This is a genomic window from Erythrobacter sp. RANMB8, from assembly GCF_056848235.1.
The window spans coordinates 617,460-673,988 of sequence record NZ_JBREHG010000001.1; the positions used below are offsets into that span (position 1 = coordinate 617,460).

Annotated in this window: 41 protein-coding genes (1 of these 41 cut by a window edge); 11 read left to right on the forward strand and 30 right to left on the reverse strand. The window is 65.6% G+C overall.

Translation table 11 applies throughout. From position 1 onward, the window contains the following. The 3 genes from tssB to ACU0AG_RS02820 all read right to left on the reverse strand — a co-directional run. Positions 1 to 188, reverse strand: the start of a protein-coding gene (gene tssB / locus ACU0AG_RS02810; RefSeq protein WP_482780737.1) for a type VI secretion system contractile sheath small subunit. It extends 331 nt beyond the left edge of the window; only the first 188 of its 519 coding nucleotides appear in the window; it begins with the start codon at positions 186 to 188; its stop codon lies off the left edge, out of view. Positions 189 to 279: 91 nt separating this feature from the next. Next, the gene (locus ACU0AG_RS02815) at positions 280 to 1,302 is read right to left on the reverse strand and encodes a type VI secretion system protein TssA (protein WP_482780738.1); all 1,023 of its coding nucleotides are present in this window, start codon (positions 1,300 to 1,302) and stop codon (positions 280 to 282) included. A 29-nt stretch (positions 1,303 to 1,331) separates the two neighbouring features. Then, positions 1,332 to 2,090 carry an OmpA family protein gene (locus ACU0AG_RS02820; RefSeq protein ID WP_482780739.1) on the reverse strand — a complete coding sequence of 253 codons (759 nt, stop codon included), beginning with the start codon at positions 2,088 to 2,090 and terminating at the stop codon, positions 1,332 to 1,334. Positions 2,091 to 2,331: 241 nt separating this feature from the next. Here ACU0AG_RS02820 and ACU0AG_RS02825 point away from each other — a divergent pair, with 241 nt between their 5' ends. From ACU0AG_RS02825 to tagH, 3 genes are read left to right on the forward strand one after another with little or no spacing between them, the layout of a single operon-like run. Then, positions 2,332 to 4,320: a type VI secretion system Vgr family protein gene (locus ACU0AG_RS02825; RefSeq protein WP_482780740.1), complete on the forward strand. Its 1,989-nt coding sequence runs from the start codon at positions 2,332 to 2,334 to the stop codon at positions 4,318 to 4,320. A gap of 52 nt (positions 4,321 to 4,372) precedes the next feature. Continuing rightward, a complete protein-coding gene (locus ACU0AG_RS02830) occupies positions 4,373 to 4,948 on the forward strand; it encodes a DUF6931 family protein (RefSeq protein WP_482780741.1) in 576 nt (191 codons plus the stop codon). Continuing rightward, positions 4,945 to 6,687, forward strand: coding sequence for a type VI secretion system-associated FHA domain protein TagH (gene tagH, locus ACU0AG_RS02835; RefSeq protein ID WP_482780742.1), 1,743 nt, complete (start codon positions 4,945 to 4,947; stop codon positions 6,685 to 6,687). Before ACU0AG_RS02830 ends, tagH begins: the two co-directional genes overlap by 4 nt. Positions 6,688 to 6,696: 9 nt before the next feature. Here the strand turns inward: tagH and ACU0AG_RS02840 are convergent, their stop codons facing one another. The 6 genes from ACU0AG_RS02840 to tssK are packed head-to-tail and all read right to left on the reverse strand — an operon-like array spanning position 6,697 to position 16,192. Continuing rightward, a complete protein-coding gene (locus ACU0AG_RS02840) occupies positions 6,697 to 8,646 on the reverse strand; it encodes a serine/threonine-protein kinase (RefSeq protein WP_482780743.1) in 1,950 nt (649 codons plus the stop codon). Position 8,647: 1 nt separating this feature from the next. Next, positions 8,648 to 9,367: a PP2C family protein-serine/threonine phosphatase gene (locus ACU0AG_RS02845; protein WP_482780789.1), complete on the reverse strand. Its 720-nt coding sequence runs from the start codon at positions 9,365 to 9,367 to the stop codon at positions 8,648 to 8,650. 2 nt (positions 9,368 to 9,369) lie between these two features. Continuing rightward, entirely contained in the window at positions 9,370 to 9,879 is a 510-nt protein-coding gene (gene tagF, locus ACU0AG_RS02850; protein ID WP_482780744.1) for a type VI secretion system-associated protein TagF, read from the reverse strand. Next, on the reverse strand, positions 9,861 to 13,355 hold the full coding sequence (gene tssM, locus ACU0AG_RS02855) for a type VI secretion system membrane subunit TssM (RefSeq protein WP_482780745.1): 3,495 nt from the start codon (positions 13,353 to 13,355) through the stop codon (positions 9,861 to 9,863). The genes tagF and tssM overlap by 19 nt, the downstream gene beginning before the upstream one ends. A 24-nt stretch (positions 13,356 to 13,379) precedes the next feature. Beyond that, entirely contained in the window at positions 13,380 to 14,843 is a 1,464-nt protein-coding gene (icmH, locus tag ACU0AG_RS02860; protein WP_482780746.1) for a type IVB secretion system protein IcmH/DotU, read from the reverse strand. Then, positions 14,840 to 16,192, reverse strand: coding sequence for a type VI secretion system baseplate subunit TssK (tssK, locus tag ACU0AG_RS02865; protein WP_482780747.1), 1,353 nt, complete (start codon positions 16,190 to 16,192; stop codon positions 14,840 to 14,842). Before tssK ends, icmH begins: the two co-directional genes overlap by 4 nt. Before the next feature lie 121 nt (positions 16,193 to 16,313). On the opposite strand from tssK, the gene ACU0AG_RS02870 reads away from it, so the two are divergent. Next, positions 16,314 to 17,717: a peptidoglycan DD-metalloendopeptidase family protein gene (locus tag ACU0AG_RS02870; protein ID WP_482780748.1), complete on the forward strand. Its 1,404-nt coding sequence runs from the start codon at positions 16,314 to 16,316 to the stop codon at positions 17,715 to 17,717. Here the strand turns inward: ACU0AG_RS02870 and ACU0AG_RS02875 are convergent. The 11 genes from ACU0AG_RS02875 to ACU0AG_RS02925 form a co-directional block, all read right to left on the reverse strand. Next, positions 17,680 to 18,159 carry a DUF4123 domain-containing protein gene (locus ACU0AG_RS02875; protein WP_482780749.1) on the reverse strand — a complete coding sequence of 160 codons (480 nt, stop codon included), beginning with the start codon at positions 18,157 to 18,159 and terminating at the stop codon, positions 17,680 to 17,682. The genes ACU0AG_RS02870 and ACU0AG_RS02875 overlap by 38 nt on opposite strands. 5 nt (positions 18,160 to 18,164) lie before the next feature. Continuing rightward, a complete protein-coding gene (locus ACU0AG_RS02880) occupies positions 18,165 to 18,596 on the reverse strand; it encodes a PAAR domain-containing protein (RefSeq protein ID WP_482780750.1) in 432 nt (143 codons plus the stop codon). 16 nt (positions 18,597 to 18,612) lie between these two features. Beyond that, on the reverse strand, positions 18,613 to 21,747 hold the full coding sequence (locus ACU0AG_RS02885) for a CHAT domain-containing protein (protein ID WP_482780751.1): 3,135 nt from the start codon (positions 21,745 to 21,747) through the stop codon (positions 18,613 to 18,615). A 13-nt stretch (positions 21,748 to 21,760) separates the two neighbouring features. Then, entirely contained in the window at positions 21,761 to 29,053 is a 7,293-nt protein-coding gene (locus ACU0AG_RS02890) for a two-partner secretion domain-containing protein (protein WP_482780752.1), read from the reverse strand. Between the two features lie 60 nt (positions 29,054 to 29,113). After that, on the reverse strand, positions 29,114 to 30,841 hold the full coding sequence (locus tag ACU0AG_RS02895; protein ID WP_482780753.1) for a ShlB/FhaC/HecB family hemolysin secretion/activation protein: 1,728 nt from the start codon (positions 30,839 to 30,841) through the stop codon (positions 29,114 to 29,116). 151 nt (positions 30,842 to 30,992) lie between these two features. Continuing rightward, a complete protein-coding gene (bchJ, locus tag ACU0AG_RS02900) occupies positions 30,993 to 31,604 on the reverse strand; it encodes a bacteriochlorophyll 4-vinyl reductase (protein WP_482780754.1) in 612 nt (203 codons plus the stop codon). Further along, positions 31,594 to 33,207 (reverse strand): magnesium-protoporphyrin IX monomethyl ester anaerobic oxidative cyclase, encoded by a 1,614-nt coding sequence (bchE, locus tag ACU0AG_RS02905; protein WP_482780755.1) that lies wholly within the window; start codon positions 33,205 to 33,207, stop codon positions 31,594 to 31,596. Before bchE ends, bchJ begins: the two co-directional genes overlap by 11 nt. A gap of 174 nt (positions 33,208 to 33,381) precedes the next feature. Beyond that, positions 33,382 to 33,945 (reverse strand): VOC family protein, encoded by a 564-nt coding sequence (locus ACU0AG_RS02910; protein WP_482780756.1) that lies wholly within the window; start codon positions 33,943 to 33,945, stop codon positions 33,382 to 33,384. A 150-nt stretch (positions 33,946 to 34,095) separates the two neighbouring features. Continuing rightward, positions 34,096 to 35,211, reverse strand: a complete 1,116-nt coding sequence (gene hppD, locus ACU0AG_RS02915; RefSeq protein ID WP_482780790.1) for a 4-hydroxyphenylpyruvate dioxygenase — start codon at positions 35,209 to 35,211, stop codon at positions 34,096 to 34,098. Positions 35,212 to 35,296: 85 nt separating this feature from the next. Then, positions 35,297 to 36,832: an acetyl-CoA acetyltransferase gene (locus tag ACU0AG_RS02920; protein ID WP_482780757.1), complete on the reverse strand. Its 1,536-nt coding sequence runs from the start codon at positions 36,830 to 36,832 to the stop codon at positions 35,297 to 35,299. After that, positions 36,822 to 38,090: an acetyl-CoA C-acetyltransferase gene (locus ACU0AG_RS02925; protein WP_482780758.1), complete on the reverse strand. Its 1,269-nt coding sequence runs from the start codon at positions 38,088 to 38,090 to the stop codon at positions 36,822 to 36,824. The genes ACU0AG_RS02920 and ACU0AG_RS02925 overlap by 11 nt, the downstream gene beginning before the upstream one ends. Positions 38,091 to 38,179: 89 nt before the next feature. On the opposite strand from ACU0AG_RS02925, the gene ACU0AG_RS02930 reads away from it, so the two are divergent. Then, the gene (locus tag ACU0AG_RS02930; protein ID WP_482780759.1) at positions 38,180 to 38,980 is read left to right on the forward strand and encodes a crotonase/enoyl-CoA hydratase family protein; all 801 of its coding nucleotides are present in this window, start codon (positions 38,180 to 38,182) and stop codon (positions 38,978 to 38,980) included. A 172-nt stretch (positions 38,981 to 39,152) separates the two neighbouring features. Beyond that, positions 39,153 to 40,316: an acyl-CoA dehydrogenase family protein gene (locus tag ACU0AG_RS02935; RefSeq protein WP_482780760.1), complete on the forward strand. Its 1,164-nt coding sequence runs from the start codon at positions 39,153 to 39,155 to the stop codon at positions 40,314 to 40,316. A gap of 377 nt (positions 40,317 to 40,693) precedes the next feature. Here ACU0AG_RS02935 and ACU0AG_RS02940 read toward each other — a convergent pair whose 3' ends face one another. Continuing rightward, entirely contained in the window at positions 40,694 to 43,249 is a 2,556-nt protein-coding gene (locus ACU0AG_RS02940) for a TonB-dependent receptor (RefSeq protein ID WP_482780761.1), read from the reverse strand. A gap of 215 nt (positions 43,250 to 43,464) precedes the next feature. After that, on the reverse strand, positions 43,465 to 45,495 hold the full coding sequence (locus tag ACU0AG_RS02945) for a TonB-dependent receptor (protein WP_482780762.1): 2,031 nt from the start codon (positions 45,493 to 45,495) through the stop codon (positions 43,465 to 43,467). Between the two features lie 172 nt (positions 45,496 to 45,667). On the opposite strand from ACU0AG_RS02945, the gene ACU0AG_RS02950 reads away from it, so the two are divergent. The 4 genes from ACU0AG_RS02950 to ACU0AG_RS02965 all read left to right on the forward strand — a co-directional run bounded on the left by ACU0AG_RS02950 (position 45,668) and on the right by ACU0AG_RS02965 (position 50,082). Then, a complete protein-coding gene (locus ACU0AG_RS02950; RefSeq protein ID WP_482780763.1) occupies positions 45,668 to 47,176 on the forward strand; it encodes a flavin-containing monooxygenase in 1,509 nt (502 codons plus the stop codon). A 172-nt stretch (positions 47,177 to 47,348) separates the two neighbouring features. After that, positions 47,349 to 48,110 (forward strand): competence/damage-inducible protein A, encoded by a 762-nt coding sequence (locus tag ACU0AG_RS02955; RefSeq protein ID WP_482780764.1) that lies wholly within the window; start codon positions 47,349 to 47,351, stop codon positions 48,108 to 48,110. A gap of 67 nt (positions 48,111 to 48,177) precedes the next feature. Beyond that, positions 48,178 to 49,158 carry a polysaccharide deacetylase family protein gene (locus ACU0AG_RS02960; RefSeq protein WP_482780765.1) on the forward strand — a complete coding sequence of 327 codons (981 nt, stop codon included), beginning with the start codon at positions 48,178 to 48,180 and terminating at the stop codon, positions 49,156 to 49,158. Between the two features lie 12 nt (positions 49,159 to 49,170). Further along, a complete protein-coding gene (locus tag ACU0AG_RS02965) occupies positions 49,171 to 50,082 on the forward strand; it encodes a GNAT family N-acetyltransferase (RefSeq protein WP_482780766.1) in 912 nt (303 codons plus the stop codon). Here ACU0AG_RS02965 and ACU0AG_RS02970 read toward each other — a convergent pair. The 7 genes from ACU0AG_RS02970 to ACU0AG_RS03000 form a co-directional block, all read right to left on the reverse strand. After that, complete coding sequence (locus ACU0AG_RS02970; protein WP_482780767.1) at positions 50,041 to 50,355, reverse strand: hypothetical protein; 315 nt, start codon at positions 50,353 to 50,355, stop codon at positions 50,041 to 50,043. The genes ACU0AG_RS02965 and ACU0AG_RS02970 overlap by 42 nt on opposite strands. Positions 50,356 to 50,647: 292 nt before the next feature. Continuing rightward, entirely contained in the window at positions 50,648 to 51,340 is a 693-nt protein-coding gene (gene rplA, locus ACU0AG_RS02975) for a 50S ribosomal protein L1 (protein WP_482780768.1), read from the reverse strand. A gap of 4 nt (positions 51,341 to 51,344) precedes the next feature. Then, positions 51,345 to 51,776: a 50S ribosomal protein L11 gene (rplK, locus tag ACU0AG_RS02980; protein ID WP_482780769.1), complete on the reverse strand. Its 432-nt coding sequence runs from the start codon at positions 51,774 to 51,776 to the stop codon at positions 51,345 to 51,347. A 514-nt stretch (positions 51,777 to 52,290) separates the two neighbouring features. After that, a complete protein-coding gene (locus ACU0AG_RS02985) occupies positions 52,291 to 52,518 on the reverse strand; it encodes a hypothetical protein (RefSeq protein WP_482780770.1) in 228 nt (75 codons plus the stop codon). 138 nt (positions 52,519 to 52,656) lie between these two features. Then, positions 52,657 to 53,193, reverse strand: coding sequence for a transcription termination/antitermination protein NusG (gene nusG, locus ACU0AG_RS02990; RefSeq protein ID WP_104941311.1), 537 nt, complete (start codon positions 53,191 to 53,193; stop codon positions 52,657 to 52,659). A gap of 51 nt (positions 53,194 to 53,244) precedes the next feature. Continuing rightward, complete coding sequence (gene secE, locus ACU0AG_RS02995; protein ID WP_482780771.1) at positions 53,245 to 53,487, reverse strand: preprotein translocase subunit SecE; 243 nt, start codon at positions 53,485 to 53,487, stop codon at positions 53,245 to 53,247. A 183-nt stretch (positions 53,488 to 53,670) separates the two neighbouring features. Continuing rightward, positions 53,671 to 53,820: a hypothetical protein gene (locus ACU0AG_RS03000; protein WP_482780772.1), complete on the reverse strand. Its 150-nt coding sequence runs from the start codon at positions 53,818 to 53,820 to the stop codon at positions 53,671 to 53,673. A 387-nt stretch (positions 53,821 to 54,207) separates the two neighbouring features. Here ACU0AG_RS03000 and ACU0AG_RS03005 point away from each other — a divergent pair, with 387 nt between their 5' ends. Continuing rightward, positions 54,208 to 56,223, forward strand: a complete 2,016-nt coding sequence (locus ACU0AG_RS03005; protein ID WP_482780773.1) for a site-specific integrase — start codon at positions 54,208 to 54,210, stop codon at positions 56,221 to 56,223. Between the two features lie 21 nt (positions 56,224 to 56,244). On the opposite strand, the gene ACU0AG_RS03010 is transcribed toward ACU0AG_RS03005, so the two are convergent. Next, on the reverse strand, positions 56,245 to 56,529 hold a 285-nt coding region (locus ACU0AG_RS03010), incomplete at its 5' end, for a hypothetical protein (RefSeq protein ID WP_482780774.1).

Consider the following 56,529-nt stretch of genomic DNA (forward strand, 5'->3'; position numbering starts at 1 on the left):
AATTCAACGAAATCGCGATCCTTGAGATCTTTCTTGGCGACTTCGCTCTTCCCCGAAAGGTCGGAGATGACGCCCATCACGAACGGCAGCTCCACCGATTTGCGGGCGCCGTAGGTTTCCACATCATAAGAGATGTGCACCCGCGGCGAACGGTTGCGGCTGATAAACTTCTGTCCGGAATCCGACATTACATTCCCCCCTTGATCGGCCCTGGAACTGTTCCAGCAAAAGCGATTACGACTCGCCCAGCCGACCGTTGAAAGACTTGATCAACCATGATCATTCCACATCGCGACGCTCAAGCAAAACACTTTTCACTTCGTCGAGACTGCGCGGCGCAATGTCTTCAAGGATTTCCATGAAGTCCTTGCCCACCCAGCTGCGCAGCCGCCCCATGGCGAGGCGCATCGGGTGGCCGGGTTCTGCGCGGGTGTAGTATTGCTCGATCGCGGTCAGCGCCTTGAGCACATCGTCGCGCGACTTCACCGCACCGCCGAAAGCAGCGCCGCCGCCGGTGGAAACTTCGGCATCGGCCGCCGCATCTTCGGCACCCGGCTCTTCGTCTTCCGCCTCGGGCTCGGCGAGGCCGGCGAGCGCGAGATAGGCTTCCTCGACCATGCCCAGCGTATCGCGCAGCGTGCCGAAGTCGGGACGGCCGCTGACGTTCTTTTCGCGCAGCACCGCTTCGATCCGGTTGATCGCATCGCGCATCGAGGCCAGCTGCGTGGCCACCGCCGCCTTGCCCTCGTCATCGAGCTGGTCGAGCGTGCCGCGCACCATCGGGAAATCATTCGACGATGCCCCGTTTTCGTGCACGTCGAGCAGTTGCTCGCCCTTGAGACTGCCGCGATTGCCGAGCACCAGCGGCATGCCGAGGAACGGCATCGCAAAGGCACCGCGCCGCGCCAGATCCTCGAACAGCGGACCGCGCAGGCGCCCGCCCGGATCATCCACCACCGGATGGACCGTGTCCCAGTGCTCTTCCAGCAGGCGTGCCGCGAATTGCAGGCCCTGATCGACAATGTCAGGATCGCCGCGCACGATGCCGCAGCGGGCATAGCTGACCGCGAGGTAGAGATCCTTGGTCTGGCCGCACAGCGTCTCGATATTGTCGAACAGTTCCGACCAGTTGGCAGGTGCCGCGCGCTTCTCGCCCTCGGCGAGGGTCGTCATGCCGGTGTCGATCGGGAAATCGTCATCGAACGCTGCACGCAGCGTATCGAACTCCAGACTTTCGTCCAGATCCTCGCCGCATGGCAGCTCGTCGGAAACGGGCGCCAGCAATTCTTCGATAGTCTTCACGCTCGTTGCCCCCCAATCGAGCCGGTCGGTTATTCGATAACGACCGCCTCGACCCGGCGATTGATCCCGTTGGTGGCTTCGTAGCCATCGATCGGCTGGGTGCTGCCGAAGCCTTGCGCTTCGAGCATTTCAGCCGGGATCCCGCGATCAAGCAGCGCCTGCCGCACCGCCGCGGCGCGATCGGCCGAAAGCTTGTTGTTCACTTCGTCATCGCCGGTGGCATCGGTGTGACCGGCGATCCGCACCTTCTTCACCTTGCCCGCAGCACTGCTTTGACGGAACGCTTCGGCAACTGCATTGATTTCCTTGACCGCCGCAGGCTCAAGCTCGGCGGAGCCCAGACGGAAGGTCACAAACAGGTTGGCGCGCTTCGCGACAGCTTCAGCCACTTCGACCGCACCCGCCGACGAACCGCGGCGACCGACGACCGGAGCCTTCATCTCGCTGCGGGCCACACGGGCCACTTCGCGATTGGGGCGGGAGGCGACCGGAGCCGAGGCCGTCACACCGCTCTTGCCGGACTTTTTGAGCGCCTGAAGCGTCTTGAAATCGGGGAACGGCGTCGCAGGCCGAGTCGCATTGCCGGCACGGACCCCCACAACGACCTGCGCATCAGGATCGAGCGCCGCATCTTCAATGACAGGCTCCCCGCAATCACCGGTGAGTTGGCACACCAGTTCCGCCACACGCGCAGGATCCAGTTCCTGCTCGGCCGAAGTCGAGGCCTGGGCGGCGAACGGCGTGGCGATCATGGCCACCGCAGCAATCATCGGAAAACGGGTCTTCATGATTCGACTCCAGATCGAATTGCCCTGCAATTGCAGGCGTGAAACAATAGTGCGACCAGATACGACCAGAACGAATTAGACGTTTGTCTTTTGCTAGGCTTGCGGTAACACTTCGCCCGACGAGTTACAAGCCGAACGAGAGCGGTCCGTCCCAATTGGGGGCATCCATCCATGGGAAGATGGCCGACAGCGGAACCGGGTGGCACCGCATGGTGAACAGAGGTGTGGGGGGCTTTTCGCGATGACATCGGAATACCGCGAAATCAGGCTGGCGGTGGACCTTGGCGGCGAACAGGTGGAGTATGTCTCCCTCTCCGCGCGCGAGGAGTTGTCGAGCCCGTTCGAGGTCGAATTGCAGATCGTCGCGACGCTGGGCGAGATCGATCTGGCCCCGCATATCGGCGAACCGGTCAGCATCACCGTTTTCGAGGAACAGGAGGTCGTCCGCCATTTCAACGGCTTGCTGGTTGAAGGCGCGCACCTGACCGAAGATGGCGACGGGTTCCATTACAACCTCTCGCTGCGCCCCTTCACCCATTTCATGGCGAGCAAGCGCGGCTTTGCGATCTTCCAGGAAAAGACCGTCATCGACATCATCAAGGATGTCTTTGCGTCAGCCGGAATCACCGATTACGAACTGCGGGTCAGCGAAAGCTACGAGCCGTTCGAATATTGCGTGCAATACGCCGAAAGCGATTTCCACTTCCTCTCGCGCCTGATGGAGCAGGAGGGGCTGTATTATTTCTTCGAGCATTCCGAACAGAAGCACCTGATGGTGATCTGCGACAAGGCGAGCACCCACAAGCCGGGCAAGCACCCGATTCTCGCCTTCAATGCCGCCGCCGGCAGCGCGCAGGCCTATCATGTCGCGGCCGAACTGGGCGGCCACCACGCACTCAACAGCTGGGCCGAGCGAGTCGCGAGCAGCGGGCACGAGCAGGTCGCGCTGCGCGATTACGACTTCAAGAAGCCGGTCGATCCGGTCGATGGCAAGGCGATGGACGAAGCCCAGCATCCCAAGGACGCGCAGGAGCATTACGACTACCCCGGCCAGTTCATCACCGCGGCCCGCGCCAACCGGCTGAGCAAGGTCAGGCTGGAGGAATTCCGCGCCCGCCGCCGCACCTTCATCGGTCGCACCAGCGCCAAGAGCCTGTGCGCCGGTGCGACGATCAAGGTTTCCAACCATCCGGTCGGGCGCTTCAACGACGAATATCTGGTGATCGCCACGCAGCATTCGCTGCGCGCGCAGAGTTATCATTCGGGCACGGGAACGACCGCCGAAGACGATGTGAGCTTCCTCGCGATCCCTGCCAAGACCCAGTTCCGCGCCGTGCGCCGCACCGAAAAGCCGCGGGTTGTCGGGGTCGAGTCGGCGATCGTCACCGGGCCTTCGGGCGAGACGATCTACACCGACGAATATGGCCGCGTGAAAGTGCGCTTCCACTGGGACCGCGCCCGCACGCCGGACGAGAAATCGACCTGCTGGATCCGCGTCTCGCAGACCGGCGGGCTGGGGAACATCATCCTGCCGCGGGTCGGCCACGAGGTGCTGGTCGATTTCCTGCACGGCGATCCCGATCAGCCGGTGGTGATTGGCCGCGTGTTCAACGCCGAACACATGCCGATCTACCCCCTGCCCGGCAACAAGACCCGCGCCGTGTGGCGCACGCTGACCTATGGCGAGCAGAAGGCCTATACCCAGGCCGAGAAGCTCGACACGGGCGAGCCCAAGGCCAACGAGATCCGGTTCGAGGACAAGGGCGGCAAGGAAGAACTGTTCATCCATGCCGAGCGCGACATGAACATTCGCGTGCGCTACGACACCAGCACCCATATCGGCCACAACGAGGAGCTGAAGGTCGGTTACGACCGCCAGCGCTACGTCAAGAATGACGAAAAGGTCACGATCGACGGCAACCGCAAATACACGCTCAAGAAGAACGAAACCAACACCATCACCGATGGCAACCGCAAGACCACGATCAGCAAGGGCAATGACGAGCTGACCATCAGCCAGGGCAACCTCACCATCAAGACCAGCATGGGCAAGGTCACGATCGAGGCGATGCAGTCGATCGAACTGAAGGTGGGGCAGACGGTGCTGAAACTCACGCCGACGCAGGCGTCGATCACGTCGCTGATGGTCAACGTCAAGGGCAACGCCATGACCGAGGTTTCCGCAGGCGGGATTTTGACCGAGAAGGGTGCGCTGATTAAGATCAACTGACGGGCACGCCTGATCGAATCTCCAGCGCCTTGAAGGAACAGCGCCGCACGCCATGACTGACTGGACCATCGTCTTCTGGAGCTCTGCCCGGCAGATTGCCGAGGAAGCCAAACTGCCGCCCGCGCTGTGGCCGGCCGAAGATGTCGCGCCCGATGGCTATTTCCGCGAATTGCGCAAGCAGGGCGAGATCATGCCCGCGATTGCCTATGTCGCCGCGGCCCTGCCCAAGCTGGAAGCGATCGACTGGGCGCTGGCAAGCCTGCCCGCGCTCGATCCTGCCGATCCCGATTACGCGGCGCGGATGCTGCTGCGCGACACCATCCAGCGCTGGCTGGGCGAGCCCGACGACGAGAACCGCCGCAGCGTGGAACGGCTGGTGGAGCAGTCCGACCGCGAATGGCCCGAAAGCCTGATCGGGCTGGCGGTGTTCTTTTCCGGCGGGTCGATCGCGCCCGAAGACACCCCGCCCGTTCCGGCCGAACCGGGGCTGATGGGCCAGCTGGTGGCAGGCGCGGTGCAATCGGTGGTCGCCACCGGCGCGGCGCAGGGCCCGGGCTTTGCCGGACGCATTCTCGACCTTGCCGACAAGCTGGCAACCAGCGGACGCGCGGCCGCCCTGACGACATGACCCTCACACTCAAGATCATCAATGGCGCAGGCGTGGAGCACGGCGCCAACCCCGAACTGGTGCTCAACAACCGGGGCGCCAATCTCGGCCGCTCGCTGACCTGCGAATGGGTGCTGCCCGACGAATCGCGCTCGGTTTCGGGCAAGCATTGCGTGATCGAGTTCCGCAACGGCGCCTATTATCTGGTCGATTACGGCAGCACCAACGGAACCTTCGTGGGCCAGTCCGACCAGCGGCTGGAAGGCGCGCACCGGATCGCGCCGGGTGACCGGGTGCGCATCGGGCCCTATGTGATCGAAGCGCGGTTGAGCGGCGGGGCCTTGCAGCAGCATCAGGCCGAACAGGAACAATCCGCCGCCGCGGCGCGAGGGCCGGCGTGGCAGGATTGGGACGATGTGCCCGGCGGGCGCTCCGCCGCTCCGCCGCCGCCTCCCGCAACGCCCGGTTTTGCGGCGGACGGCGGCTGGGACATTCCCGGCACGGCTGCGCCCGAACGCAATTCGGTGTGGTCGGAAGATGTCGCCCGCGCCTCCTCCGCCCCCAGTGCCGACGACATCTTCAGCGACTTCACCGCCAAGAACGAGATCGACTGGAACAATGCCTCGTGGTCGGTCGATCCGGCCTTCGATCCCTTTGCAGTCGATGACAGCGAGCCATCGGGTTTTGCCCCCTTGCCGGGGGGCAGCAGCGCGCCCGCGCCTGCGCCGCCGCCCGCGGGCATTGGCGGCAGCAGCGGGGCTTTCGATCCCTTGCCCGGCGGATTTGACAGCACTCCGGCAAGCGGCGGCGGATTTGCGCCGCTGTCGGACGATCCTTTCGCCACTCCGCCCCCGCCGGTGCCTCCCTCCTCGCTGTCACCCCCGCCCCCGTCCGCCTTTCCTTCGGGTGGCGGCGATCCTTTCGCGCCGCTCGATCCCTCCGCACCGCCGGCCTCGGCATGGCCCGAAACCGCCGATCAGGCGACGGTCGGGCCATGGGGACCGGGAGGCGCCGCGCCGACACCATCCGGACTGCCCGCCCAGCCTCCGGCGCCGCCGCTCGCTCCTGCTCCCACCCCGGCAGCGACAGTGCCGCCGGTGCGCGTGCGCCCCTCGCCGGTGCCGCACCCGACCACGGTCGACAATGATCCTGTCATGCCGCCGCCGCCCGTCCGCCACGATGCGGTGTTCGGCGCGCTGCTGGGCGAGCTTGGCGTGCATTCGAGCCAGGTCAAACTCACGCCCGAGGAAGCCGCTGCCAAAACCGGACGGATGCTGCGCCACCTGCTGGCGGGCCTGATGATCCTGCTCGAAGCCCGCGCCCGCGCCAAGGAAGAGATGGGGGCGGCGGGCACAGCGCTCGGCTTTGATGGCAACAACCCGCTCAAGTTTGCGCGCAATGTCGATCAGGCCCTGCAGATGATGCTGAATCCCAGCCTGCGCGGCTATATGGAGGCAGAAGACGCGATCGAGGAAGCCTATCGCGATCTGCAAGCCCACCAGATCGCCACGCTGAAAGCGATGCAGGGCGCGCTGCGCGAGACGCTGAACCGCTTTTCGCCCACCGCGATCAAGGCCCGCACCAAGGAACAGGGCCTCTTGTCGAAGGTGCTGCCCGGCCAGCGCGAGGCGGCCTTGTGGAAGGCCTACGAAGCGCAGTTCAGCGGGGTGGCCGAAGGATCGGCAGAGGCCTTCCTCGAAGTCTTCTCGCGCGAATTCCGCAAGGCCTACGACGAGGCAAACCAGCGCCCTCGCCGCTGACCGGCGGCATCAGCCGGGCTGCTTGTCCTCGGCGCGGACCCACATCGCGTCTGCGGCCCAGCCCTTGGTCCTGACACCATCACGGAAACGCTGCGGCCAACTTGCATCGAAAGTGCCGATGCTGTCGGGCAAAGGGGTCGGGCTGGTGATGACTATAAAACCAAGGTCATTCTGCTTCTCGTTGCCCATCGGATAGGGATAGAACATGGAGTAACCATCGGCTGTGGTGTTGCCATTCATATCCTTCAGCAGCGTGTTTAGCACAGAGCGATTAGGCACCAGGATACCGACCGGAAATCCCCCGAACACCCCAACCAGCGCGACATCATCGCCCGGTTTCAACCCAACGATGTCTATCGGCACTTTTGCGTGCAAGGTTTCCTCATAAGCAGCACTAAACGGCTCAAGTCTGGCCTCATAGGTCAGCTGCGGCGTCTTGACAGTCACCCCCTTGCCGCGGCCTTCGCGCAAGGCATCTATGAAGGCACAATCATCCTTCGAAAAGCGCACGAGGTTGCCGAAATCGAGCGAGGGCGCGCTGGCTCCGGCTGCTGCGAGCGCCTGCGCCAGCGCGGTCTGGGCCTCTGCCGGAACCGCCGCCGCGCCGGTGAACTTGACGCTGCCGCCGTCGGCACCGGCCAGCGTCAGCCACGAGCAGGGGATAGCATTGGCCGTCCGCTCGGCCAGTGCGGCAAATTCGGGGGAGCCGGGCGCAATCGCGGCAGGCGCGGCGCTTCCCGCTTCCGCCATGTCCGGTGCGGGAGCGAGGGGCGGTTCGTCACCGCCGAGGCTGACCGCGATCACGGTGCCCACCAGCGCCAGCAGCACCGCCACCCCGCCGCCGATCATCAGCGGCAGGCGGTTGTTGCCAAGGCCTGCGGGCAGCATTCCGGCGAGCTTGTCCGCCAGCCCCGGCCCGCCGGCGGGCTTGGGCGAGAGCCGGGTCGTCTCGGCCTGCGCACCAGCGGCACCCGCCGCCACGGGGCGCGGCGCAGCCGGGTTGAGACCGGTATCGGTCAGCATCAGGTTGAACGCTGCCATCGATTGCGGGCGGCGCGCCGGATCGGGTTGCAGCGCGGCTTCGAACGCGGGGCGGAACTGCGGCGGAATGTCCGACAGGTCGGGCACCGTCATGCGTTTGCGCACCGCATCGGCGAGCGATCCGCCCATGTCCGAATGCTTCCCCGCCAGCACCGCCCGCAGCGTCAGCGCGAGGCTGTAGAGGTCTGACCACGGGCCGACATTGCGGCCATATTCGCCCAGCTGTTCGGGCGCGACATAGCGCAGCTTGCCCGCAAACCCGTCACCCACGATCGTGCCCGACTGTTCGCGCGCGTCCTTGGCAATGCCGAAATCGATGATCTTGGGCCGCGCCGGATCGTCATTCGCCAGCAGGATATTGTCGGGCGCGATATCGCGGTGGATCGCGCCCAGCGTATGCGCCGTGCCGAGGCCCGCGGCGAGCTTCTGCGCGATCGCCAGAAACTCGGCATCGGACAGCTTGAGCTTGCCCAGCCGCGCCTCAAGGCTCGGCCCGTCGATGAATTCCGTGACGATATAAGGCCGCCCCAGACTGTCGCGCGCGGCGAGGCGGTATTGCACGATCGCCTCGTGGTGCAGCCGCGTCAGGGTCGCCGCTTCCTTGGCGAACATCGCGGCAACCAGTTCGTCCTGCGCCAGATGCTGGAGCATGACCTTCACCGCCACCTTTTCGGTCGGCTGATGGACGTTGACCGCTTCATACACCTCGCCCATCCCGCCGCGCGCGATGAAGCGGGTGATGCGGTAGATGCCGTTCAGCACCTCGCCATTGGCGATCTGCTGGCCGGTATCGCCCGCAGGTGGCGGCGGTGCGGGCGGTGGCGGCGGCGCGGCGGCAGGCGCCGGAGCCGAAGCCGGGGTCGGTGTGCCCTTGGGCTGATAGACCGTGCGGTCTTCGTCTTCGGGGGGCAGGCTCATGTCAGAAGGCACCGATTTCGATCACGATCGCCGTGACATTGTCCGGCGCACCCTTGGCATAGGCGCGTTCGATCAGCGCGTCGACCGCTGCCTGCGGATGTTCGGCCTGCAACAGGTCGCGGATCTCGCCGTCGGACACAGGCCCGCTCAGGCCATCGCTGCATAGCAGGAAGCGGTCGCCCGGTTCGATCTCGTCCTTGATGATGTCGACCTGCACATCCGCCGCCACGCCCAGCGCCCGCGTCAGCACGTGCGACATCGGGTGGCCGATGGCGTCGGCCTCGGTCAGGATGCCTTCGTCGATCAGATCCTGCACATGGGTGTGATCGACCGTCAGCTGGAACAGCCCGCCGCGCCGCATGATATAGGCGCGGCTGTCCCCCACCCAGCCTGCGGCAAATTCGCGCCCGCGCATGATCAGGCCTACTGCGGTCGTGCCCATCGTGCCGCCGCCATTGGCCTCGGCTGCGGCACCAATGGCGCTGTTGACCTGATGGATGGTGCCCGCGAAGACTTCGATCGCGGCGTCGAAATCCTCAGGCAGATGCGCTTCGGCAAAGGCGTGGGCGGCCATGCGCGATGCTGTCGCGCCGTTCTGGTGCCCGCCCATCCCGTCAAACACCACCCACAGGCCGGTATCGTCATCCAGCAGCATCGAATCCTCGTTCTGCTGGCGCACAAGGCCGGTTTCGCTGCGGCCGGCTGACCTGAAGGGGATCATCGTCACGCGAAACATCCTTCCACTGAACGCCAGGCACCGACGCTGTCGGGCACGGGGAGAAGCGGGTCGGCCCCTTCGGGCAGAAACCAGCGCGGGGTGCGGGCAGATGGCACCGCGCCGGCATCAAGCGCTGCGAGGGCTGCGCGCAGATCATCGGCGCTGCGGCTATCGGCGACCGCATCGACCATCGCATCATAGACGGCCTGCGTCGGCCGGTCAGGCGCGGTGACAACCAGCAGCGGGAACAGCCGCCCGACCCGGTCCATGCTCGGCATCAGCACGGCGGTGGCGCGGGGCCCTTCGAACAGCCAGGGCGCGGCGGCTTCATAGTCGCTTTCGAAACTGTCCCCGCAGGCTGCCCGTGCGGCGGCGAGCCATTCCGCCAGCCAGAGATCGATCGTCTCGCGCACATCGCCGGGCATGCCGCGGGCGATGAAGTCACCATGGCCCGGCAGCTTGCCGAAGATCGCCGGGTGATCCAGCATCACGCGGGTCAGAGCATCTGCGGGCATTTGACCGACCACAGCCCGCCGAGGCTGAAAGGGTTGCGATCTTCGGGAAAGGCAATGCGGAACACCGCCCGCCCGGGGCCGGGATTGAACACAGCCTCGACCTCGCCTTCGGACAGATTGCGGATGCGGGCGCGTTCCAGCAGCCGGAACAGCGACCACGGCCCGTTCTCGGGCCGGCGCCAGAGCACCTGATCGGACGGATCGATCCCGTCGATCCCGCCATTGCCGATGATCTTGAGTTCGGAGGATTGTACCATCCCGCCGCCCACCTGCCAGGTCAGATCATGTTCCTGGTTGGCGTCGAGATCGAATTTCAGCGGGATGCCGCCGGTGGTCAGTTCGACCCGCCCGGCCTCGCGCCCCAGCTGCGTGAGGGTGATGCGCAGCGGCAGGCCTTCACCGATGGTCAGCGTCAGGGCGCTGGCTTTCTGCATGTTGCCGGGCGTGATCGGGTTGAAACTGGCGACCACCGGATCGCCGCTGGCCCAGCGCCAGTAATCGCCGCTGCGATCGAGATAGGGGTCGAGCCGGGTCTGCACGAACAGCGGCACCAGCCCGCCGGGGCCAAAGGCGGCGCGCACCTTGCTGACATCGGCATCGGTGGCCGAGGCCTTTTCGAAGGGGAAAGCGCCGCTCACCGCCCCTTCGCAGGCGGGCAGCACCTGCTGGGTGTAGGCGAGCGTGGTTTCGCCTTGCAGCACGCCCACCTGCGCCGATCCGCCGCCGCTGGCGACTTCGCCCGCGAACTTCTGGATCATCTCGGGCGCCTGGGTGGCGACGGTGTCCAGTTCGCCCTTGATCTGGGCCAGCCGGTCGGCGCTGCTGGTGACCGATCCCGGCGCACCCGATGCCCGCACCTGAGAGAAGGTCTGCCGCACCGCATCGATGAAGGCCGCGACCCCGCCCGGCGCTTCGGGCGTCCCGGTCCAGGCGTTGAGATCGGCAAAGGCCATGCTGATCTCGGCATCGGCCGACATCGCCCCGCCCCCGCCCGGCCCGATGATCTTGCTGGCGGTGTTGACGAAGCGGTTCTGCTTGGCCTTCTTGCCCGCCAGATCGGCCGCCCGCCCCATCGCGCTGCCTTGCGAGAAATCGGTGTTGGCGCGCACTTCCAGCAGCACCGTGCGCAGCGGCGAGGGGTCTTTGGTCAGGGCGCGGAAGGCCTGCGGATCGTTGAAATAATCCGCCGCTTCCAGCGCATCGACCACGCCCTTCCAATAGGCGATGTATTCCTGCGCATAGATCGTCGAAATGCCCTGCCGCAGCGTGCCGAGCTCGCTCTGGGTGCTGACCGTGTTCTTGCCCAGCACCCATTGTTCGCGCTTGAGATCGGCCTGCACGGTTTCGCGCGCGACGGCGTAGGCCTTTTCAAAGCCTTCGCGCCGGAACAGGTAGGGCACCCGCATCGCCAGCACCTTGTCGGGGTTGGCAAAGGCCGCCGCATCGCCGGGTTGCAGCACTTCGGCCATCACCCAGTCCTTGGAAGGATCGGCGGCCTTTTCGCGCATGATCGCAAAGGCGCGCTGCGACAGCGACATGCTCGACACGGCCTGCCGCGAGGTCGCGACCAGTTGCGCATCGAGCGGTGCGCGCCCGCCCGCCCAGGCGACCGACAGGTTGGGGTCTTTCGCCAGCGCATCGAGGTGCAGGATCAGCCGTTCGCGCACCTGCGCCATTTCGGTGCCGGGATAGACCTCGCTCGCCCAGTCCTTGGCCACCTGTCGCTTGATCGTTTCGGGGTCGATCACGCCTTCGGGCGCCCCGCCGCCGAGCATCAGATAGACCTTGAGCGGTTCGTAGAGCGCGAGCGGATCGGCCAGTTCGGCGCGCATCTTGTCTTCCAGCCGCAGCATGATCCGCGGCAGCAGGATACGGCGCAGGCCGTTGTGATAGGCCTCGGCATTGCGCTGGGCGAGGCCGCTCTGGAACAGGCCGAAGCGCCGCATCAGCGATGGCCCGCCTTCGGCCTGCGCCTGATAGCCTTCGGGCAGATCGCGCAAGGCATCGAGCAGCGGCAACACCTGTTCGAGCGTCGCATCGCTGTTCCCGATCCGCACCAGATCGATCCGGCTGGCGTCGAGTTCCTGCCCCAGCGCGGCTGACGCGGCGAGCGTATCGCTCTGGAACGACCGGTTGCCGATGAAGCTGACCGTCCACAGCAGCACCGCCAGCACCACAGCCGCGGCCAGCGCGATGCTGGTCGCCATGATCTGCGACTTGCGCTTGCGTTCCAGCGCGGGGTCGGAAACCGGCAGGCCCGCTTCCTTGAACACCACATCCTGCAACAGGCGGTTGAGGAAGAACGCCTTGCCATCGCGCGGGCCGCCTGCCGCAGCGCCGAGATCGCCATAGGTCTTGCTGACGCCCTGCAGGATGCGGTCGATGGCGCTGCCATCCTGCGTGCCCGAGGTGAGATAGAACCCGCGCAGCCGCCCGCTGGGGCGATCTTCGTTGAGGAACGCGCCTTCGATCAGGCGGTAGAGCGCCGGACGCAGCGCGTGGAGCTGCCCCGGAAAGCCGAGGATCAGCCCCCTCCGGCGGATGTCCTTTTCTTCCTCCAGCCGCTTGGGCTGGCGCGCGGCGACATCATTGGTGACATCGTCGAAGGCGGCGGTGACATCCTCCGCCGACAGCCGCGGGCCTTTCCAGTCGAAGGTGTGGCCGATCACCGCCCGGCGGCCATCGACATCCAGATCGCCGAAATATTCGGTCATCCCGGCCAGCAGGTCGGCCTTGGTGATCAGCAGATAGACCGGCAGTTCGACCTGCAGCGTCTCGCGGATTTCGCGCAGGCGGCGACGGATGATCGCGGCGTGATTATCGATCACCCGCACATCGCCGACCTGCAGATCATCCGCCGGGATCGCCACCAGAATGCCGTTCACCGGCTCGAACGGGCGGTGCTTGCGCAGCAGTTCGAGCAGGCGCTTCCATCCCGCATTATCGACCGCGCTGTCCGAATCCTGCGTGGTGTAACGGCCTGCCGTATCCACCAGCACCGCTTCTTCGGCGAACAGGAAGTCGAGATTGCGCGTGCCCCCGCTGCCCGCCAGCGTCTGGTCGGCCAGCGGGAAGCGCAGGCCCGAATTGAGCAACGCCGTGGTCTTGCCCGCGCCCGGAGGGCCGATGATCACATACCACGGCTGGGCATTGAGGTATCCGCGCTTGTTGCCGCTCGCCTCGCGCAGTTGCTTCAGCGCGGCGGCCATGCGCCCCTGCACCGCGCCTGCTTCCTCGGCACTGGCATCAGGCCCGGCGAGTTCGGCGGCGAGCGCGGCCTCGGCCTTCTTGGCGGCGCGGCGGCGCAGCAGGAACCATGTCAGCCACACCGCCAGCAACAGCCCGGCGATGGTAAGCTTCACCCATAGCGGCTTCATCGCATCGACAAACAGCGGCAGGCCGACACACAGCAGCAGCGCCAGCAGCACGATGGTGCCGATCGAAACCGTCCACCAGCTTGTCAGGAACTTCTTCATTACCCCTCGCCCCCGCGGTGCTGATTATTGGCCAAGCTCGACGACGAATTCGACGCGGCGGTTCTGCGCCTTGCCCTCTGCCGTCGCGTTGGAGGCGATCGGCACGGTATCACCAAGTCCCACTACGGTAATCCGGCCCGGATCGGTCAACTGGCCGCGCACGATCTGCGCCACCGTTTCCGCCCGCGCCTTTGACAGGGCGAGGTTGTCGGCAAACTCGATGGTCGGGCTGATCTTGTCGGAATCGGCATGACCCTCGACCGTGACCGGGCCTTTCTCAAGCTGGATCGCCTTGCCGATCTTCTCGAAGATCGCGGCGCGGCCCGCCACCAGTTCGGCAGCCGCCGGTTCGAACAGGGTGCCCACAGTGGTGCGCACGCGGTTGCCCTGCACCACCACCAGCCCTTGCGCGATTTCATCGGCGAGGAAGGTCTTGAGGCGCTGTTCGGTGCCGGTCGGCGGCAGTTCGAGCACCTGTGCTTCGCGTGCCAGCGCAATCGGCTCGCCCGGAAACAGGCTCGCCACCCGTTCATGCGCGTCCTGCCCGGTCAGCATCAGGGTGACGAAGAACACGAGGTAGACGAGGAAGCACAGCCCTGCCGCAGCGGCGGCGGCAAAGCCGATGATGCTCCAGAAATTGTTGGGCTTGCGCGGCGCGGCCTCGCCCCGCCAGTGGTTGACGATCTCGCTCTGCGACAGGCTGCGCACGTGATCGAGCGCGCCGATCAGGCTCGCCATCACCTGCGCCTTCTTGCTGTGGCCATCGGCCATGGCGCGGGTGCGGCCTTCGAACCCGGCGGCAAGGCAGGCGTGGAACAGTTCGATCAGATCGCGGTTGCGCGCCGGATCGCGCAGCACCTCGTTGACGAAATCCCAGAAGCGGTCACCGGCGATATTCTCGCGGAAGAAGGTCACCACCATGTTGCGCTGCGCCCATTGCGCGCCGCCGCCGCTCATGCCGGGCAGGTTCTGGGCGATATCGTCGATCGTGGCGCACAGGGCATATTTGGCGCGCTGTTTCACCCCGTCGGGATAGGCGGCCTGGATCGCAGCATCGAAGGCGCTGATCGCGTCCTTGGCGCGGGTGTGGAATTCGCCCATCGACACCTGCCAGCGCCCCGATTGCAACGCGGCGGCCATCGCCAGCACCGGGGCGGCGTGGGCCATGATGATGTTGCGATCGCGGCGCGGCTGAGGTGGCTGCGGCACGGAATCGCTGAAATGCTGCTGCGCCAGCACCGCCCCTCCGGGGGCTGCCGCCCCGCCTGCCGGAGCGGTCGCGGCGAAGGGATCGCCGCCCAGCGGGCTGAAGCTGCCGCCAGCCCCCGAAGGCGCGGGCGCAGCCGGCCGGGCATCGCCCCAGTCGTCCATCCCCGTAAATCCGCCCGCAGGCGGCGGCGTGGCCGGTGTCGCAGGATTGGTATCGCCCCCGCCGCGTTTCAGCGGCGAGGGCCTGAACACGGTCTTGTTGCGATCGTCGCTGCTCATTTTTTCTGCTTAACCGCCCACAGCTCGAGTTTGAGTTCGGGCCAGTCGTCGGAGACGAACAGACCCAGCGCCGCTGCGTCGTGAACCTCGGGCCAGTCCGGGGATCCGCGATCGAGTTCGAAATAGACAAAGCCGGGCAGCACGTGCAGCTGGCTCGGCGGGGTGGTGGTGTGGCGCAGCTGGATGCCCGGCAGGGCCGATGCCACCAGCGTCGGCATCTTGGTGTTGGGGCCGATCTTGCACACTGCGGGGAAACGCTTGCGGATATCCTCCATCGCCTTGGTCTTGTCCGACACAGCGAGGTAGATGTAGCTCTGGCGCAGCAGCGTGCGGTTCTTGATCACGTGCATGTACTGCCCCGGCCCGCGCGCCACCAGCGGCAGCGGCTCGACCGAGCGTTCGAACCCGGCCGACAGCAGCAGTTGCAGCAGATCGATCAGCGGATCGAAGCAGCCTTGCAGGTTTTCGTGATCATACAGCGGCAGTTCGGGCGGGCGGCGTTCCTTGCGGGTCAGCGTGGAGATTTCCCCCGCCATGGCCCGCAGGTTCTCGAACACCCGTTCGGGATGGATCGCCGGCATATGCGCCAGATGGCCGAGGATCGCGGTCCAGCGGTTCAGCGCCTGAAGCAGCAGGAACGCCTTGTAGGTATCCTGCCCGCCCTCGGTCGTTTCGGCAGCGCGCAGGGCCAGTTCGGCCACCATCTGGTCAGCCCGCCCGATCAGATCCGACAGCGCGGCGCGCAGGCGGCAGGCCTTGAGATCAAGCGTCGGTGCGATGTAGCGATCATCGAACACCAGCTTCTTGCCCGCGACCTCGCGAATCCGCGCCACGCCCAGCAGCAGGCGGCCCTCGGTCTCGTCAGGCGTGACGCCATAGCGCAGGTTGGCGATGCCGAGCTCGATCTCCTCGCTGGTGCGTTCGGTCGAGAAATTGTCGCTGATGGTCTGTTCGGCCACCAGGAACCGCGCGTCGAGCGACCCGCTTTCCTTGTCCATGAACTCCACCGCGCCCGACACCCGCGGCGGAAGGGTGAGATAGATCACCGCATCGCGGGTCTGCGGGCTCACCGCGAGCGGTTGCGGCGCGGGCATATCGGCAGGGATGGCAAACGGCGTGCCATCGGGCATGATCCCGCGCGCCTTGCGGATCGCGAACTGGCCGAGCTCTGCCAACGCGTGATCAATCTCGAGCTCGACCACACCCCACGAAAACGGCAGCGCCCAGTCATGGCGTGCGGCAACGAAGCTTTCGACAAAGCGATCCTGCGCCTGAAAGTGCTGCGGACGCAGGAACATGCCTTCCCGCCACGCAACACGATTTCGATCGCTCATGCCTTGCCCCCCCATTCGTCAACAGTTAAGCATAGGACGCGGGCCAGATAAAGCACGGCGTTTACGCCCGTTAGCGATTTCGACGGGCTGACCCGTGGTGGGTCAGGCATTTGCCGGGATTGTGGAAGCAGCGGCGATGGAACCAGAATCCACCAGTTTCAATCCGCGCACCTGGGTCACCCAGACCCCGCTTGCCGATTCGCCGCCCGAACAGCCCCCGGCCGAACCTGCCAGCGGCAAGCGCCCGGCCATCCTGTGGCTGGGCGGCGGTGCGGCCGGCATTGCCGCGATTGCAGCCATCGGCCTGCTGGTGCCGTGGGGCGCGATGTTCGGCAAGCCCGCTGCCGAGGCCCGCGAAAGCGCGCCGGTCGCCGCCGCAGCCGCCGTGCCTGCCGCCCCGCGTTACGACACCCGCATCTTCCCCGCTGCCGACATGAACGAACTTGGCATCAGCCTTGAGGAAATGGGGATTGAAACCGGCGATGCCTTCTTCGCCGCGCAGGAAGTGATCGCCGCGCTCGGCACGGTCGAACCCATGACAGTCACCGTGGAGCTTGACGGCAAGGGCGCAAAACCCGCCATCCACTCGCTCACCGCCGAGCTGGAAAACGGCGCCGCCATCCGCCTGACCCGCACCGGCGACGGGGGCTTCAAGCGCGAGAACGTGGTCGAAACCGCCGAGGTGCGGGTGGTGAAGAAAAGCGGCACGGTAAAGCACAACATCTTCTACCTCTCGGCGGTCGATGCAGGCATCCCGGACAGTCTGGTAAGCGATTTCACCAAGGCCTTCGCCTTCGATATCGACTGGGGCAACATCAGGCCCGGCGACCGCTTCAGCGCGACGTGGGAGGAAAACGTCACGCGGGCCGGACGCAAGGTGGAGGCCCCGCGGCTGCTCGCGGTCGAATATGAAACCGGCGGGGTCACGCACAGCTTCTACGCCTTCATCCCGCCGGGCGAGACCGAGCCGCGCTGGTTCGACGCGAACGGTCAGGGCAACGCCCGCGCGCTGATGGTGACGCCGGTCGATGGCGCGCGCATCACGTCACGCTTCGGGGTGCGCAAGCATCCGATCTACAATATCGAGAAGAAACATAACGGGGTCGATTTCGCCGCGCCGACGGGCACCCCGATCTATGCTGCGGGTAAAGGCACGATCATCCACCGCGCCATGAGCGGCGGGGCTGGCAACTTCATCAAGATCGACCACGGCGAAGGGCTGGAAACGCGCTACATGCACCTCGACCAGTTTGCTGACGGGCAGGCGGTTGGCTCGGAAGTCATTCAGGGGCAGGTGATCGGCTATGTCGGCACCACTGGCGGATCAACCGGCCCGCACCTGCACTTCGAAATCCGCACCGATGGCGATTACGTTGATCCCCTGAGCTTCGAGAACACCGTGTCCGAAGCGCTCGGCGGGGAGGCGCTGCGGATGTATCTGGCAGAGCGCAAGAACACCAGCGCCGAGGTTGCGGCGGTGTCCGGTCCGAAGAAACCGGCGGCTAAGCCGAAACCTGCGGCGCGGCCTGCGAAACCTTGAGGCCATTTTCCCACCAGTAACGGCGGCGGCCTTCGGGGCCGAGGTCGATGATCACCGCCTCAATGCCCTGAAAGAACGGGCCGATCTCCTCGGGCGTGGCGTTGTCGGCGAAGGTCACGAACACCCGCGGGTCCCAGAACCGGAACAGCACCACATCGCCCAGCGGCAGGCGCGCCGTGGTGAACTTGCGCAGGTGACGCCGCAGCGACCGCAGGCTGAGCGGTGAACGGCAGGCCATGCCCCAGAACCGCCCGCTTTCGTGCCGCCGCCACAATTCGGGCAGCTGCTCGCCCGGGGTCATGCGCACCAGATGGGGCAGAGCCGCCAGCGTTTCCTGATCATAGTCGGATTCGTAAAGGCAGGCATGCTGGCTTGAGGCGGCAATCACCGGATAGAGCCGCGGATCGGCGGCCCCGTCAACGATCGCAAACCATTCCGACAAGCGCGCTAGGCCTTGCAGATGCGGCAGAACGGCTTGGCCGCCTTGTGCGCCCCGATCATCGCCTTGGCTTGAAGATTGGGGGCGGAGAAGGGCACCGGCACCGCCATGCCCATGCCGCCGCCAGCCCCGCCGCCGCCGGAATTGGCCGAATCCCCGATCAGCACCGTCGGCGCGCCGCTGACGATCACACCGCCATGCGCGGTGTTGTCACCCAGCCGCGCCGCGGGCAGGCTGCCCACCAGCACCGTGGCCGAGCCCTTCACGATCACATCGGGCGGGCCGACGCACACGCACATGTCCGATACCCGCGCCTGCGGCATCATGCAGGTCAGCACATTGGGCTGCCCCTTGACCACCGGTCCGCCGACATGCGGCACCGGCCCCGGATTGACCATCGGGCAGGTGTGCATATCGGTGATGCGGGCAGCAGGTGGCATTGCCGGATGCGTCTCCCTATCGCGCGGCCACCGTCTTGTTGGCGCCGCCGAGGATCGTGTTGTCAGTGTCGCCGACCACGAAGAAGCTGGCCCAGAAGAACGGGTGCGAGGTCTGCGGGATGCCGATCAGGGTATTCTGCGCCTCGTTAAGCGATTCGGAAATCGTCTTTTCGCGTCCGGCGGCGTAGAACTCGGCCATCAGCAGGCTGGTGGCGTCGTTGTTGGCCGCTTCCCAGTAGGTCGCCATCACCGAACGGCTGCCCGCTGCGATGAAGGCGCGCACCAGACCATCGAGCGTGGTGCCCGGCTGGGCCTCGCCCACACGCACCTGCGTGCCTTCGCTGGTCAGCGAGGCGGTATCGCAGGCCGACAGCACGACGAGATTGGCGTCGAGCCGCAGGCTGGCGATTTCGTCATAGCTCAGCAGCAGATCGGACTCCGGGCCGCCGAACGAGGTCAGCAGAGCCGCAGGCGCGCCGCTGCAATCGAACTGGCCTTCGGTCAGGCCGTGGGTGGCGAAGTGGAGCACCTTGTAATCCATCAGGCCCATCTGCCCCGGCCCGCCGATCCGCACCATTTCGGTGTCCGAAAAGCCCGCGCCGCTCACCAGCGTCGGCTGGCCGTTGAGGCCCAGCGCTTCGGCGGCGAGGAAGATTTCGTCGGCAGGGATCGGAGCGAAGCGGTTGGCAAAGGCCGAGACGGCCGACGAATCGACCAGACACGGCCCGATCCGGAACTTGCCGCCCGTCCCGATCGGCTGCTGGCCGATGGCTTGGGGCGCGGCAAATCCGATCAGCGCCTTGTTTGCCCGCGAAGGCGTAAACTCGCGCGAGGCGATGAAGCTGCGCGGCGACATGGCAACCGATGTCGGCATCTGTTTGGCGAGGAAGGCGACCTCGCTGTAATCGTGCCGCGCCTTGCGCTTGCCCTTGGCCGCAGGAGCCGGACGGTCGGTGACCAGCAGGCCCGCGGGCAAGCCGGCGAGCACTGCGCCGCCATCGAACACCAGCTCGGTCTTGGCGCGCAGATTGCCGTCGATATCGGCGAACAGCGCCTGATAGAGCGCGGTTGCCGTGCCGACCGAGAAATCGGGCAGCACCTGATCATCGCCCACTTCCGCAGTGCGGCGCAGGGCCTTGGCCAGGCCGACCACATCATCCGCGCCCAGCTTGGGCCGGATCGGCGTGGCGCTGTCGCGGTCGATCAGAATGCCGAACACGCGATCGTTCATCACGGTGAGGCGGACATAGCCCTCACCCGGCTTCAGCTTGGCCTGCAACGCCGCCAGATCGGCGGGACGATCCGACACCTGCGCAAGGCGGGCGTTGGCGGCCAGCTCGGCTTCGATATCGCTCAGCGCCGCCTGCGTGCGGGCACGATCGGCCTCCAGCTTGTCCACCGGCTGGCCGAGGTTGCGGGCATCGACAATGCCGGTCTCGAGGCTGGCGAGCCGCTGGCGCAGATCAAGCCGCTCGCGCTGCTTTCCGGCAATCGCCGGATCTTCGCCGACGATCGCCTGAAGCTGGCTGAGCTGGCGCGCCGCGCTGCTTTCACCGGAAACCTGAAGCGCATCGAAGTAACGGCGCGCTGCCACCTTGTCGCCATTGGCCATGCGCAAGGCGAGACTGTCGAGGAAGGGGTTGAGCAGGCCCGAGGACACCCCCGGACTGCCCTCGCGGGCGGACCGCAGCGCATCGAGCGCGGCGACATAGGCCGCCTCGATCTCGGCAGCGGGGCGCCCGGCGCGGCTGATGATCGATGCACGTTCGAGCCGCAGTTCGGCCACCGCCGGATCGTCCGACACGCCGAAGCTTGCCTGCGAGGTGCCGACCAGCAGTGCGATTGCCCGGTCAAACGAGGCGATCGCGCCGTTGTAGTCGCGGTTTTCTGCCTGGATGCGGCCGCGCTGGCGCACCAGCCGCGCATTCAGCCAGTACAGGCCTTCCTGATCGACCCGCTGCCCTTCAAGCGAGCGGATCAGCCCTTCAAGCTCGTTCTGCGCCAGCGTGATCGCCCGCAGCGCGGCCGCCCTGTCGCCCAATGACAATTCGGCCACGCTCAGCGCCCAGTTGCCCTGGATGCCGATCACGGTCTCACGCGCCAGTTCGAGATTGGGCAGCGCGATCGAGGAACGGATGTCGGTGTTGTCGGTCACCACAGTGTTGAGCTGCACCAGCGTCGCCGGGTCGTTCAGGCCCTGCGCCCGTGCGTTGCTGCGATTGGCGAGCGGCGCGAGGATCTTGCGCGCATCGGCGAATTCGCGCTGGTTGAGCGCATGCAGCCCGCGATAGGTTTCCAGCTTGGGCCGCAGGGCGCGCTGTTCGGCGATGGCGAGTTCGCGGATCAGCATATCGGCCGCCGCGAAATTGGTGTTGGCGCTGGTGAACAGGCGGATGTTGGAATCCGCCAGCCCTGCCTCAAGCAGCAGCTGCGCCCGCACCGATGCCGGTGTGCCGGCGGGCAGGCGGTTCAATTCGTTACGCAGAAAGCGCGAAGCATCGACGCTGAGGCCGCGGAAATTGAGTTCGGTCGCGCGGGCGAGCAGCGTGTCGGCGGTTTCCCGCGGGCCGCCGGCGCCCTGCGCTTCGGCAAGGCTGGCCGGAAGCGGCGCAAGACGCGCCAGATCAACCGGCGTGCGGGCCGAGGTTACCGAACCGTCTCCCGCTTGGCCGGTCAGCAGCAAGGCCGCCTGATAGCCTGCCCCCACAGCATTGCTCGCCGCCGAAATCTGTACCGCGGAACTGCCGCGGTCGGCATCGATCACCACCGTGGCAAAGCCCAGCGCGGGGTCGAAACAGCGCCGTGCGGTGGCGCGATCAAACCCGGCGAGCGTCACATCGCTCGGCGCGCCGCATTTGAGATCGCCGCTCGCCGCAGTGCGGGCCGCGTCAGAGGCGAACAGGCGCACCCGCGCCAGTGCATCGGTTACCGCGCCGGTGCAATTGACCGAATAGACATCGGCGTTCTTCACGAAATCGCGGAGCGCCGGATCGGTCCAGTTGGCGGTGGCGGTGCAGCGGTCACCCGCCGCATTGTCGCCCAGCGCCAGCGTGCCCGCCGGGCCGGATCCCGGCACGGTCGCGCAAGCCGACAGCACAAGGGTAAGCGCCGCGCCGCCGAGGATGTTTCGGGTCAGCCGTAGTCCTGACATGATGCAAAGCTCCCTAGTTGCTCACACAGACGCCGTTGGCATCCCGCGTTTCACATTCCTTCCCGCTCGCCACATCGGAGAACAGGCTTTCGTTGTTGGTGCCGACCAGCGGATCGAAGGGAACCAGCAGGCGGTCTTCGGCGGTCAGCAGCGAGACCACTTCGCGCGGCATCGTCATCACGACATTGCCGACGATGGTGGTGACGCAGTCCGCACCGCTGCCGATCACGCAGCCGTTGATGCGCGAGGCATCGAGCAGCGTGTCGCCATCGACCGAAATCACCGCATCGCCCAGCAGCGCCGCTGCCAGCCCGTCGGAACCGTTGATGCTGCCGAACAGCGCGAAGGCATTGGTCGCCTGCACCGCCCCGCCATTGCTGGGCTGCGCACCCGGATCGAGCCGCAGCACCGGCACCGCCGTATTGCCGCCAGCCAGCACCACGCCGCGGAAGGTGTTGCCGCCGGTGCGCGGTGCGGTGTTCTGGAACAGCGCCGATCCGCCGTAGGTGACCGTGAGGTTGCCCGCGGTGAGATAGACCGGATTGGCGATGGTGGCAGTGCGCGGATCGTAGAGGATCGAGTTCGGGTTCGAGACAAAGTTGCGCACCAGATTGGCAATCGAAAGAGGGCCGGTGTCGGTGTTCAGCGTGCTGGTGCCGAACACGATGGCATCGCCGCGCAGTTCGAGCGCGTTGGTGCCAAGGTTCACATTCGCCAGATTGATGTCCGAGAAGATCCGCGAAGCCCGACCGGTTCCGGTTGCCGTCCCGCCAAAGCGGAAGCTGCGGCCCGTGCCTGCCGTGCCGGTGATATTGCCGGTGATCGTGATCCCGCCGGTGGTGGCAATCGAAACGGTGTTGCGGCCGGTGTTCGCCCCGAAGGTCACGCCCGCCATGTTCACCGCGCCGGTGCCGGCGTTGATCAGCAGGCTGTCGGCATTGATCCGCCCGATTTCGGTATCGGTCAACTGGAACGTGCCCGTGCCCGTGCCAAGGCCGATGGTGCCGTTGATGAACGAGGTCAGGACGACATTGCGTGCCGCGACCGTGCCCGATGCGAGTTCGAGATTGCCGGCCTCGATATCGATGTTGCCGGTGCCCGCCGCGAGCGACTGCGTGGTGACAAGGCCGCTGGCATCGACAGTGATGTTGGCAGCCTGCGCCGTCCCGCCGAAGGTCACCGTGGTGCCCCGCGTCGTGCCGCCGACCACCAGATTGCCGCCTGCGGTGATCGCGCCGGTGGCAATGCTGCCGGCGGTGTCGATGGTGATGCCCTGCGAGGCGGTCATCGCCCCGTGGGTCACCGCGCCGCCCGCCGTGCTGTCCACATCGATCGCACCGCCCGCGTTGTTCGCACGGGTCGCGCTGACCGCGCCGGTGGTGATCGCGCCGCTCGCCCGCAGCACCACATCGCCGCCGGTCGCCGCGATGGCGTTGCTGCCGGTGGTGATCGAGGCACCGTTGGCCACAACCGACCCGCCGCGAGCGGTGACCGATCCGGTCGCAATCGCGCCCGCCGTATCCAGCGTGATGCCGAGATCGGCCAGCAGCGCGCCAAGGTTGAGCGCGCCAGCGCCCGTCCCGGTTCCGGTGCTGTCGATATCGATGGTGCCGCCTGCCATGCCCACGCGGGTCGCGGTGATCGCGCCGGTGGTGATGTTGCCGACCGACAGCAGGCGGACATTGCCGCCCGTTGCCGCCAGCACACCCGCTGCAATCGTGCGGGCATCGACATCGATGGTGCCATTGGTCGCGGTCATGTTCTGGCCGGTAAAGGCACCTGCCGCATCGATCGTGATGTTGCGCGCCGAGGCATTGCCGGTGAAGGTGACGTTGTTCGGCTCGCGCACCGCACCCACCACCAGATCGCCCGTGGCGGTGATCATGCCGGTGGTGATGTTGCCGGTGGTGTCGAGCGTGATGCCCGCACCCGAACCCAGCGTGCCGAGGTTGAGCGCGCCGCCCACGGTGCTGTCGACATCGATCGCGCCTGTCGCGGTGATCGACTGGGTGGTCACCCCGCCATTCGCCAGCAGGGTCGCGCCGCCGCCGGTCGCCGAAAGCGCCAGCGCGTTGATCGTGCCAGCGTCGATATCGATCACGCCGCCGGTCGAGGTGAGGTTCTGGCCGCTGAAGGCGCCGGTCGCGTCAACCGTGATGCTGAGCGCCCGCGCATTGCCGCCGAAGGTCACGGTCGAAGGCTTGCGCACGCTGCCAACCACCAGAGCGCCGCCAGCGGTGATCGCCGCCGTGGTGATGCTGCCGGTGGTGTCGAGCGTGATGCCCTGCCCGGCGTTCAGCGTGCCAAGGCGCAGCGCGCCGCCGCCGGTGCTGTCGACATCGATCAGCCCGCTCGCGGTGATCGAGGTGGTGTCGACCGAGGTGCGCGCCTCGATTTCGACATTGCCGCTGGTCGCTTCGAGATCGAGCGCCGCAATCGCCCCGCGCGACAGCAGGCGGATGCTCCGCGCCACCGCGTCGCCGGTGAAGGTGATCAGCGCAGGGGTGCGCGCCACGCCGACCGTCAGCGCACCGCCCGAAGTCGTCATCCCGGCAGTCACCTCGCCCAGCGTGTCGAGCGAGATGTTGCCACCCGCCGTCAGCGTGCCGAGGTCGAGATTGCCGCTGTTGGTGCTGTCGACATCGATCAGGCCGGTCGCCGCAATCGAATCGGTGTTGACGAAGGTGGTCGTCAGCAGAACCACATCGCCGCCGGTCGCCGCGATGTTGTCCGCCTGGATCGAACGGGCGCCGATGTCGATCGTGCCATTGGTCGAAGCAAGGTTCAGCGCTTCGAGCGCGCCGGTGGTGTCGATGGTTATGCTGCGCGCCGTCACATCGTCGAGGAAAGTCACCGCATTCGGCGCACGGGTCTGGCCGACCAGCAGCGCGCCATCGGCGGTGATCCCGGCCGTGGTGATGCTGCCGGTGGTGTCGAGCGCAATCGCCGCACCGGCATCCAGCGTGCCGAGGTTCAGCGCGCCGGTATTGGTGCTGTCGACATCGATGAAGCCTGCCGAGGTGATCGACGCGGTGGTCACGCCATCGCGCGCCAGCAGCGTCACATCGCCGCCCACGGTGGTGAGCGCGTCTGCGGTGATCGAACGGGCATCAATATCGATCGATCCGCCGGTCGTGGTCAGATCGAGCGCGGTAAGGGCGAGGTTCGCATCCACCGTGATGCTGCGCGCAGTTGCGTTGCCGGTGAAGTTGACCGTGCCCGGTTCGCGCAGCGCGCCGACCACCAGATCGCCCACGGCGGTAATCATGCCGGTGGTGATGCTGCCCGTCGTATCGAGCGTGATGTTCGCACCCGAATCCAGCGTGCCGAGGTCCAGCGCGCCGCCATTGGTGCTGTCGACATCGATGCCGCCGGTGGCGAAGATCGAAGAGGTCGTAACGAAATCGCGCGCCAGGAGGGTTGCCCCGCCGCCGGTCGCCGAAACCGCGCCAGCCGTGATTGAGCGGGCGTCGAGATCGATCACGCCACCCGTCGAAGTCAGGCCCAGCGCAGTGAGCGCGCCCAGCGCGTCCAGCGTGATGCTCTCCGCCGTCACGTCGCCGGTGAAGGTCACCGCACCCGGAACCAGCGTCTGGCCGACTGTCAGCGCACCGCCAGCCGTGATCATGCCGGTGGTGATCGCACCGATCGTGTCGAGCGCAATCGTCCCGCCAGCATCGAGCGTGCCGAGGTTCAGCCCGCCGGCATTGGTGGCTTCGACATCGATATTGCCGGTCGACGAGATCGAGCTCGTCTGGACCCGGTTGGCCCCCAGCAGCAGCGCATCGCCGCCATTGGCATCGACATTGCCCGCAATGATCACACGGGCATTGAGGTCGATCACGCCATTGGTCGAGGTCAGATCAAGCGCATTGAAGTTGCCCAGCGCGTCCAGCGTGATGCTCTCCGCAGTCACATCGCCGGTGAAGGTCACCGCGCCCGGCGTGAGCAGCTGGCCGACGAACAGCCCGCCGCCAGCGGTAATGCCCGCCGTGGTGATGCTGCCTGCGGTATCGAGCGTGATGCCCTGCACCGCATCGAGCGTGCCAAGGTCGAGTGCGCCGCCCGCCGTGCTTTCGACGATGATGCCTTCTGCCGAGGTGATCTCGACCGTGGTGATCCCGCCGGTCGCCACCAGGCTGACCGCGCCGCCGTTCGACTCCACCGCCAGCGCGTTGATCGAGCCTGCGTTGACATCGATCAGGCCGCCGGTCGACACCAGATCGAGCGCGGTGAGCGCGCCATTGGTGCCGATGCCGATATCCAGCGCGCTGACATTGCCGGTGAAGTTCACCTGCGAGGGCCGCAGCGTGCCGCCGACCAGCAGGCTGCCACCAGCCGTCACGGCCGCCGCGCCAATGCTGCCGGTGGTGTCGAGCGTGATGCCCGCGCCCGCATCGAGCTGGCCCAGGTTCAGCGCGCCGCCATTGGTGCTTTCGACTGCAATCGCATCGCCCGCCGCAATCGAGGCCGTGGTGATCCCGCCGAGCGCGGTCAGATCGACGCTGCCGTTGACCGCCGTCAGCGCCTGCGTGGCAATGCTGGCGGCATTGAGCGTCAGGTTGTCCTGCGCGGTGATCGTCCCGCTCGACAGCGCGCCGCCTGCGGTGATCGCGACGTTGCTGCCGGTCTGCGTTTCGGCAGCAAAGCTGAGGGTCGAGGCGCCCGCGGCGCCGCTGAACGAGGGCAGGTTGGCATCGCTGCCAAGGCCGGTCGTCAGGACGTTGCCGGTGGTGACGCTGCCGGTTGCGGTGATGATCGCATCATCGCCCACAGTGATCGCGCCCGCGGTGAAGTTGCCGCCCGCAACGGCCAGCAGATCCTCGCCCGCGACGAGTTCTCCGGTGGTGATGTTCTGACCGGCGTGGAGCCCGATGGTGCCCGCCGTCGAACTGCCCGCCAGCGAGGTCGCCACCAGTCCGGCGGTGATCGCATTGGCGGCGCTGACGAGGATGTTGCCATCATTGGTGCGCAGGTTGCCCGCCACCACATTCGCGCCCGCACCGCTGGCCGAAAGGCTCAGCGTCGCGCCGGCATTGCGCACCGCGACATTGCCGACTGTCAGGCTGCCGCCGGTTGCCGCAATGTTGAGCGACTGGTTGGTCAGGATATCGCCGGTGGTGATCGCGCCGACGCCCAGCAGGGCGATCAGATCGGCTTCGAGATCGCCGGTGGTGATCGTGCCGCCGACATCGATATCGATCGCGCCGGTGCGTGCCAGAATATCCTGCGCAACCAGTGCGCCGAGCGAATCGATGGTGACCGATCCGGCATCGATATTGCCGGTGAAGGTGACACTCAGCGGTTCGCGCGTGGCGCCGACGCTCAAGGCGCCGCCAGCGGTCACGCCGCCCGCAGTGATCCGCCCGAGTGTATTGAGGGTGACGTTGCCGTCAGCCGCAAGCCCGCCGAGGTTGAGGTCCCCGCCCCCCGTGCTGGTGACGGTGATCGATTGCACCGGCCCGCCGTTCGAGGTCGCGCTGATCCCGCCGGTGGTGATGGCCCCGCCGGATTCGACGATAACCGATCCGCCGGTCGCAGACAGATTGCCCGCCGTGGTGCCGGTTGCCGAGCGGACCGTGACAGCCCCGTTGGTGGCGCCGACATTCCCCGCAGTGAGACCGCCGTTGATGGAACGCAGCGCAGCGTTGCCATTGGTGGCCACAACGTTGCCCGTGGTCATGTTGCCCAGGCTGAGCAGGTTGACCAGCGTGCCCTGGGTCAGGCCCGTGATCGCGATCACATCGGGAATCCGCCCGTTTATCGCGACCCGTCCGCCGCTGGAAACGAGGCTGCCAAAGGTGGCGCGGCCGGTGTTGGACGCATCGAAGAAGATATCGCCGGGCGCGCTGACATCGCCGGCGGTCACATTGCCGCCGCTGGTAATGTCGATTCTGCCGACCGTGGCAGCCAGATCCTGCGCAACGACCCCGGTGCGTCCGGAAATGGCGATATTCGCCGCGCTGACATCACCGGTAAGCGTGACGGATTCCGGGTCATCCGCGGTAAAATCGAAGTTCAGGACGCCGATTGCGAGGTTGCCGCCCGCGGTGATCGAACCGGCGGTCACGCGGCCCAGCGTCTGGATATTGACCCCGCCGCCGGCATCGAGATCGCCGAGCGTGATCGTGCCGCTGTTGCTGCTGGTTGCGGCGATATTGCCGGTCGCGGTCAGCCCGCCGGTTGCCACGCCGTTGGTGCCGGCAAGGGTGATATTCCCGCCCGTGGCCGAGAAGTCGTCGCCGTCAATCGCGTCGGCGGTGACCGACAGATCGCCCGCCGTGGTGACAAGATTGGCCACACGGGCCTCGCCGCTCACGTCGATGTCGATCGCGCTGCCGGTGATCGTGCCGGTGGCGCGCAGGGTGCTGCCGTCTTCCAGATCGATATCGACAAAGCCGGTGCTGGTCATGTCGCCGCCAATCGAGGCGAGCACCGGCGAATCCCCGCCAGCGATCAGGCGGATGCCGGTATCGGTCGCGACCGCAGTGTTGGCGTTGACCAGAGCGTTCACCTGAAGCACGGCGTCGGTGACGCCGGCGGCAGTGAACATGGCAAAATCGACATTGTTGCCGGTCACGCTGCCGTTGATCGTCTGCCCGCGTGCCACGGTGGTGCCTGCGTTGACCACATAGGTCAGCGGGCTGCCCGGCGTGAAGCTGACATCGACATCGGCGGCGGTGACAAAGCTGACATGGCCCGTGCCTGCATCGAAGCTGGCATTAAGGGTCAGCTGCTCGGAGACGAACATCAGCGACCCGTCGGTCACGAAGGAAACGTTGGCCGAGTTGGTGCGGACCGCGTTGCCGAGACCGCCCGAAAAATTGAGCACGCCCGAGCCATTGCCCGCAAGGTTGGTGCCCTCATAGAAATCGAACAGATCGGCATCGCTGACATCGAGTGTCGAGGCGAAGAACGACGCGCTGTTCACGGTCGCGCCGTCACCGAACAGGATGCCGTTCTGGTTGATCAGCCACAGGTTCACATCCTGCGCGTTGATGTTCCCTCGGATGGTGGACGGATTGCCGCCGATCACGCGGTTCACCAGCGTCGCAGTCGGTTCAACCGTGCCGTTGGTGATGTTGACCGTGGTGTTGACCGGAACGTTGAAGCGCGTCCAGTTGGCCACCACCACCCGGCTCAGCACGGTCATGTCGGTGGTGTTCGCATCGACATCGACGACGTTCAGCTGGCCGGGGTTCCCGCCGCTGTCGATCGCATCGACCAGATCGCCCGAACGCACCAGCTGGGCATGGGCCACCCCCGGCACAGCGAAGGCTGCGGCCATGGCGGTGGAGAGCAACATGCTCGAGCGGATTTTCCGGTTCGCAATTGCCATCTCGAATTCTCCTGTCGCCTGAGGGGCTTAACGGAACAGTGCCGGGAAGCGGGTGGTGAGCGTGAAGAGCACGCGCTCAGGCGGTTTTTCCGCATCGAAAGCCAGCGCCTTGTCGAGCGGCTTGGCATAGGCGACCTCGACATTGAGCCCGCTGCCCATGGCGAAGCGCAGACCCCCGCCGACCGATGCCAGCGTGCGTTCGGGCGAGGGGGTGTTGGGATCGAGGTTTTCGAGCTTGATGATGTCGTAGAAGCCGAAAGCCTGCAGCCGGTTCTTCATGTCGTCGAACAGCGTCACCGCCGGTTCGATCGTAGCGCCCAGCGCACGGTCGCCGCTGTTCGCGCCCGGATCATAGCCGCGCCCGATGCTGAGGTTGCCGATCGAATATTCGTCGAAGTTCAGCAGCGGATCATCGGTCCACTGGCCTTCCACCCGCGTGCGCAGATCGAAGGTTTCGTTGAAATAGAAGGTCGCATCCATCCCGCCGCGCACCACCAGCGCGGAGGCATCGCCGAACGGGCGCGAGGCGGAGACGCCATCGGTCTGGGCAAAGCCGAAAGGCCCGCCGAATTTGGTCGCCCCGAAGGCGCTGAGGCCCTGCCGCACTTCGGTGAAGGCGGAATAGGTCAGCCAGGTCGACCGGTCGAGCCGCGTCTTGCGGCCCTGCGTCTCTGCGCGCAGATACAGCGTGCGCAGCGAATCGCTGCTGAGATTGGTGACGCCGACCGAATTATCCTGATCGATGTAATCGAACCCGAACGAAAGGTTGGTCGATTTCAGCGGCGTGCGCACCAGCGGATAGGTGAGCGCGATGTTCGCCAGCAGCGTATCGGTTTCCAGCGGCAGGTTCTGGATCGTCGGCTTGGCCCACGCCATGGTGACCTGCCCGCCAAGCCGCAGCCCGCTCGACCCCAGACCGAATTCGTGGCCGGCCTGCAGGATCGTCTGCTCTTCGAAATCGACCGTGGTCTGGCCGCCGATGAAGGTGCGGTCTGCCAGCCCGGTCAGCCCGTGGATGTCGATCCGCGCAAAGCCGGTTTCGCGCCCGATGCTGCGGGCGTTGTAGTTGCGGGCGTTGAAGAAGGCGGCGTAGCGTTCGAAATCGACCGACAGGTTGCCGACCACCAGACCCGGCGCCTCGCCCGAAGGCGCCAGCGCCAGCCGGACGCTGAGGCCGGGGATATCATTGGCGTTGAGCAGAATCCGCTCGGCATCACGCTCGTTCAGGGGATCGAGCGCCTGCAACGGCTCCAGCACATCGGCGAGCGCATTGCGATAAGGCCCGGCATCGCCGTTGACGCGGATTTCCGAAATGCGCGCCGATACGACATCCAGCCGCAGCGTGCCCGCCAGATCCTGCTGCGGCACCTGGATGCTGGCGATCCAGCCATCCTGACGCAGCGCCTGGTTGGCGGCATCGCGCACATCGCAGACCACGCTGATCGGTTGCAGGCCCTGCGGCGCGGTGACCCCTGCGAGGGACGCCGCCAGCTTTTCATCGAGCGGACCGCCGCGGGCATTGCCGAACTGGACGCTGTTGATCGTGACCTTGAGCTCGCTGCCCTCGAACGGACAGGGTGCCTTCATCCCGCCATCGCGTTCGACGCGCATGTTCTTTTCACGCGCATCACGCTCGGTCTCGGGGAGACGCAGGTCGTTGGCCGATTGCCCGTTCGATTGCGCCAGCGCCGGGGCAGCCGTGGCAATCGCGCACAGCGAAACGAACGCACCGATGTGGGCTGTAGCAAACTTCATTCAGCTTCCCCCCGGAACTGCTTATGGACTGCCAGCCGCGCAGGAATGGCGCACTGATCAGGTCGTAAATAATTATTAAGGGGCAATACGCGAGTCAACGTGGCCGCGTAAAAATAAAACGCTGGACTAACCTGTGGCGATGTGACGCCGATCAGACTCGCTGGCGCCGGATAACAAAATGTCGCGCCAGCGCCTCGCCGTCCGTCGCGGGATCGACCATGCAGCGGCAGTCATCCGCCACCAGCCGCCGGTAAAGCCGCGTAAACACGGCGGCATACCAATGGAACAGGCTGTCGGGCGGCAGCACCGGATCGAGCGCCTTGCTGCGATCGATCGTGAAGGCCCATGCGCCCTGCGGGGTAAAGCGGCCCGCGCCGATGAAGGTCCATGCGTGCTTGCCGATCGCAGCCATCAGCAGCGGCGCGGCGAGCCCTGCCGGCAGGTGCCGCAGCAGCCACACGGCAGCCGCGGGAATGCGGTTGGCGATGATGTAATCGGCCGTCCTCGCCCCCGCTTCGCGCGCGATCACAAAGCTCCCCATCGGATCGTGCAGCGCCAGCCAGCGGTGCAGCCGAAGGACCTCGATCTCGGGGATCATGTGATCGCCGGTCGGCAACGCCGCGATCTGCGCATCGGCAAGGATCGCCTGGGTTTCGGCATGGCCCAGCCGGTCCTCCATCACCGCCACGGCCTGCAGCACCGCATTGGGACCGATCAGCGCCGGATGACGCCGACCGGGGACCAGCCGCGCCTCAATCGACATTGATCCGGTCCCGGCGGCGCTGCTCGCCGCGTTCCTTCATCTGCTCGCGCACCGCCTCGCGCCGGGCCTGTGCCTGCGCGGCCTTGTCGGCATTGGTCTCCCAGTCGGTCGCGGCATCGGCAGCGGCGAGGCGGCTTTCGTCGAAGTGCCAGTCGAGCTGCTTCTTGGTCTGCGGGCCCCAGTAGCCCGCCTTGCCGAGATCGTAGAAGGTCCGCTTGAAACCCGCCCTCAGGAACGCCCACAGGCAGCCGAGCAGATAGCGCCGCCGGAACCCCGTGCCGCGCCAGGGATAATGGAACAGCGCCTTCCTCATGTAGAAGCGCCGGTAATTCTTCATCACCCCGTCGAGCAGCTCCCCGCGTTCCATCGCGGCGGGCTTCATGATCGGGGTGACGAAATTGTATTTCGAGAAGTCGTGGACCTCGACCTTGTCCTTCAGCTCCTCGAACAGGGGGGTGAAGGGCCAGGGGGTGTACATCGCCCAGTTGGCGAGATCGGGCTGCCAGTCCCACGCCATCTGGTAGGTTTCCTCCAGCGTCTCGGCCGTCTCGTTGTCCAGCCCGACGATGAACTGCGCCTCGGTGAAGATGTCCGCCTCGCGCAGCAGCCGGATCGCTTCCTTGTTCTCCTCGACCTTGGTTTCCTTGTTGAACCGGTCGAGCTTCATCTGCGCCGCCGCCTCGGTGCCGAGGCTGACATGGACGAGGCCCGCCTTGCGGTAGAAGGGCAGCAGGTCGCGGTCGCGGTAGATATCGGTGACGCGGGTGTTGATCCCCCACTTCACCTTGTCGGGCAGACCGCGATCAATCAGCTCCTGACAGAATTTGACGAAGGTCTTGCGGTTGATGCTCGGCTCCTCGTCGGCGAGGATGAAGAAGCCGACGCCGTGTTTCTCGTGCAGCTCCTCGATTTCGTCGACCACGTGCCTAGGATCGCGCACGCGGTAGTCGCGCCAGAACTTCCACTGCGAACAGAAGGAACAGGTGAAGGGGCAGCCGCGCGCGAGGTTGGGGATCGCGACGCGGGTGCCGAGGGGGATGTAGGTGTACTGGCTCCAGTCGAGCACATCCCAGTCGGGCCTGATCGAGGCCATGTCCTTGATCGTGGGCGCGGCCTCGGTGGCGATCACCTGCTCGCCCTCGCGGAAGGCAAGGCCCTTGATTGTGCGCGCGTCGGCGGGCCAGCGGCCTTCCTTGATCGCCGTGAAGAGTTCGACCGCGATCTCCTCCCCCTCGCCGCGCACGATCACATCGATATGCGGTGCCTCGGCCAGCACCTGCTGGTACATGAAGGTCGCATGGATCCCGCCCAGCACCCGCACCGCCTGCGGCACATGCAGCGCGGCGATTTCCAGCACACGTTCGGCGGCGTAGATCGAGGGAGTGATGGCGGTGGTGCCGACCACATCGGGCTGAAGCGCGGTCATGCGCTGGCGCAGCTCGTCGTCCGACAGCCCCTCGGTCATCGCGTCGATGAAGGTGATGTCGTCGAACCCGGCGCGCTTCAGCGGGCCCGACAGGTAGGCGACCCATGCGGGCGGCCATGTTCCGGCAATCTCGGCCCCGCCGGAACGGTAATTGGGATGAACGAACAGAATGCGCATGGGCCGACTCCCCCCTCTGGATGCTGCCAAGGTGAGGGAGATGCGGCGCGGGGGCTTTGCGCTGGATCAAATGTCTTCCGCCCCTTCCCCTCGGGGAAGGGGTTGGGGATGGGGGTTCGACATCCGATAGGGCAGAGCCCCCACCCCCAGCCCCTCCCCTAGGGGAGGGGAGAATCAGCCCTTCGCCGCGTGTTCGGCCCGTGCAATCTCGTGCAGCCAGTCGGCGTGGCGCGGGGCCTTTTTGGTCTGGCTCCACTCCTCCAGCATCACCGGGGCGACGCGGGCGAGTTCTTCGTATTGCTCCGCCGTGCCGATATCCGCGGCGAGTTCCACGCGGTGGCCGTTGGGATCGAAGAAGTAGATCGACTTGAAGATGCCGTGATGCGTCGGGCCGAGCACGTCGATGCCCTGCCCCTCGATATGCGCCTTGGCCGCCAGCAGCGCCTCTTCCGACGGCACCTTCAGCGCCAGGTGCTGCACCCAGGCGGGCGTGTTCGGGTCCTTGCCCATCTCGGGCTGGTTCGGCAGCTCGAAGAAGGCGAGGATGTTGCCGTTCCCCGCGTCGAGGAAGATGTGCATGTAGGGATCATACTCGCCGGTGGAGGGCACGTGATCCTCGGCAAAGGCGGTGGTGTAGGTCATGCCCAGCACGCGGGCGTACCATTCCACGGTCTCCTTCGCGTCCTTGCAGCGATAGGCGGCGTGGTGAATGCCGGCGAGGGTTACGGGGTGGGTCATGCTCTCATTCCTCTCCTCTCGTCATTGCGAGGAGCCGAAGGCGACGTGGCAATCCATGGCTTGAAGGTGCCTCTTGCCGCGAGGCCTGTCCATGGATTGGTTGCCTTCAGCCAGCTTCGCTTCCGCCTCCGCTCGCAATGACGAAGTCAATTACTCCGCCGGTTCCTCGACATTGAGCACGCCGCGGATGATCTGGTCGCGCTCCATGCTTTCGAACAGGGCTTTGAAGTTGCCCTCGCCGAAGCCCTCGTCGCCCTTGCGCTGGATGAATTCGAAGAACACCGGCCCGACCTGCGCCTGCGCGAAGATCTGGAGCAGCAGGCGGGGCGAGCCGCCTTCGGTGGTGCCGTCGAGCAGGATGCCGCGCATTTTGAGCGCATCGACATCCTCGCCATGGCCGGGCAGGCGTTCGGCGAGCATCTCGTAATAGGTGGCAGGCGGCGCGGTCATGAAGGGGACGCCGAGTGTTTGCAGGCGGTCCCAGCAGGCCACCAGATCATCGCAGATGAGGGCAATGTGCTGGATGCCCTCGCCGTTGAAGGCGCGCAGGAACTCCTCGATCTGGCCCTTCCCGCCCTCGCCCTCTTCATTGAGCGGGATGCGGATCTTGCCGTCGGGCGCGGTCAGCGCCTTGGAGGTGAGCCCGGTGTATTCGCCCTTGATGTCGAAGAAGCGGATCTCGCGGAAGTTGAACAGGGTCTCGTAATAGTCGGCCCAATACTTCATCCGCCCGCCATAAACGTTGTGGGTGAGGTGATCGATGGTATGGAAGCCCGCGCCGACGGGGCGGCGCTCGACACCCGGCAGGTATTCGAAATCGATGTCGTAGATGGTGAGGCCGTTACCGCCAGCCGCGCCCTCGTAGCGGTCGACCAGATAGAGGATCGCCCCGCCGATGCCGCGGATCGCGGGGATGCGGAGTTCCATCACCCCGGTCTGCACGGCGACCGGCTCTGCCCCCTTCGCGATGAGGTGGTCATAGGCCTTGGCCGCATCGCGGACCCGGAACGCCATGCCGCAGGCCGAGGGGCCATGCTCGCGGGCGAAATACCACGCAGGCGAGCGCGGCTCGTAATTGGCGATCAGGTTGATGCCGCCCTGCCGCCACAGGTGCACGTCCTTCGAGCGGTGCTGCGCGACGCGGGTGAAGCCCATCGCTTCGAACACCGGTTCGAGCACGCCCTTCTCCGGCGCGCAGAACTCGACGAATTCGAACCCGTCGAGCCCGGCGGGGTTGTCGAACAGGTCTTTGGCCCCTTGCGGCATGGTCGGTGCGTTCATGGGCGATCCCCTCTTCGGATAGATAGTTTCAATTGAAACCATCTATCCGAAAGCGGCGATTCGCGCAAGGTCAGGCGATTTTGCCCCAAGTCCGCCCGCGATCATCCTGCGTCAGGGCAAGCCGCTTGCCGAAAGGCTCGCCGCTCTCGAAGGCTGCGGCGGTTGCGGGGTCCGCAAGGTCGGCATTGCCCACCACCCGCTCGCCCGCGTCGCTGCGGCCGATGAAGATCGCCTCTGCGCCCTTGGGGCCGCGGTTGATGGTGTAGGTCTCCACCGTCGCGGCATCCACCGGCCCCTTCGCCAGCGGCACCTTGTCGGTCGCCTTGGGGAGCACGGCGAAGCGGTCATTGGCGCTCCAGTCCGCCGGCTCGGTCGAATAGATGCCGGTCGCATATTTGCTCATCCAGCCGCCATTCGCGCCCACCAGCGCGAAGCTGCCCCGGTCGCCGCGCACCCGCTGCACCGCTTCGGCGATGGCGTGGGCCGAATAGTTGTTCCCCGCCCCGCCGAAGAACGGCAAGCCCCCCGTCAGCGTCAGGCCCCTCGGGTCGTCCACCGCCAGCCCGAAATGGTCGCACTGGTTGAACACGGGGATCGCGAAGCACGAATAGAAATCGAGATAGGCCATTTCGGCCATCCCCTTCCCTGCCAGCGCCAGCGCCGCATCGACCGATGCCAGCGAGGCCGGATTGCCCGCAAGGTCGGGCCGCTGCGAGAGCTTCAATTCGGTCGCGGCGGTGACGGCGTGGATGTGCACCCACTTGTCCTCGGGAACGCCCAGCGCCCGCGCCAGCCCGGCGCTGGCGACGATCACCGCCGCCGCCTGATTCACCTGATCGCGGGCGACCGTCATGCGCGGATAGGGCTCGGCAACGATGCGGTTGCGGTCGGTGACGGTGGCTAGCTCCTCTGCGCTGCGCTCCACCGGAGCGGCGGAGTGCGGGTTCGCCGCTGCGACGCGTGTGAACGGAGCGAACAGCTTGCCGATTTCATGCCGGTATTCCTCCAGCCCCATGCCCAGCTTGTGCCGCCGTGCATTCTCGGCGAGGGCATAGAGCGGGATCGCCCCGCTCGCGCCGTGCATGAACAGCACCGGCTCCAGCAGTTCTTCGACCCCGAAGCCCTGATCCTCGAAGTCGCCGCCGATTTCTTCCGACCAGTCGGGAATCTCGCCCTTGGCAGAGAGCGCCAGCACGGTCGAGATCGCTTCGGAGCCGACGATCACCGCGCATTGGCTTGTCCCAGCAGCGATGGCCGAGGCGAACTCGCCCACGAGCTGCTGGTTGGTCTGCCCGCCCGTCGTCGTCAGGATCGCCCGCGCCGGATTGGCGCCGACCCGCCTGGCAATCGCACGCGGCACATTGTCCGCAGCCCCGAAGGGCGGCTTCCTGTCTGGCCGCGACATTTCGAAGGCGCGGATCGCAGCGAGAGTGTCGATGGCCTCCGCCACCGACCCCGTGGCCCCGCTGTCGGCAATCGCCGCACCCAGCGCCCGTCCGGCCAGATCCATGTAGGAGAGGGCTTCGTAGCCCGGCTCGCCCACCCTCTCCGAATACTGGCCGACCCCGATGATGACCGGGGTGTTGTCAGCAACCTTAGTCGACAAAGTTGTCGACCCGCTCGACGATGATCGCCGGGGCCATGCCGCCCGCCGCGCACATCGTGACGAGGCCATAGCGGCCTCCGCGACGCTCCAGCTCATCGACGATGGTGCCGATCAGGATCGATCCCGTCGCGCCGATCGGGTGGCCCAAGGCAATCGAGCCGCCATTGACGTTGACCTTGTCCCAATCGAGATCGAGATCGCGCACGAACTTGGCGGCGACCACGGCGAAAGCCTCGTTGATTTCGTAGAGGTCGATGTCGTCCTTGGTGAGGCCCGCCTTGGCCAGCACCTTCTTCGCCGCCGGGACCGGCGCGTTGAGCATCAGCGTCGGATCATCGCCCATGTTGCAGGTGGCGACGATGCGGGCGCGGGGCTTCAACCCGTGCTTCTGGGCATAGTCCTTCGACGCGATCAGCACCGCCGCCGCGCCATCGACCACACCGGACGAATTGCCCGCGTGGTGGAAATGCTTGATGTCGAGATCGGGATATTTCTGGTTGATCAGCTTGCGGAAGGTGGTGCCCGCCTCGTCGAGCGGCACATCGGCGATCTTGGGGAAGGCCGGTTCCAGCTTCGCAAGGTCTTCGCGGGTGGTCTGCGGGCGCGGATATTCCTCGCGGTCGAGGATCACATTGCCCTCGTCATCCACCACCGGCACCACCGACTTGGCAAAGCGCCCTTCGGCGATCGCCTCGGCGGCGCGCTGCTGCGAGCGGTAGCCGACCTCGTCCAGCTCCTCGCGGGTGAAGCCCTCCATGCTGGCAATCGCATCGCCGCAGATGCCCTGGTGCGATTGCGGGTGCACCTTCTGAAGCCGCTGGTTGTAGCTGCCCATCATCGGCGGCTTGATCCCGGCGCGCATCTTTTCCTGGCCCATCGCGGCGGTGAGGCTCATCATCTCGGTCCCGCCCGCGACGACGCAATCCTCCATCCCGCTCATCACCTGTGCGGCGGCGAGCGCGACGCTGGTGATCCCGCCGCCGCAGAAGCGATCAAGCGTGGTGCCGGACGAGGTGATGTCATAGCCCGCATCGAGCGCCGCCATGCGGCCCATGTCGCCCGCCTGCATCCCGTCCTGCGTGCTGACCGACCAGATCACGTCATCGACCGTCGCGGTGTCGAGATTGTTGCGGTCCTTGATTGCCTTGAGGACAGTCGCGGCGAGATGCTGCGGATGGCACGCGGCCAGCGCGCCCTTGCCCTGCTTGCCGATCCCGCGCGGGGTGCGCACTGCGTCGATGATATATGCCTCGGCCATGATGTTCCTCTCCCGATGTAGCGAAAATGCGGTTGACGGTCACGTAAACCCACTGCACCACTCGCACAAGAATTGCGTTTCGAAACGCAATGCCAAATTCGATAGGAGAGAGAAGCGTGAGCGACACCACCGCACCCGAAGTGCTGACCGAAGTGGAGGACGGCGTCCTCATCGTCACCATCAACCGCCCCGAAGCCAAGAACGCGATGACCCGCGCTGCGGCCGAAGGGATTGCCGCAGCGATGGACCGGCTCGACAGTGACGACAGCCTGCGCGTCGGCATCCTGACCGGCGCGGGCGGCACCTTCTGTTCGGGGATGGATCTGAAGGGCTTCCTGCGCGGCGAGCGGCCGACCGTGGATGGTCGCGGGTTCGGCGGCGTGGTCGAAGCTCCGCCGCAGAAGCCGCTGATCGCGGCGGTGGAAGGCTATGCGCTGGCAGGCGGGCTGGAGCTGATGATCGCCTGCGATCTCGTGGTCGCCAACGCGGGTGCGAAGTTCGGCATTCCCGAAGTGAAGCGCGGCCTTGTCGCGGCCGCCGGGGGCGTGATGATGCTGCCCGACCAGATTCCGCAGCGCGTGGCGATGGAACTGGCGCTGACCGGCGATTTCATCGATGCGGCGCGGGCGTTCCAGCTTGGCCTCATCAACGAAGTGACCGAAGGCAGCGCGATCGATGCCGCCAAGGCGCTGGCCGCGCGCATCGCCGCCAACGGCCCGCTGGCGGTGAAGGTGTCGAAGCAGATCATCAAGCAGTCGCGCGGCTGGGCGATGGACGAACGCTATGCCAAGCAGGGCGAGCTGATCGCGCCGGTGTTCGTCAGCCACGACGCCCGCGAAGGCGCGGCGGCCTTCGCCGAAAAGCGCAAGCCCAACTGGACGGGCAAGTAAGTTACCAAAAGGGGTTCGGGAAGGGGCGCTAGACCCCGTCCAGGTCGCTCTAGACCCCTTCTAGACCCCTTTCAGGCCCGTTTCAGGCGCAGATTGTGCAATGTTTCACGTGAAACATTGGCGCTGTGCCGGACGGGCCGGACATGACCGAGACCTTCAGGGAGAGAGACAAATGCCTGTCATCGATGTGCCGCAACCGGCCTTCATGGAAGAGGAAGAAATCGCCATCTTCGCCGACGCGGTCGGCAAGTTCTACGCCCAGCACGCGCCGCAAAAGCGGGTCGAGAAGTGGCGCGAGGACGGCATGGTCGAACGCGAATTCTGGCGCGAAGCCGGGGCAGCAGGCCTGCTCGGCGTGTCGGTGCCGACCGAATATGGCGGCCACGGCGGCGACTTCCGCCACGATATGGTGGTGATCTCCAAGCAGGGCGAATACGGCGTCGACGGCTTCGGCGCCTCGCTCCACAACACCATCATCCTGCCCTACCTCGTGCGTCACGGCACCGAGGAGCAGAAGCAGAAATATCTCCCCCGCCTCGTTTCGGGCGATCTCGTCAGCGCGATCGCAATGAGCGAGCCTGACGCGGGCAGCGACCTTCAGTCGATCAAGACCACCGCGCTGAAGGACGGCAACGGCTACCGGCTCAACGGGTCCAAGACCTGGATTTCGAACGGCCAGCTGGCGGACTTCATCATCGTCGTCGCCAAGACCGATCCGGCCGAAGGGGCCAAGGGCATCTCGCTGCTGCTGCTCGAAACCGAAGGCGCGGAAGGCTTCACCCGTGGCCGCAAGCTCGACAAGATCGGGCTGGATGCGCAGGACACCTCGGAGCTGTTCTTCGACAACGTCTTCATTCCGGCCGACAATCTGCTCGGCGGGGTCGAGGGGCGCGGGTTCTACCAGCTGATGGGCGAGCTGCCGCAGGAACGTCTGGTGATCGCCATGGGCGCGATTGCCGGGATCGAGAAGGCGCTCGATGTGACGGTCGAATACGTCAAGAACCGCAAGGCCTTCGGCAAGACGATCTGGGATTTCCAGAACACCCAGTTCACCCTCGCCGACCTCAAGGCGCGCGGCACCGCAGCCCGCGTGTTCGTGAATGACTGCATCGCCAAGCTGCTCGAAGGCAAGCTGGATGTGGCGACCGCGAGCATGGCGAAATACTGGGTGACCGAGCTGCAAAGCGAAGTGGTCGACAAGTGCCTGCAATTCCACGGCGGGGCGGGCTACATCAATGATTACGCCATCGCCCGGATGTATCGCGACACCCGCATCGCCCGCATCTACGGCGGATCGAACGAGATCATGAAGATGCTGATCGCGCGTTCTATGTGAGCGTGCCCGCCTGCGCGGGCACGTCCTCGGTGCTGATCCGGGGCTGCGCCCCGGGCACCTGCGGGCGGGCAGTCGCCCTTGCGGTCGCTGGCACGACCGTTTGGTGTGGATGATCGAGGTTTGAGAAGGCGGCTCGGCAACGGGTCGCCTTTTTCGTTGGCCCACACCTGACCCCAAATTGTAGCGCAGTAACGACGCCAAAGGTGTCGCAAGCGCGACCGCGCGCCCGCAGGTGCTCAAGTCCGCAGGACTTGAAACGCACCGAGGACGAAGGCGCGGAGGCGCCTTCGCAAAACAAAAAAGAAAGGGCGGCCCCGTTTCCAGGACCGCCCTTCCTCTCCCGCTCCGTTGGCCGGAGCTAACTGTTGCTTACGCGATCAGAACTTGGCGCGCAGCGTCACGCCGTACTGGCGCGGCGGCAGGGTGAAGGCCGAACGCGAGTTGGCCGCACCCGAACCGCGCAGCGTGGTGTTGATGGTCACCCCGCGCACCACTTCGTCGGTGAGGTTGTTGACCCAGCCTTCGATCGCATAGGCGCCGTTGGCAAAGCGCAGACCTGCACGCAGGTTCACGAAGGCCTTGCCGTCCTGAATGTCGGCGATGATCGGCGGCGCTGCGTCCACCGCTGCCTGCACCTGCGCCTGGGTCGAGCCTGCTGCCACGGTCGGCAGGATCACCGCCTGGGTCGAGGTGCGCTGGTCACCTTCCAGACGGACCTGACCCGCGAGGAAGAACTCGGTCGAATCGTTGATCGGCCGCTCCCACATCGCACCGGCCAGCGCGACGACCTGCGGCGCGTTGGTCAGATCATTGCCGCACAGCGCCACCACCTGCACCGAGGTCTGCGTCCCGGCGCAATCCTCCGGATAGTCGGCCTTCAGGAAGGTCGCGGCGAGGTTGAAGGTCAGCCCGTCGGTCGGACGGATGACGCTTTCGATTTCGACACCGCGGGTTTCTGCAATCGGCACGTTGAAGGTGGCGAAGGCCGTGCCGGTGAATTCGAGCACCTGGAAGTTGGTGAACTTCTCGTAGAATGCCGCGATATTCATCGTCAGCGCGCCGTTCGGGGTCTGGCCCTTCACGCCGAGTTCGTAGGCATCGACCTCTTCCGACAGGAAGGACGGATCGGCCCCGTCCACCGCAGCGGTGGTATCAAGGTTGATCCCGCCCGCCTTGTAGCCGTGGGTGAAGCTGGCGTAGCTGCTGACAAACGGGCTGAATTCATAGCCGAGCTTGACGGTGTAGATCAGCTCCTCGTCGTTGAAGTCCGTCTGGAAGGTGCGGACCAGCGGCAGGACAGCCGACTGTGGCAGGTTGGCCGGAGCGGTGAAGCCGAAGCAGCCGATCCCGATGAACGGTGCCACCAGCGCCGGATTGGCATTACCGATTGCGCCCAGCGCATTGAGCGTGGCCGGGCAGATCTGGTTGTTGATCGCGGTCTGGGTGAAGCCGCCCGACTTGTCTTCCCACGAGTAGCGGGCGCCGACCGTCAGTTCGAGCCCGTCGGTGATTTCCAGCGAGTTGTGCGTGAAGATCGCGTAGCTCTTGGCATCCTGCTGGAAGCGGTTTGTGTTGCTGGTGCCCGCCGGATTGAGGCCGGTAAACACAGTCAGCGGAGCCGGGCCGACAAGACCGCCAAGCAGCGCACCGAAGTTGCGGTTGTAGTCCGTGCCCAGCGAGAAGCTGACCGACTGGTCGATCTGCTCGTCGGAATAGAACCCGCCGACCATGTAGTTCAGCTTGCCGCCCATGGTTTCGCCCTGAAGGCGCAGTTCGGCAGTCCAGTTGTCGATTTCGAGGTTCAGCGCCGGCACGTTGAAGATGTCGAGCGCGGTGAAATCGGAATCGTAGTTCTCGAAGCTCTGATACTTGCGGTACGAACCGATGAAGATCAGGTCGGCATTGTCCGAAACCGGGAATTCAAGCTCGCCGGTCACGCCGTAATTGTCGATATCGGCGATCGGGGCGAAGTTGGCGGACACCGTGCGGTTGTCCATCGCCCGTTCGAAGGTGGCCTGGTCGTTGCGGTTGGTGGCGACCACCGGCTGGCCGTTGCCGCCGTTGGCGCCCGCGCCGACAGCCGCGTAAACGCCGTTCGTCACCAGCGGCGACTGGTAGAGCTCGATCGCGCCGCAGCAGCTCGACTGGCTCTTCGAATAGTCGGCGATGATGCGGCCGCGCAGCCCGCTGTCGGTGTCCCAGCCAAGCTGGGCGCGCACCAGCCACTGGTCGACGGTGTTGGTCTCGCCGATCTTGGCACCCGTGCGGTCAACCACATCGAGGAAGCCGTCACGTTCGCGGTAGGCACCGGTGACGCGCAGTGCCAGCGTGTCCTGCACCAGCGGCACGTTGACCGCACCCTGCAGGCTGACTTCGTTGAAATTGCCGTATTCGGCGTTCACGAAGCCGCCGAACTCGGTGACATCGGGCCGGACATTGGTGATGTTGAGCGCGCCGGCCGAGGTGTTGCGGCCGAACAGCGTGCCCTGCGGACCGCGCAGCACTTCGACCCGCTCGACATCGACGAATTCGGACAGGGCGACACCCGGACGGGCCTGATAGGCGCCGTCAATGAAGATGCCGACCGCGCTTTCGAAGCCGATGTTGTTCGAGGTCGTCCCGATGCCGCGCACGCGCAGCACCACCGAGCCCGAAGCGAGCTGCGCCTGGCTGGCGGTGAAGGAGGGGGCCAGCGCGGCGATCTGCTGGATGTTGACCACGCGCTGGGCTTCAAGCTGCTGGGGAGCAATCGCGGTCACCGCCAGCGGAATGTCCTGCACGTCCTGCGCGCGGCGGGTTGCGGTCACGATGATGACATTGTCCGCATTGCGTGCGGCGGGTGCGTCGTCATCCTGATCCTGGGCAAAGGCGGGGGCAGTCAGTGCGCTGCAGGCCATCAGGCCGCAGGCGAAAGTTGCGAACTTGCGCTTCATGGTTTCCCTCTCTCCACATGCCAGCCGGTCTTTGTGCCGGTCTTGGCGTTGCGGCGGCGAAGGTATCAGCCTTGCGCCACCTAACAAGAGTCACAGGGAAGTTCTCGAAGACAGTAGCATAAATGCAACATATTGTGTTGCGACGCAGCATGACTTCGCTTTTGCAGTAACTTTGGACAACTATATTGCGCGCACCGCGATTGTGCCCAGGCCGGTCAGAAGCCGTAACGTAAACCCAGCCAAACCGTGCGCGGCACGCCCAGATCGATCGATCCGCCCTGGTTGCGGGTGATGATGTCCTCGTCCGTCAGATTTTCGCCGCGCAGCACAAGCGAGAGGCCCCCGCCGAGCGGCGCGGCAAGAAATGCGTCCAGAGTCGTCGCCGGAGCGAGTCGGTCAGTCTCGCGGTCATCCTCGAACTGGGCAGAGACATGGCGCAGCGTCCCTGCCACCTGCCAGCCCGCAGCAGGGCGCCAGCCGAGCGTCAGGGTGGCGGCGAATTCGGGGGTCTGTGCGGGCCGGTTGCCGTCGAGATCGAGCGATGCGCCCGCGCCGCGCACTTCGGCATCGGTCCACGCGAGCGCGCCATCGATGCTGACCTCGCCGAACTTCGCCGCCACGCTCGCCTCGATCCCCCGCGCGGTGATCGCGGGCAGATTGGCGCGGCGGCGCAGGTTGGGGGCAATGGTGACATTGGCAATGGCGTTCTTCACCTCGTTGTCGAACGCCGTCACCGCAATCACCACTGCGTTGACCGGCTGCCAGTCCAGCCCGATCTCGAAGCCTTCCAGCCGCTCGTTCTCCAGCGCGGCATTGGCCTCGGTCACCACAGGAAACACCACGAAGGGCCGGTAAAGCTCGTTAAGGGTCGGCAGCCGCAGTCCGGTGTAGGCGGCGGCGCGGATGTCGAGCCGGCGGGTGGCATAGAACAGCGCCCCGGCGCGCCAGCTCAGCGCCCAGTCGGCACGATCGGGCGCAGTGATGGTGCTGACCGGCACGCCATTGGCGCTGACCGCGTTGTAGAACCCGCCGGTGATGCTGGTGCGATCGGCCCGCAGCCCGCCGTTCACCAGCAGAGGGCCGATCTGCCAGTCATCCTCGATGAACAGTCCGAGATTGCCGGTCGCGCCCCCGGCCCTGCGCCTTTCGGTGATCGCGCCGGTAAAGGCGCTGATCGCCTCTTCCTGCAATTCCCCGTCGGCGCGGCGGTAATCGGCCCCTATGCGGATATCGTGCCCCTCAAGCACCGGCGGGCGCAGTTCGAACTTGCCGCCGATGCCGGTCGACGGCGTGCGCCGCTGGTCGAGCGTCGGGGTGAAGCGGGTCGAAGAGATCACGATATTCGAAAAATCGCGGGTCTGGACATAGGCCAGCGCATCGAACTGCCATTCGCCCCGCCCGACGAGGCGGATCGAGGCTTCCTCGCCCGCGCTGGTGGAATCCGCGCCGGCAAAGCGCAGCGTGCGGGCATCGCGGAAGGTGGCAACGCGGGCCTGCACTTCTACCTCGTCCGCCAGCGGAGCCACGGCGCGAAAGGCCGCGTTCCAGCTGTCGAAACCGGCGCGGGCGGTGGCGGGCACGCGCTGGCTGGCGGGCGTGGTGAAGAACCCCTGCCCCCGGTCCCAGCGCCCGCTTGCCACGGCAAAGCCGCGCCCCAGCCGCCGGGTGAGCACGCCGGACAATTCGCTCTCGCCCCGGTCATTCACCGCGCCGCTGGCGAGCAGGGGGCCGGTTTCATCGGGGTTGGCACTGTCCAGCTCGATCGTGCCCGCCAGCGCGCCTGCGCCGAACGGACCGGAGCCGCCGCCCCGCGTCACCCGCACCTCGCCCAGCGTTTCGGGCGCGATCGCGGACAGCGGGATATAGCCGAAGAAGGGATCGGCAATCGGCACCCCGTCGAGCAGCACCAGCGCCCGGCTCGTGGCATTGCCGCCCAGCGCCCGCAGCGTCACCCCTTGCGCGCTGGGATTGGCCGAGCGGCTGTCCGACCGGCGGAACTGCTGGAACCCCGCAACCCCGCGCAGCACATCCTCGATCCGGCCCGAGGGGCTGGCGACAATCACCTCGCGGTCCAGCGTCGTGGTCGCATAGATCCCGGTCGACAGCGCCGGATCGAGCCCGCGTCCGGTGACGATGATTTCGTCAGCGACAGGTTCGTCGTCAGCCAGCGCATCGTCTTGCGCAGCAAGCGGCGCGGCGGCGGGAAGCAGAAGAGCGGTGGCGAGCAGGCGGTAACGCAAGGTCATGCCCCGCGCCCTAGCCAACCGCGCTTCCCGCGTCATCCCTGTCCTTGGCCTGTCCTTGGCCCATCCCCGGCCCGCCCTTGGCAAAAGTCAGTTGCAGATTGCTATTCAAGACTCGCTTTTGCCCCCTGCCTGTGATTACACTGCCCGCAACAAGGGAGAGAGAGGGCCCGCCATGCTTGCCACACCGCCAGATTTCGACGTGCTGATCGTGGGTGCCGGGATTTCCGGCATCGGGATGGCCGCCCACATGGGTCTGAAAGCCCCGCACCACAGCTATGCCATTGTCGAACGGCGCGACAATCTGGGCGGGACGTGGGATCTGTTCCGCTACCCCGGTATCCGTTCGGACAGCGACATGCACACGCTGGGCTTCGATTTCGAACCCTGGCGGCACGAAAAGAGCATCGCCGATGCGCCCGCGATCCTCGAATATCTTGACCGGATCGTCGACGAACGCGGCATCCGCCAGCATATCCGCTTCGGCCACAAGGTCATCAGCGCCGATTTCCATCACGATGATGCGCGCTGGCATGTCGAGCTGGAAAAGGCCGATGGTTCGCGCACGCACATGACGGCGAACTTCATCTATCTGGGCGCGGGCTATTACGATTACGACGAACCCTATGACGCCGGGTTCGATTTCGGCGAGTTCGACGGGCAGGTGGTGCACCCGCAATTCTGGCCCGAGGATCTCGACTATGCGGGCAAGCGCGTGGTGGTGATCGGTTCGGGCGCCACTGCGGTGACGATCGTGCCGTCGATGGCGAAGGACGCCGCGCACGTCACCATGCTCCAGCGCACGCCGACATGGATGTTCACGCGGCCCGCCAAGGATGCGATTGCCAACTTCCTGCGCGCTGTCCTGCCGGAAAAGCTCGCCTACCGGCTGACCCGCTTCAAAAACATCAAGATGCAGGACTTCAGCTTCAAACTGGCGCGCGACAATCCGCAGAAGGTGAAGGACGCGCTCTACAAGAAGATCGAAGCCTCGCTCGGCCCGGATTACGACAAGGACAGCTTCACCCCGCCCTACAACCCGTGGGAACAGCGTCTGTGCCTCGTGCCCGACGAGGATCTGTTCAAGGCGATGAAGGCAGGCAAGGCCGATATCGTCACCGGCCACATCGCGAAGTTCGAAAAGGGCGGCGTGCGACTGACCGACGATACCTTCATCCCCGCCGATATCGTGGTGACGGCCACCGGCCTCAAGCTGGCCGTCGCGGGCAAGATCGCGATCAGCGTCGATGGCGAACCGGTCGCCTTCAACCAGCGCTTCTACTACAAGGGCTGCATGTTCTCGAACCTGCCTAACCTTGCGGTGGTGTTCGGCTATCTCAACGCCAGCTGGACGCTGCGGGCGGACATCAATTCCGATTATGTCTGCCGCGTGCTCGAACATATGCGCAAGACAGGTAGCACCATCGCCACGCCGGTTCTGACGCCCGAGGCCGAGGCCGCCATTGTCGAGGACGATGTGTTCGATTTCTCGTCGGGCTACATCCAGCGCGGCAAGCACATCATGCCGCGCAATTCGGTCAGCTATCCCTGGCGGCTCAACCAGGAATATGTGGTCGATCGCAAGCGGATGAAGGACGATCCGCTGACCGATGGCATCCTGACCTTCACCCGCGCCGGGGCGAATGCGCAGCGCGGCGAGGAACAGCTGGAGGCGGCGGAGTAAAGCTGCCTCGTCATTGCGAGCGAAGCGGAAGCGAAGCTGGCCTTGGCCAACCAATCCATGGCCCTGCGCTCCGCTTTCGGCAGCGATGGTCGATGGATTGCTTCCTCGCCTTCGGCTCCTCGCAATGACGAAACTCTTTCGGTTTCGATAGCCTTCGCCTAATCCCCTCCCCATGACCTCTCCCGAAAAAATCTGGACCGCCGGGCTCATCGTCATCGGCGACGAAATCCTCTCCGGCCGCACGCAGGACAAGAACATCGCGCAGGTCGCCAGCTGGCTGCAGGTGCAGGGCATCCGCCTGGCCGAGGTGCGGGTGGTGCCGGATGTCGAGGCGCGGATCGTCGAGGCGGTGAACGCGCTCAGGGCCGCCTATGATTACCTCTTCACCACGGGCGGGATCGGGCCGACGCATGACGACATCACCGTCGATGCGGTCGCCGCTGCCCTCGGCGTGCCGGTGGTGATCCACCCCGAAGCCCGCGCCTTGCTGGAACGCTATTACGAGACCCGCGGCGGGCTGAACGAGGGCCGCCTGCGCATGGCCCGCGTGCCCGAAGGCTCGGAACTGATCCCCAACCGCATGTCCGGCGCCCCGGGCATCCGCCGTGGCAACCTGTTCCTGATGGCGGGCGTGCCGCACATCACCGCGGGCATGCTCGACGCGCTGACCGGACAGCTCGAAGGCGGTGCGCCGCTGCTTTCGGAAACGCTCGGCGGGTGGATCCCCGAAAGCGAGGTTGCCGATCTGCTGCGCCAGACCGAAGCGGCCCACGAAACCTGCCAGATCGGCTCCTACCCGTTCTTCCGCGAAGGCCGGGTGGGCGCCAATTTCGTGGTGCGTTCCACCAGCGCCGCGGACCTCGCCGCCTGCTGCGCCGCCTTGAGCGAAGGGCTGGCCGCGCTCGGCTATCCGTCCACGCCCGGCGGCATCTGACCCGCGCAAACGCACCCAAGGTTACATCATCACCTGCTTTTAACCCTTTGCTGCTAAACCGCAGGGGATGGCGACCCGCGTCTACATAACCATCGATACCGAATATTCCTCCGGGCTCTACACCGGTCCGGGGCTGGCTGACCGTGCCGAAAACTATGCCCGCTCGATCGCCTGCATCACGCCCGAAGGTCCGGCGGGCATTACCCACAAGCTCGAACTGCTCAACCGCTACGGCCAGAAAGCGGTGTTCTTTGTCGATCCCATGCCCGCGCTGGTGTGGGGCGTTGCCGCGATCGAGGATATCGTCGGCCCGATCGTCGCGGCAGGACAGGATGTGCAGCTGCACTGCCATACCGAATGGCTGGAACTGGCAGGCAGCGCCAATCCGCTGCGGTCGCGGCGCACAGGGCGCAACATCGCCGATTTCCCGTTCGAGGAACAATGCGAACTGCTCGATTATGCGCGCCGGACCCTGATCGCGGCGGGCGCGCCGGTGCCGGTGGCCTTCCGCGCCGGGAACTACGGAGCGAACGACGATACGCTGCGGGCGCTGGCGCAGATCGGCATTGCCTATGATTCAAGCCACTGCCCGGCGCTGACCTGCGGGGATTGCCGCATCAGCCTTGGCACGGAAGACCGCGATCCGGTGCTCCATCACGGGCTGATCGAGGTGCCCGTCGGCAGCATCGGCACCATCGGCGGTGGCCAGCGCCATGCGCAGATCACCGCCCTGACGCTCGCCGAAATGCTCGCCGCGATCCGCCATGCGCGCGATAACGGGCGCGAGACCTTTACGCTGGTGAGCCACTCCTTCGAACTGATCAATCGCCGCAGGATGGCGGTGAACCGGATCGTGCGCCGCCGTTTCACCGGGCTGGTCGCCGCACTGGCCGGGATGCGCGGCGTCGTTTCGGCGGATTTTGCCACAAGTCCCCCGTCGCTGACATCGCTTGGCCGCCCCAGCCAACCCCTGCCCGCCAGCGCCATGCGCACCGGCATGCGGATGGCCGAGCAGTTCGTCTCCAACGCGCTCTACGGCGCGCTGTAAGGCGCCGGAACCGTGGCCGGAACCGCCCGCGTCCCGATCGACTTCACGCTCGGCTCGCGCCGCCTGCTGAGCGTGCCGCGCCGCCTTGCCACATGGAGCTTCACGCTCGAACAGGTGCTGGCGGGCACTCTGCCGCAAGCCCCTGCCAGCGGGCCGGACGGGGTGCGCGTGCTGTCAGCCCCGACCCTTGCCCTGGCCGATGTCGCTGCCCGCTACCCCGGCTATATCGCGGGCGGGCGACAGGATTATCGCCGCCATTTCATCGACATGGCCAGCAGCTTCGATAGCTACATGGCGCAGTTTTCGGGCAAGACCCGGTCGACCCTGCGGCGCAAGGCGCGCAAGCTGGCCGATGAAACGCCGGGCGGCTATGCCATCACCGAACATCGCAGCCCGGCCGAGATCGAGGCCTTCCTCGCCGCCGCCCTGCCCCTGTCGGCGAAGACCTATCAGGCCCGCCTGCTCGATGCCGGACTGCCCGGTGATCCCGCCTCGCGCGCCGCGATGCTCGAAGCGGCGGAGGCCGACCGGATGCGCGCCTTCCTGCTTCACGCCGGAGGGCAGGCGGTCGCCTATCTGTGCCTGCCGGTGACCGGCCACACGCTGGTCTATGCCCACCTCGGCTATGATCCGGCATGGGCGAGGCTGTCGGTCGGCACCGTGCTGCAGATGGATGCGCTGGAGCGCCTGTTTGCCGAGCAGCGTTACCGCTGGTTCGACTTCACCGAAGGCGACGGAGCGCACAAGGAGCTGTTCGGCACCGGCCATGCGGAGTGTTCCAGCCTCGTCCTGCTCCAGCCGACCCTTGCCAACCGCACCCTGCTGGGCGCCCGCGCCGGATTTGACGCAGGCGTATCGCAGGCCAAGGCGCTGGCGACGCGGTCAGGGGCGCTCGGCCGGATCCGCGCCCTGCTGCGGGCGTAGCGCAGCCGCCTCGGCCATGCGCTCGGTCGCCAGGCGGCGGTTGCTCGCTTGCTGGCGCACCCCTTGCACCAGACCATTGCGGCCGGCATCGGGCGCGGGATAGCGCAGGGCGAGATAAAGCCAGCCAAGCACCGCCGCAGCCAGCAGGGCACCGGCTGCCAGGCCGAGCCGCAGGTCATAATTTATCGCCAGTCCGAAAACGGCAAGCGCGATGGCCACGACGAACCATTTGGGGCTCAGCCACCATGCCTCATCACCGGGGGAAACGGGCATTGTGTTACCTCTTTTCTGTGGGGGGCGCAGCGGGAGAGGGAAAGAGGTGCTGCACCTCGCCCGTTCAAGATGGTGCTGCCAAAGCCAAACACAAGTGGGCCAGACACCTTATGCGCCCAAGCGAAAGGGCCGGAAAAGCGCAATGCTTCCGGCCCTTCGTTAACCGCAGAGCGGATCGGTAGGAAAGCGGGCCACCGGTCCCGCAGGGACCGCAAGGCCGACTGGCCGTCGCGCCTTTTGGCGCGGTAGCCAAGGGGCCGGATGGCCCCGCCGGCGCTTGAGGCCAAACGAATTACGCGCCTTCGACTTCCGACAGGTCGACCTTGAGGCCCGGGCCCATCGACGAGGTCACGGTGACCTTGCGGACGTACTTGCCCTTGGCGCCCGAGGGCTTGGACTTCACGACCGCTTCGGTCAGCGCCTTGAAGTTGGCCTTCAGCGCATCGTCCGAGAAGCTGAGCTTGCCGATGCCGGAGTGGATGATGCCCTGCTTTTCCACGCGGAATTCGACCTGCCCTGCCTTGGCATCCTTCACCGCCTGCGCGACGTTCGGCGTCACGGTGCCGAGCTTCGGGTTCGGCATCAGGCCCTTGGGACCGAGCACCTTGCCCAGACGACCGACCACGCCCATCATGTCGGGCGAGGCAATCACGCGGTCATAATCGAGGTTGCCGTTCTGCATGTCTTCCAGCAGGTCTTCGGCACCGACCTTGTCGGCCCCGGCAGCCAGCGCCTTTTCGGCGTTGTCGCCACGGGCGAACACCGCCACGCGCACGTCCTTGCCGGTGCCCGAAGGCAGCGACACCATGCCGCGCACCATCTGGTCGGCGTGGCGCGGATCGACGCCGAGGTTCATGGCGACTTCGACGGTTTCGTCAAACTTGCTCTTGTACTGGCGCAGCACGGCCAGCGCTTCATCGACGGTGTAGAGCTTCTCGCGGTCGAGACCGGCCAGCACCTTCGCCTTCTTGGTAATCTTGGTCATCGGCTTAGCCCTCCACCACTTCGAGGCCCATCGAACGGGCGGAGCCGGCGATGATCTTCATGGCCTGATCAATGTCGTTCGCGTTGAGATCGACCATCTTGGCTTCGGCGATTTCACGGATCTGCGAGGTCTTGATGGTGCCGGCCGAAATCTTGCCCGGCTCCTTCGAACCCGACTTGAGGTTGGCGGCCTTCTTGATGAAGTAGGTCGCCGGCGCGGTCTTGGTCACGAAGGTGAACGAGCGGTCCGCATAGACCGTGATCACGGTCGGGATCGGCATGCCCTTTTCCATTTCCTGCGTGGCGGCGTTGAACGCCTTGCAGAATTCCATGATGTTCACGCCGCGCTGACCCAGCGCCGGGCCGATCGGCGGCGAGGGCGTGGCAGAGCCCGCGGGCACCTGCAGCTTGATATAGCCTTCAATCTTCTTGGCCATGTGGCCTTACTCCTGTCGCACTGTTGCCCCATCCGACCCGACTACCCTGAGCGTGACGAAGGGGGCTCATGTTAAGCGGTCAAACGCCCCTGCTTGTGCATTGCAGCGGCTCCCGCACGGAATCACCCGGAACTGTGGCCGGGCGAAGGCGCGCGGTTAGAGGCAAGCGGGTGAAAAATCAACCCGCACCGCGCCTGCATCACGCCCGCCGGCGCTACAGGTGACAAAGGTGACACCCTGTCACCCTGATAAAATTGGCGTAATCTTCTGATCCAGAACATTAATCGCCGCCTTTTCGTCAGCGGACGGACAAGGGAGCGGGGCCTTTTTCTGCGCCTCGCCGATAAAACAACCTCGCAGACCGGTCAGAACGATGGGAAAGAGCCGGGAGCGATCCTAGCGGCTGGCAGGGGCGTAGGAAATGTCGGCGATGGCTGGTGGCCGTTGCGCGGGCCCACCCCCGGCCCCTCCCGCAAGCGGGAGGGGAGCGAGACTTGGCGGGCCGTAGGCGCGCCTAGTCGCAGCGGGGTGGGATGCAGGGCGAACCTTTGCCGCTGCCCGCATCCCCATTCACACCGCGCGGCACCCGCAGCCCCTTGGTGCGGCTGGTGAGGTGAAAGCGCTTGCACAGCGCACATTTGTAGGCGCGCAAGGGGCCATCGGCGCGCAACGCCACCTGCTCCGCCTCCTCGCGGGAAGCGAAGCGGCGCTTTTTCTGACAGATGCCGGGGCGGGTTTTCACGACATTGGAATAGTATGACCGGAACGGCCTCGCCAGAGGCCGCAAGCGCACGCGCGCGCCCCGCAGGCGCTCCGGCGCGCAGCGCCGGAAATTGCGCCGAGGACGTGCCCGCGGAGGCGGGCACGCACACAAAAGGCCTTACTTCGACAATTCCACGTGTTCGAAATCGAGTTCGACCGGCGTGGCGCGGCCGAAGATCGACACGCTGACCTTGACCTTGGCCTTGTCGAAATCGAGCTCTTCCACGATCCCGTTGAAGCTGGCGAACGGGCCTTCGAGCACCTTGACCGAATCGCCGATCTCGTAATCGACGCTGATGTCGCGCTTGGGCGCGGCCTTGGCCTCTTCCACGCCGCCGAAATAGCGGGCGGCCTCGCGCTCGGAAATCGGCTGCGGCTTGTTGCCCGAACCCAGGAAGCCGGTGACCTTGGGGGTGTTCTTGACCAGGTGATAGATGTCATCGGTCATGTTCAGCTTGGCGAGCACGTAGCCGGGCATGAACTTGCGTTCGACCTGCACCTTCTTGCCGCGCTTCACTTCGGTCACGGTTTCGGTCGGCACCTGCACTTCCTCCACGCCTTCGGAAAGGCCGAGCCGTTCGGCTTCGGAAATGATCGCGTCGCGCACCTTGTTCTCGAAACCGGAATAGGCGTGAATGATGTACCAGCGAGCCATGGAGTGTCCTTGAGAATGAGGTCTGACGGGCAGAACGCTTGCGGCGCGGCCTTACTGCAAGAGGCCGATCGCGGCGCGCACGATCGCGCCGAACGCGCTGTCGATGCCGAGGAAGAACAGCGACAGGATCAGCATGAAGATGAACACGAAGATCGAGGTGCGGATCGTCTCGTCACGAGTCGGCCACACGATCTTGCCCGTTTCGGCGCGCACCTGCCGGGCGAATTCGCCGGGCGAAGTCTTGCGCTTCTTGTCTTCAGCCGCGTCCTTGGCGGGAGTGTTCTGCTCGGCCATGATAGCCCTTGTCCTTCGCGTAATGTCTGCGTCCTTGCCGACCGGCTTTCAGGTAGGGGTCCGCGCCGCCCGGGACAAGGTCGCCGGAGGGGCCGAATGTGCTACCGATGTCGGAAAAGACCTGTGCCCATTACGCCGGGGCCGGGACAATTGCAAGGCGGCTCGGGCAGACGGCCCGCCGGTTCAGCGCAGGGCGAACAGGCGCGACAGCAGGCCGGGCTGGCGCATCGGCTGCAAGGGCCCGTGAATCGCCGCCAGCCGCGCCGGATCGCGGGTGGGACGCGGGCTGACCCAGTGATCGGGGCGCGAGGAACGGAAGGTGTAGGCGCTCATCTTCAACTCTCCTGTGCGTTGACGAACTCGGTTCATCGACAGGAATACACGCTTCGCCTTGCGAGAGGATGAACAGGGGCCTGCGGTGAAATGCCAAATCGCCCAGAAGACAGCAACGCCCCAGCCGACGCCAACGGCGTCGCAAGGCCGACCGGCCGCCCGCAGCGACGCGATCGAAGATCGTGAGAGCGAGGATATCGCATCGCGGAGGCGATGCGCAAAAAAGGCGCAATGGCAGGGGTGACAGGAGCCCCTGTCAGGAATTCTCCAAGCACCTGAAAGAATTGGTTTCTTGTTATCACTCCGCCCGAAAGGGCCACGCCAGGGTACCACGACAGGGTGCCACGGCGAGGTGCCATGGGGGGACGCCGACAGGAGACTTCATCCATGTGCAGCATTCAGAACGTGACCCGCAAAGACGGAACCTATTATTTCCGCAGACTCATACGTTTAGGCCCCGATAAGCCTTTTCGGCTACGCTTCTCGCTCAAGACCACCAGCCGGAAGCGGGCAGCCTTGCTGGCTCCGGCCATGACCCTGATCTGTGAGCGCCTAGCGATGAACATGACCGCCAAGATTGCGACCGACGGATTGACAGCTTCCCAGCGCGCGGAGATCTTCCGCCGCCAGATGCTGGTCGAACGCGACCGGCTCGAGGTCATGCATGCCCAGCTTCACATCCTCCCGCCCGAGGATCACGAAGACATCGACCAGGCGCTCTCGCTCCGGCTCGGCGCAAGCGAGCTGGCGGCGATGGATGGCGCCACCAAGGGCAAGGTCGAGGACTTCCTCGTCGCCCGCATCGATCCCGATGCCGATGATGAGCCGATCGTTGTGATGGCCTGGTCGGACCTTGCTGCCTCGATCGCGCAGGACGGCGCGGAGGAAGCCGCGATCGCCCGGCTGGCCGAGATCGGCGTGGAACAATCGGCGCTGCGCGAGGCGATGGCCCGCAAGGTCGTCAATCAAGCGCGGATCGAGGCGATCCGGGAGTTTCGGGCGGCGCTCACCAATCCCGGTGCTGCCTACGCTCCGGTCCCTGTGGCAGGATACGAGCAACTGGCTCAGCCAACATCATACAATGCCACACCGAACCCACCGCAAGCGCCGGCCGCCCCCGTCGTCGCGGGGCCCTGGGCGACCATGACGCCCACCGAAGCGGTGGAAAAGTTCTTCGAGCACAACCCACGCACGGGCGGCAAGGACGGAACAGCGCGCCGGAAGAGCGGTGAACCTTGGACAAACAAAACCCGTGAGCAGTTCAAGCTGCCAGCACTCCTGCTTGAGCAGGTGATGCACGGCCAGCCGTTGGCCACGGTCACCCATGACCATCTCGTCCAGCTCAACACCTGCTTCGAGGCGCTACATGGCCCCTCTTTCCGTAAGTCGCCCAAGCACCGAGAGATGACGATCTGGGAAATCGTCGCCGAAACCGCGGAGCGCGTGCGGAAAGGTAAAGAGGCTATCGCGAAGTCCGCCAAGCGAAGGAACCAAGACACGCCGCCCGACATGCCTGCCGATGCTCTCACCAAGGCTCAGCTCGGTTTGGGCCTCAGCACGACCAACCGCCATTGGGGCTTCTTGCGCCAGCTGACCGACTGGTTTGAAAAGCACCAGCCGCTTGCCGCGCTGGACTATAGCGCATTCATCGAAAAGCCTGCGATCGACCCTCGCGATCAGCGCGATCGCTACACTGACGAAGAGGGCCGCCAGCTCTTCAGTCTCCCGCCTTGGACAGGGTTCAAATCCTATGGTCGTTGGATGGTGCCAGGCGATCTGTTGGTCCACAGCGCGTTTTACTTTGTCCCGATGATTGGATGGTACACAGGCATGCGGCGCGAAGAGATCTGCGGCTTGGCTCTGGACGATATCGAGTTCGTGGACGGCAATTGGCAGTTCAACGTCCGACCGACGGAGATTCGCCGCCTCAAGACAGTGACATCGGCCCGCAAGCTGCCGTTCGCGAGCGAGCTCATTCGCTTGAGGCTGCCAGATTACGTACTGGCGCTGCGTGCTGAAGGCGAAACCCTGCTATTTCCCGAGCTGGTACGCGAAAGCGGCAAGGGCACGATGGGAGACACCTATTCGAAAAGGATCTGGGATCACATCAAGAAGGAATTACTCTTCCTGAAGGCCGGACAAGCGACGCACTCGTTCCGCCACACCGTCGTTGACAGTATGAAGGGGGCAGGGATTTCGCCCGAGATCAGAGCAGATTTCGCCGGCCACAAGCTTCTGAACGAAACCCAAGGTCGCTACTCGAAGAATCATATGAAGCTCTTGCGGGATGCGACAAAGGCGATCCCGCAAGTAACCTCGCATCTTGAACCGTTCCCGGTTGCGTTGCTCCCTAAGCGCCTCCGCGCCGCCCGCAAGGCTAGGACAAAACCGCTGAACACATAACGCGATCCTGCTTCCACAAGATCAGCTCGGCCCGTGGATCAGCGACCTCATCATGCCGTTCACGTTCTCACAGTTGATGGCATATCCAACAATCCCGCAAGCAAGGCGGCAAAATTGAGCAAGGCTTCTACATTTTGAAGCACCGCCCTTCATCATGCCGACCAAGTTTACACCGATGCATTTCACCTGCACGGTATCCATCCGGCGGGGGCCGGCTTGCGCGGGTAGGTAGCGAGCGCTCTTAAGCGTGCTCTTAAGAGTGTGCTTTGGAGCGGTCGGTGGGTCAGGTGACGGTATTTTCGGGGT

Bases quoted from the DNA above. Each gene is read 5' to 3' on its own strand.
- ACU0AG_RS02820 (WP_482780739.1), bottom strand. From the start codon at position 2,090: ATGAAGACCCGTTTTCCGATGATTGCTGCGGTGGCCATGATCGCCACG.
- ACU0AG_RS02825 (WP_482780740.1), top strand. From the start codon at position 2,332: ATGACATCGGAATACCGCGAAATCAGGCTGGCGGTGGACCTTGGCGGC.
- ACU0AG_RS02830 (WP_482780741.1), top strand. From the start codon at position 4,373: ATGACTGACTGGACCATCGTCTTCTGGAGCTCTGCCCGGCAGATTGCC.
- tagH (WP_482780742.1), top strand. From the start codon at position 4,945: ATGACCCTCACACTCAAGATCATCAATGGCGCAGGCGTGGAGCACGGC.
- ACU0AG_RS02840 (WP_482780743.1), bottom strand. From the start codon at position 8,646: ATGAGCCTGCCCCCCGAAGACGAAGACCGCACGGTCTATCAGCCCAAG.
- ACU0AG_RS02845 (WP_482780789.1), bottom strand. From the start codon at position 9,367: ATGATCCCCTTCAGGTCAGCCGGCCGCAGCGAAACCGGCCTTGTGCGC.
- tagF (WP_482780744.1), bottom strand. From the start codon at position 9,879: ATGCCCGCAGATGCTCTGACCCGCGTGATGCTGGATCACCCGGCGATC.
- tssM (WP_482780745.1), bottom strand. From the start codon at position 13,355: ATGAAGAAGTTCCTGACAAGCTGGTGGACGGTTTCGATCGGCACCATC.
- icmH (WP_482780746.1), bottom strand. From the start codon at position 14,843: ATGAGCAGCGACGATCGCAACAAGACCGTGTTCAGGCCCTCGCCGCTG.
- tssK (WP_482780747.1), bottom strand. From the start codon at position 16,192: ATGGGGGGGCAAGGCATGAGCGATCGAAATCGTGTTGCGTGGCGGGAA.
- ACU0AG_RS02870 (WP_482780748.1), top strand. From the start codon at position 16,314: ATGGAACCAGAATCCACCAGTTTCAATCCGCGCACCTGGGTCACCCAG.
- ACU0AG_RS02880 (WP_482780750.1), bottom strand. From the start codon at position 18,596: ATGCCACCTGCTGCCCGCATCACCGATATGCACACCTGCCCGATGGTC.
- ACU0AG_RS02885 (WP_482780751.1), bottom strand. From the start codon at position 21,747: ATGTCAGGACTACGGCTGACCCGAAACATCCTCGGCGGCGCGGCGCTT.
- ACU0AG_RS02890 (WP_482780752.1), bottom strand. From the start codon at position 29,053: ATGTTGCTCTCCACCGCCATGGCCGCAGCCTTCGCTGTGCCGGGGGTG.
- ACU0AG_RS02895 (WP_482780753.1), bottom strand. From the start codon at position 30,841: ATGAAGTTTGCTACAGCCCACATCGGTGCGTTCGTTTCGCTGTGCGCG.
- bchJ (WP_482780754.1), bottom strand. From the start codon at position 31,604: ATGTCGATTGAGGCGCGGCTGGTCCCCGGTCGGCGTCATCCGGCGCTG.
- bchE (WP_482780755.1), bottom strand. From the start codon at position 33,207: ATGCGCATTCTGTTCGTTCATCCCAATTACCGTTCCGGCGGGGCCGAG.
- ACU0AG_RS02910 (WP_482780756.1), bottom strand. From the start codon at position 33,945: ATGACCCACCCCGTAACCCTCGCCGGCATTCACCACGCCGCCTATCGC.
- hppD (WP_482780790.1), bottom strand. From the start codon at position 35,211: ATGCCGCAAGGGGCCAAAGACCTGTTCGACAACCCCGCCGGGCTCGAC.
- ACU0AG_RS02925 (WP_482780758.1), bottom strand. From the start codon at position 38,090: ATGGCCGAGGCATATATCATCGACGCAGTGCGCACCCCGCGCGGGATC.
- ACU0AG_RS02930 (WP_482780759.1), top strand. From the start codon at position 38,180: ATGCCAAATTCGATAGGAGAGAGAAGCGTGAGCGACACCACCGCACCC.
- ACU0AG_RS02935 (WP_482780760.1), top strand. From the start codon at position 39,153: ATGCCTGTCATCGATGTGCCGCAACCGGCCTTCATGGAAGAGGAAGAA.
- ACU0AG_RS02940 (WP_482780761.1), bottom strand. From the start codon at position 43,249: ATGAAGCGCAAGTTCGCAACTTTCGCCTGCGGCCTGATGGCCTGCAGC.
- ACU0AG_RS02945 (WP_482780762.1), bottom strand. From the start codon at position 45,495: ATGACCTTGCGTTACCGCCTGCTCGCCACCGCTCTTCTGCTTCCCGCC.
- ACU0AG_RS02950 (WP_482780763.1), top strand. From the start codon at position 45,668: ATGCTTGCCACACCGCCAGATTTCGACGTGCTGATCGTGGGTGCCGGG.
- ACU0AG_RS02955 (WP_482780764.1), top strand. From the start codon at position 47,349: ATGACCTCTCCCGAAAAAATCTGGACCGCCGGGCTCATCGTCATCGGC.
- ACU0AG_RS02960 (WP_482780765.1), top strand. From the start codon at position 48,178: ATGGCGACCCGCGTCTACATAACCATCGATACCGAATATTCCTCCGGG.
- ACU0AG_RS02970 (WP_482780767.1), bottom strand. From the start codon at position 50,355: ATGCCCGTTTCCCCCGGTGATGAGGCATGGTGGCTGAGCCCCAAATGG.
- rplA (WP_482780768.1), bottom strand. From the start codon at position 51,340: ATGACCAAGATTACCAAGAAGGCGAAGGTGCTGGCCGGTCTCGACCGC.
- rplK (WP_482780769.1), bottom strand. From the start codon at position 51,776: ATGGCCAAGAAGATTGAAGGCTATATCAAGCTGCAGGTGCCCGCGGGC.
- nusG (WP_104941311.1), bottom strand. From the start codon at position 53,193: ATGGCTCGCTGGTACATCATTCACGCCTATTCCGGTTTCGAGAACAAG.
- secE (WP_482780771.1), bottom strand. From the start codon at position 53,487: ATGGCCGAGCAGAACACTCCCGCCAAGGACGCGGCTGAAGACAAGAAG.
- ACU0AG_RS03000 (WP_482780772.1), bottom strand. From the start codon at position 53,820: ATGAGCGCCTACACCTTCCGTTCCTCGCGCCCCGATCACTGGGTCAGC.
- ACU0AG_RS03005 (WP_482780773.1), top strand. From the start codon at position 54,208: ATGTGCAGCATTCAGAACGTGACCCGCAAAGACGGAACCTATTATTTC.